The organism is Paenibacillus sp. GCM10023252 (assembly GCF_042653305.1).
Lineage (GTDB): Bacteria > Bacillota > Bacilli > Paenibacillales > Paenibacillaceae > Pristimantibacillus.
This window is the reverse complement of sequence record NZ_JBHSHW010000025.1, coordinates 1-56118: the sequence shown is the minus strand read 5'-3', so window position 1 is coordinate 56118 and position 56118 is coordinate 1. Positions and strand designations below refer to the sequence as shown.

At 50.1% G+C, this 56118-nt stretch carries 70 protein-coding genes, 1 rRNA gene and 1 other annotated feature (1 of these 72 only partly in view); of the genes, 1 reads left to right on the top strand and 70 read right to left on the bottom strand.

Translation table 11 applies throughout. The annotated features are described in order from the left end of the window. From sat to ACFO9Q_RS14810, 61 genes are all read right to left on the bottom strand, one after another. On the bottom strand, positions 1-459 hold the 5' end (the start) of the coding sequence (gene sat, locus ACFO9Q_RS15110; RefSeq protein ID WP_379183469.1) for a sulfate adenylyltransferase. It extends 708 nt beyond the left edge of the window; the window shows 459 of its 1167 coding nt (coding positions 1-459); the start codon lies at positions 457-459; the stop codon falls past the left edge of the window. Positions 460-507: 48 nt separating this feature from the next. Beyond that, positions 508-1203 carry a phosphoadenylyl-sulfate reductase gene (locus ACFO9Q_RS15105; protein ID WP_379183467.1) on the bottom strand — a complete coding sequence of 232 codons (696 nt, stop codon included), beginning with the start codon at positions 1201-1203 and terminating at the stop codon, positions 508-510. A 150-nt stretch (positions 1204-1353) separates the two neighbouring features. Further along, the gene (rpsI, locus tag ACFO9Q_RS15100; protein ID WP_379183465.1) at positions 1354-1746 is read right to left on the bottom strand and encodes a 30S ribosomal protein S9; all 393 of its coding nucleotides are present in this window, start codon (positions 1744-1746) and stop codon (positions 1354-1356) included. A 19-nt stretch (positions 1747-1765) separates the two neighbouring features. Next, the gene (rplM, locus tag ACFO9Q_RS15095; protein ID WP_379183463.1) at positions 1766-2203 is read right to left on the bottom strand and encodes a 50S ribosomal protein L13; all 438 of its coding nucleotides are present in this window, start codon (positions 2201-2203) and stop codon (positions 1766-1768) included. A 210-nt stretch (positions 2204-2413) separates the two neighbouring features. Then, on the bottom strand, positions 2414-3169 hold the full coding sequence (gene truA, locus ACFO9Q_RS15090) for a tRNA pseudouridine(38-40) synthase TruA (protein WP_379183461.1): 756 nt from the start codon (positions 3167-3169) through the stop codon (positions 2414-2416). Between the two features lie 1274 nt (positions 3170-4443). Beyond that, positions 4444-4809: a 50S ribosomal protein L17 gene (gene rplQ / locus ACFO9Q_RS15085; RefSeq protein ID WP_379183459.1), complete on the bottom strand. Its 366-nt coding sequence runs from the start codon at positions 4807-4809 to the stop codon at positions 4444-4446. 65 nt (positions 4810-4874) lie between these two features. Further along, positions 4875-5819, bottom strand: coding sequence for a DNA-directed RNA polymerase subunit alpha (locus ACFO9Q_RS15080; protein WP_379183457.1), 945 nt, complete (start codon positions 5817-5819; stop codon positions 4875-4877). A 124-nt stretch (positions 5820-5943) separates the two neighbouring features. Next, complete coding sequence (rpsK, locus tag ACFO9Q_RS15075) at positions 5944-6339, bottom strand: 30S ribosomal protein S11 (RefSeq protein ID WP_313998767.1); 396 nt, start codon at positions 6337-6339, stop codon at positions 5944-5946. Positions 6340-6355: 16 nt separating this feature from the next. Further along, entirely contained in the window at positions 6356-6724 is a 369-nt protein-coding gene (gene rpsM, locus ACFO9Q_RS15070) for a 30S ribosomal protein S13 (RefSeq protein WP_379183454.1), read from the bottom strand. 17 nt (positions 6725-6741) lie between these two features. Beyond that, a complete protein-coding gene (rpmJ, locus tag ACFO9Q_RS15065; RefSeq protein ID WP_122906754.1) occupies positions 6742-6855 on the bottom strand; it encodes a 50S ribosomal protein L36 in 114 nt (37 codons plus the stop codon). A gap of 40 nt (positions 6856-6895) precedes the next feature. After that, the gene (infA, locus tag ACFO9Q_RS15060) at positions 6896-7111 is read right to left on the bottom strand and encodes a translation initiation factor IF-1 (protein WP_015847200.1); all 216 of its coding nucleotides are present in this window, start codon (positions 7109-7111) and stop codon (positions 6896-6898) included. 2 nt (positions 7112-7113) lie between these two features. Next, positions 7114-7395, bottom strand: coding sequence for a hypothetical protein (locus tag ACFO9Q_RS15055; protein ID WP_379183487.1), 282 nt, complete (start codon positions 7393-7395; stop codon positions 7114-7116). Further along, positions 7395-8153 (bottom strand): type I methionyl aminopeptidase, encoded by a 759-nt coding sequence (gene map, locus ACFO9Q_RS15050; protein WP_379183451.1) that lies wholly within the window; start codon positions 8151-8153, stop codon positions 7395-7397. The genes ACFO9Q_RS15055 and map overlap by 1 nt, the downstream gene beginning before the upstream one ends. Continuing rightward, the gene (locus ACFO9Q_RS15045; protein WP_379183449.1) at positions 8153-8803 is read right to left on the bottom strand and encodes an adenylate kinase; all 651 of its coding nucleotides are present in this window, start codon (positions 8801-8803) and stop codon (positions 8153-8155) included. The genes map and ACFO9Q_RS15045 overlap by 1 nt, the downstream gene beginning before the upstream one ends. Positions 8804-8889: 86 nt before the next feature. Further along, the gene (secY, locus tag ACFO9Q_RS15040) at positions 8890-10188 is read right to left on the bottom strand and encodes a preprotein translocase subunit SecY (protein WP_379183447.1); all 1299 of its coding nucleotides are present in this window, start codon (positions 10186-10188) and stop codon (positions 8890-8892) included. Beyond that, positions 10189-10629: a 50S ribosomal protein L15 gene (gene rplO / locus ACFO9Q_RS15035; RefSeq protein WP_379183445.1), complete on the bottom strand. Its 441-nt coding sequence runs from the start codon at positions 10627-10629 to the stop codon at positions 10189-10191. Positions 10630-10671: 42 nt separating this feature from the next. Next, the gene (rpmD, locus tag ACFO9Q_RS15030) at positions 10672-10851 is read right to left on the bottom strand and encodes a 50S ribosomal protein L30 (protein WP_379183443.1); all 180 of its coding nucleotides are present in this window, start codon (positions 10849-10851) and stop codon (positions 10672-10674) included. 13 nt (positions 10852-10864) lie between these two features. Further along, positions 10865-11362: a 30S ribosomal protein S5 gene (gene rpsE, locus ACFO9Q_RS15025; RefSeq protein ID WP_379183441.1), complete on the bottom strand. Its 498-nt coding sequence runs from the start codon at positions 11360-11362 to the stop codon at positions 10865-10867. A gap of 30 nt (positions 11363-11392) precedes the next feature. Continuing rightward, complete coding sequence (gene rplR / locus ACFO9Q_RS15020) at positions 11393-11761, bottom strand: 50S ribosomal protein L18 (protein WP_379183439.1); 369 nt, start codon at positions 11759-11761, stop codon at positions 11393-11395. Positions 11762-11822: 61 nt separating this feature from the next. Next, entirely contained in the window at positions 11823-12365 is a 543-nt protein-coding gene (rplF, locus tag ACFO9Q_RS15015; protein WP_379183437.1) for a 50S ribosomal protein L6, read from the bottom strand. 31 nt (positions 12366-12396) lie between these two features. Continuing rightward, a complete protein-coding gene (rpsH, locus tag ACFO9Q_RS15010; protein ID WP_379183435.1) occupies positions 12397-12795 on the bottom strand; it encodes a 30S ribosomal protein S8 in 399 nt (132 codons plus the stop codon). A gap of 30 nt (positions 12796-12825) precedes the next feature. Continuing rightward, the gene (locus ACFO9Q_RS15005) at positions 12826-13011 is read right to left on the bottom strand and encodes a type Z 30S ribosomal protein S14 (RefSeq protein ID WP_379183433.1); all 186 of its coding nucleotides are present in this window, start codon (positions 13009-13011) and stop codon (positions 12826-12828) included. Between the two features lie 26 nt (positions 13012-13037). Further along, on the bottom strand, positions 13038-13580 hold the full coding sequence (gene rplE, locus ACFO9Q_RS15000) for a 50S ribosomal protein L5 (protein ID WP_379183431.1): 543 nt from the start codon (positions 13578-13580) through the stop codon (positions 13038-13040). 30 nt (positions 13581-13610) lie between these two features. Then, complete coding sequence (gene rplX, locus ACFO9Q_RS14995) at positions 13611-13964, bottom strand: 50S ribosomal protein L24 (protein ID WP_379183428.1); 354 nt, start codon at positions 13962-13964, stop codon at positions 13611-13613. 46 nt (positions 13965-14010) lie between these two features. Next, positions 14011-14379 (bottom strand): 50S ribosomal protein L14, encoded by a 369-nt coding sequence (gene rplN, locus ACFO9Q_RS14990; RefSeq protein ID WP_188531391.1) that lies wholly within the window; start codon positions 14377-14379, stop codon positions 14011-14013. 46 nt (positions 14380-14425) lie between these two features. Continuing rightward, positions 14426-14689, bottom strand: a complete 264-nt coding sequence (gene rpsQ / locus ACFO9Q_RS14985; protein WP_379183424.1) for a 30S ribosomal protein S17 — start codon at positions 14687-14689, stop codon at positions 14426-14428. 55 nt (positions 14690-14744) lie between these two features. Then, the gene (gene rpmC, locus ACFO9Q_RS14980; RefSeq protein WP_379183422.1) at positions 14745-14945 is read right to left on the bottom strand and encodes a 50S ribosomal protein L29; all 201 of its coding nucleotides are present in this window, start codon (positions 14943-14945) and stop codon (positions 14745-14747) included. Further along, positions 14935-15369 (bottom strand): 50S ribosomal protein L16, encoded by a 435-nt coding sequence (gene rplP / locus ACFO9Q_RS14975; protein ID WP_379183420.1) that lies wholly within the window; start codon positions 15367-15369, stop codon positions 14935-14937. The genes rpmC and rplP overlap by 11 nt, the downstream gene beginning before the upstream one ends. A 2-nt stretch (positions 15370-15371) precedes the next feature. Continuing rightward, a complete protein-coding gene (gene rpsC, locus ACFO9Q_RS14970; RefSeq protein WP_379183418.1) occupies positions 15372-16034 on the bottom strand; it encodes a 30S ribosomal protein S3 in 663 nt (220 codons plus the stop codon). A 14-nt stretch (positions 16035-16048) separates the two neighbouring features. Next, positions 16049-16384, bottom strand: a complete 336-nt coding sequence (gene rplV, locus ACFO9Q_RS14965) for a 50S ribosomal protein L22 (RefSeq protein WP_379183416.1) — start codon at positions 16382-16384, stop codon at positions 16049-16051. Positions 16385-16431: 47 nt separating this feature from the next. Continuing rightward, positions 16432-16713 (bottom strand): 30S ribosomal protein S19, encoded by a 282-nt coding sequence (rpsS, locus tag ACFO9Q_RS14960; protein WP_379183414.1) that lies wholly within the window; start codon positions 16711-16713, stop codon positions 16432-16434. Positions 16714-16816: 103 nt separating this feature from the next. Next, positions 16817-17647 (bottom strand): 50S ribosomal protein L2, encoded by an 831-nt coding sequence (rplB, locus tag ACFO9Q_RS14955; protein ID WP_379183412.1) that lies wholly within the window; start codon positions 17645-17647, stop codon positions 16817-16819. A 44-nt stretch (positions 17648-17691) separates the two neighbouring features. Next, positions 17692-17982, bottom strand: coding sequence for a 50S ribosomal protein L23 (rplW, locus tag ACFO9Q_RS14950; RefSeq protein WP_379183410.1), 291 nt, complete (start codon positions 17980-17982; stop codon positions 17692-17694). Next, complete coding sequence (rplD, locus tag ACFO9Q_RS14945; RefSeq protein ID WP_379183408.1) at positions 17982-18605, bottom strand: 50S ribosomal protein L4; 624 nt, start codon at positions 18603-18605, stop codon at positions 17982-17984. Before rplD ends, rplW begins: the two co-directional genes overlap by 1 nt. A gap of 27 nt (positions 18606-18632) precedes the next feature. Beyond that, positions 18633-19256, bottom strand: a complete 624-nt coding sequence (rplC, locus tag ACFO9Q_RS14940) for a 50S ribosomal protein L3 (RefSeq protein ID WP_379183406.1) — start codon at positions 19254-19256, stop codon at positions 18633-18635. 48 nt (positions 19257-19304) lie between these two features. Then, positions 19305-19613, bottom strand: a complete 309-nt coding sequence (rpsJ, locus tag ACFO9Q_RS14935) for a 30S ribosomal protein S10 (RefSeq protein ID WP_005544556.1) — start codon at positions 19611-19613, stop codon at positions 19305-19307. A gap of 443 nt (positions 19614-20056) precedes the next feature. Then, positions 20057-21247 (bottom strand): elongation factor Tu, encoded by a 1191-nt coding sequence (gene tuf, locus ACFO9Q_RS14930; RefSeq protein ID WP_379183404.1) that lies wholly within the window; start codon positions 21245-21247, stop codon positions 20057-20059. 114 nt (positions 21248-21361) lie between these two features. After that, complete coding sequence (gene fusA, locus ACFO9Q_RS14925; RefSeq protein WP_379183402.1) at positions 21362-23437, bottom strand: elongation factor G; 2076 nt, start codon at positions 23435-23437, stop codon at positions 21362-21364. A gap of 26 nt (positions 23438-23463) precedes the next feature. Further along, the gene (gene rpsG, locus ACFO9Q_RS14920; protein ID WP_379183400.1) at positions 23464-23934 is read right to left on the bottom strand and encodes a 30S ribosomal protein S7; all 471 of its coding nucleotides are present in this window, start codon (positions 23932-23934) and stop codon (positions 23464-23466) included. 67 nt (positions 23935-24001) lie between these two features. Continuing rightward, positions 24002-24424 carry a 30S ribosomal protein S12 gene (gene rpsL, locus ACFO9Q_RS14915; RefSeq protein WP_379183398.1) on the bottom strand — a complete coding sequence of 141 codons (423 nt, stop codon included), beginning with the start codon at positions 24422-24424 and terminating at the stop codon, positions 24002-24004. 158 nt (positions 24425-24582) lie between these two features. Then, positions 24583-24813 (bottom strand): ribosomal L7Ae/L30e/S12e/Gadd45 family protein, encoded by a 231-nt coding sequence (locus ACFO9Q_RS14910; protein ID WP_379183396.1) that lies wholly within the window; start codon positions 24811-24813, stop codon positions 24583-24585. A gap of 209 nt (positions 24814-25022) precedes the next feature. Then, the gene (rpoC, locus tag ACFO9Q_RS14905) at positions 25023-28646 is read right to left on the bottom strand and encodes a DNA-directed RNA polymerase subunit beta' (RefSeq protein ID WP_379183394.1); all 3624 of its coding nucleotides are present in this window, start codon (positions 28644-28646) and stop codon (positions 25023-25025) included. A gap of 90 nt (positions 28647-28736) precedes the next feature. Next, on the bottom strand, positions 28737-32285 hold the full coding sequence (rpoB, locus tag ACFO9Q_RS14900; protein WP_379183392.1) for a DNA-directed RNA polymerase subunit beta: 3549 nt from the start codon (positions 32283-32285) through the stop codon (positions 28737-28739). Between the two features lie 365 nt (positions 32286-32650). After that, positions 32651-33256: a class I SAM-dependent methyltransferase gene (locus tag ACFO9Q_RS14895; protein WP_379183485.1), complete on the bottom strand. Its 606-nt coding sequence runs from the start codon at positions 33254-33256 to the stop codon at positions 32651-32653. 138 nt (positions 33257-33394) lie between these two features. Further along, positions 33395-33754 carry a 50S ribosomal protein L7/L12 gene (rplL, locus tag ACFO9Q_RS14890; RefSeq protein WP_379183390.1) on the bottom strand — a complete coding sequence of 120 codons (360 nt, stop codon included), beginning with the start codon at positions 33752-33754 and terminating at the stop codon, positions 33395-33397. A gap of 68 nt (positions 33755-33822) precedes the next feature. After that, positions 33823-34326, bottom strand: a complete 504-nt coding sequence (rplJ, locus tag ACFO9Q_RS14885; protein ID WP_379183388.1) for a 50S ribosomal protein L10 — start codon at positions 34324-34326, stop codon at positions 33823-33825. Positions 34327-34382: 56 nt separating this feature from the next. After that, positions 34383-34543, bottom strand: a sequence feature (ribosomal protein L10 leader region). A 13-nt stretch (positions 34544-34556) separates the two neighbouring features. Next, on the bottom strand, positions 34557-35249 hold the full coding sequence (gene rplA / locus ACFO9Q_RS14880) for a 50S ribosomal protein L1 (RefSeq protein WP_379183386.1): 693 nt from the start codon (positions 35247-35249) through the stop codon (positions 34557-34559). A 145-nt stretch (positions 35250-35394) separates the two neighbouring features. Next, positions 35395-35820 carry a 50S ribosomal protein L11 gene (rplK, locus tag ACFO9Q_RS14875; protein WP_127497469.1) on the bottom strand — a complete coding sequence of 142 codons (426 nt, stop codon included), beginning with the start codon at positions 35818-35820 and terminating at the stop codon, positions 35395-35397. 54 nt (positions 35821-35874) lie between these two features. Then, complete coding sequence (nusG, locus tag ACFO9Q_RS14870) at positions 35875-36408, bottom strand: transcription termination/antitermination protein NusG (protein WP_379183383.1); 534 nt, start codon at positions 36406-36408, stop codon at positions 35875-35877. A 23-nt stretch (positions 36409-36431) separates the two neighbouring features. Beyond that, positions 36432-36641: a preprotein translocase subunit SecE gene (gene secE, locus ACFO9Q_RS14865; RefSeq protein WP_379183381.1), complete on the bottom strand. Its 210-nt coding sequence runs from the start codon at positions 36639-36641 to the stop codon at positions 36432-36434. 17 nt (positions 36642-36658) lie between these two features. Further along, a complete protein-coding gene (gene rpmG / locus ACFO9Q_RS14860) occupies positions 36659-36808 on the bottom strand; it encodes a 50S ribosomal protein L33 (protein ID WP_379183379.1) in 150 nt (49 codons plus the stop codon). A 416-nt stretch (positions 36809-37224) separates the two neighbouring features. Further along, positions 37225-37875 carry an RNA polymerase sporulation sigma factor SigH gene (gene sigH, locus ACFO9Q_RS14855; protein ID WP_379183377.1) on the bottom strand — a complete coding sequence of 217 codons (651 nt, stop codon included), beginning with the start codon at positions 37873-37875 and terminating at the stop codon, positions 37225-37227. 238 nt (positions 37876-38113) lie between these two features. Next, a complete protein-coding gene (locus ACFO9Q_RS14850) occupies positions 38114-38644 on the bottom strand; it encodes an NYN domain-containing protein (RefSeq protein ID WP_379183375.1) in 531 nt (176 codons plus the stop codon). Positions 38645-38647: 3 nt separating this feature from the next. Then, complete coding sequence (gene rlmB, locus ACFO9Q_RS14845) at positions 38648-39415, bottom strand: 23S rRNA (guanosine(2251)-2'-O)-methyltransferase RlmB (RefSeq protein WP_379183373.1); 768 nt, start codon at positions 39413-39415, stop codon at positions 38648-38650. Then, a complete protein-coding gene (locus tag ACFO9Q_RS14840) occupies positions 39412-39855 on the bottom strand; it encodes a Mini-ribonuclease 3 (RefSeq protein ID WP_379183371.1) in 444 nt (147 codons plus the stop codon). Before ACFO9Q_RS14840 ends, rlmB begins: the two co-directional genes overlap by 4 nt. Before the next feature lie 11 nt (positions 39856-39866). Beyond that, a complete protein-coding gene (gene cysS / locus ACFO9Q_RS14835; protein WP_379183369.1) occupies positions 39867-41372 on the bottom strand; it encodes a cysteine--tRNA ligase in 1506 nt (501 codons plus the stop codon). Next, positions 41372-42031, bottom strand: coding sequence for a serine O-acetyltransferase (cysE, locus tag ACFO9Q_RS14830; protein WP_379183367.1), 660 nt, complete (start codon positions 42029-42031; stop codon positions 41372-41374). Before cysE ends, cysS begins: the two co-directional genes overlap by 1 nt. A gap of 508 nt (positions 42032-42539) precedes the next feature. Next, positions 42540-44006 (bottom strand): glutamate--tRNA ligase, encoded by a 1467-nt coding sequence (gltX, locus tag ACFO9Q_RS14825; RefSeq protein ID WP_379183365.1) that lies wholly within the window; start codon positions 44004-44006, stop codon positions 42540-42542. A gap of 39 nt (positions 44007-44045) precedes the next feature. Continuing rightward, positions 44046-44528 carry a 2-C-methyl-D-erythritol 2,4-cyclodiphosphate synthase gene (ispF, locus tag ACFO9Q_RS14820; protein ID WP_379183363.1) on the bottom strand — a complete coding sequence of 161 codons (483 nt, stop codon included), beginning with the start codon at positions 44526-44528 and terminating at the stop codon, positions 44046-44048. 22 nt (positions 44529-44550) lie between these two features. Further along, complete coding sequence (gene ispD / locus ACFO9Q_RS14815) at positions 44551-45258, bottom strand: 2-C-methyl-D-erythritol 4-phosphate cytidylyltransferase (protein ID WP_379183361.1); 708 nt, start codon at positions 45256-45258, stop codon at positions 44551-44553. A 43-nt stretch (positions 45259-45301) separates the two neighbouring features. Beyond that, positions 45302-46399 (bottom strand): PIN/TRAM domain-containing protein, encoded by a 1098-nt coding sequence (locus ACFO9Q_RS14810; RefSeq protein WP_379183359.1) that lies wholly within the window; start codon positions 46397-46399, stop codon positions 45302-45304. A gap of 148 nt (positions 46400-46547) precedes the next feature. Here ACFO9Q_RS14810 and ACFO9Q_RS14805 point away from each other — a divergent pair, with 148 nt between their 5' ends. Beyond that, positions 46548-46943, top strand: coding sequence for a DUF1573 domain-containing protein (locus tag ACFO9Q_RS14805; RefSeq protein ID WP_379183357.1), 396 nt, complete (start codon positions 46548-46550; stop codon positions 46941-46943). Positions 46944-47043: 100 nt separating this feature from the next. On the opposite strand, the gene pssA is transcribed toward ACFO9Q_RS14805, so the two are convergent. The 9 genes from pssA to rrf form a co-directional block, all read right to left on the bottom strand. Continuing rightward, on the bottom strand, positions 47044-47781 hold the full coding sequence (gene pssA / locus ACFO9Q_RS14800; protein ID WP_379183355.1) for a CDP-diacylglycerol--serine O-phosphatidyltransferase: 738 nt from the start codon (positions 47779-47781) through the stop codon (positions 47044-47046). Between the two features lie 90 nt (positions 47782-47871). Continuing rightward, complete coding sequence (gene disA / locus ACFO9Q_RS14795; RefSeq protein WP_379183353.1) at positions 47872-48951, bottom strand: DNA integrity scanning diadenylate cyclase DisA; 1080 nt, start codon at positions 48949-48951, stop codon at positions 47872-47874. A gap of 12 nt (positions 48952-48963) precedes the next feature. Continuing rightward, complete coding sequence (gene radA, locus ACFO9Q_RS14790; protein WP_379183351.1) at positions 48964-50331, bottom strand: DNA repair protein RadA; 1368 nt, start codon at positions 50329-50331, stop codon at positions 48964-48966. Between the two features lie 151 nt (positions 50332-50482). After that, on the bottom strand, positions 50483-50797 hold the full coding sequence (locus ACFO9Q_RS14785) for an antibiotic biosynthesis monooxygenase (protein ID WP_379183349.1): 315 nt from the start codon (positions 50795-50797) through the stop codon (positions 50483-50485). Positions 50798-50866: 69 nt separating this feature from the next. Continuing rightward, positions 50867-53329, bottom strand: coding sequence for an ATP-dependent protease ATP-binding subunit ClpC (clpC, locus tag ACFO9Q_RS14780; RefSeq protein WP_379183347.1), 2463 nt, complete (start codon positions 53327-53329; stop codon positions 50867-50869). Next, positions 53326-54411, bottom strand: coding sequence for a protein arginine kinase (locus ACFO9Q_RS14775; protein WP_379183345.1), 1086 nt, complete (start codon positions 54409-54411; stop codon positions 53326-53328). Before ACFO9Q_RS14775 ends, clpC begins: the two co-directional genes overlap by 4 nt. A gap of 24 nt (positions 54412-54435) precedes the next feature. Further along, entirely contained in the window at positions 54436-54954 is a 519-nt protein-coding gene (locus ACFO9Q_RS14770; RefSeq protein WP_379183343.1) for a UvrB/UvrC motif-containing protein, read from the bottom strand. Between the two features lie 108 nt (positions 54955-55062). Continuing rightward, positions 55063-55524 (bottom strand): CtsR family transcriptional regulator, encoded by a 462-nt coding sequence (locus ACFO9Q_RS14765; RefSeq protein WP_379183341.1) that lies wholly within the window; start codon positions 55522-55524, stop codon positions 55063-55065. A gap of 370 nt (positions 55525-55894) precedes the next feature. Beyond that, a 5S ribosomal RNA gene (rrf, locus tag ACFO9Q_RS14760) occupies positions 55895-56011 on the bottom strand. Positions 56012-56118 lie beyond the last annotated feature (107 nt).

Here is a 56118-nt window from a genome sequence, read left to right as displayed (position 1 = left end):
GATATAAGTGGACGGGCGAGCAAGAAGCTTCTGAACACCTGGATGCTCCAGATCATCAGTCTTGAATACTTGAACCGCCTCATGCTTCTGATCCGCTTCGTATATACTATTAATATCAATCGTTCCGTACAGTATGCCATCTTCACCCACAAGCGCTGCACGCTGTCCACGTGTTAGCTTCGCGGCTGTAGCTTCATCTACCGATAAGGTCACTGGAATGCTCCATACCGTCCCATCTGCAAGACGCATGTTGTCGACTACAGAGCGGTAATCCTCTTCATTAAGGAATCCAGTCAGCGGAGAGAAGGCACCTACACCAATTAGATCTAGATCCGAGATGGTCCATGTGTTAATTATTATCTGCTGCAGGCTGGCTGCTTCACTTATCAGCGTGTCCCGCTCAGTTCCAGCTGCGACCCGGTTAACCAGAACGCCGCCATGAGGTTGAATAGTACTCATTATCAGTCATTGCCTCCTAGAATCTTATGCTAATGAATCGCTTATGAATTATTTATGAAGTCCGCATTCTGTCTTCTCAGATTCTGCCCAGCGTCCGGCACGCGGATCTTCACCTGGCATAACCTGACGTGTGCATTGCTCACAGCCGATACTTGGGTAGTTCTGATCATGAAGCGGGTTGTAGATGACATCATTGTCACGGATGTAATTCCACACATCCTCATTCGTCCAGCTGGCAATCGGGTTGAACTTGATGAGACCGAACTTCGTATCGTATTCAACCTTCTTCGCATTCGCCCTCGTTGGCGCCTGATCACGTCTGATGCCTGTAATCCATGCATCATACTTGGACAGGATTCTCGTGAGCGGCTCTACCTTACGGATGTTGCAGCATGCATTCGGGTTGCTCTTCCATAGCTCCTCCCCATGTGCAGCAGCCTGCTCCTCAGGTGTAATCTCCGGCTTCACTTCGACGAATGGAATGCCTGGGTAACGCTCTATTAGGCGGTCACGAGTCTCATACGTCTCTTTGAAATGGAAGTCCGTGTCCAGATAGAAAATATCCGTGGTCGGGCTAATCTTCTGCAGCATGTCAACGAGTACAACATCCTCGGCTCCAAAGCTGCAAGCAAAAGTCATATTCGGAAATGCTTCTACCGCATAGGCGATAATCTCTTGCGGCGTTGCATTCTCAAGCTCTTCTGCTTTCTGCTTCACTAGCGCTTCTTTCTCAAATAAGTTCATGTGATGCCCCTCCGTTATTAATTCCTAGTAAAATGATAAGTATTAATTAAGATTATACGGCTTAACGGTATTTTGTTCAATGAATTGTTTGTGCCCATTATATGAAAAAATACCTTTCCTGTAACCAGGAAAGGTATCGATGTAGGCATATTAACGCTTGGAGAACTGTGGAGCGCGACGTGCAGCCTTTAGGCCGTACTTCTTACGTTCCTTCATACGAGGGTCACGAGTGAGGAAGCCAGCACGCTTAAGCGCTGGGCGAGTCTCGCCGTCAACCTTCAGTAGTGCACGGGAGATCCCGTGACGGATAGCACCAGCTTGGCCAGACATTCCGCCGCCGTGAGCGATAACCAGAACATCATATTTACCTACTGTGTCAGTAAGTACAAGTGGTTGCTTAACAATCAGCTTCAACGTTTCTAGACCGAAATACTCGTCAAGATCACGCTTATTGATAACGATGCGTCCTTCACCCGGCACGAGACGTACGCGTGCAACAGAGTGTTTACGACGACCGGTTCCATAGTATTGTACTTGAGCCATGAAACTGTCCTCCCTTTAATTACCCGCGAAGTTCGTAAACTTCTGGATTTTGTGCTTGATGCGGATGAGCCGTACCAGCGTAAGCTTTAAGTCTTAGCTTCATTCTGTCGCCTTGACGAGTTTTCGGAAGCATGCCGTGTACAGCAAGCTCGATCACGCGCTCAGGAGTTTTGTCGATCATGACTTGGGCCGGAGTAACTTTCAGTCCGCCTTGGTACATCGAGTGACGGTAGTACATTTTGTCAGACATCTTCTTACCAGTAAGTACAATCTTCTCGGAGTTGATTACGACAACGAAGTCGCCAGTATCAACGTGCGGAGTGAATTGTGGTTTGTGCTTGCCGCGAATCAGGCTTGCAACTTCGCTAGCCAGACGGCCGAGCGTTTTGCCTTCAGCATCAATGATGAACCATTTGCGTTCAACTTCGCTAGGCTTAGCCATATAGGTGGTACGCATGGATGTTCCTCCTTTAGTTCTCTTTACAAGTTCTCATTTAATATAACAACGTTTCCGTGTGTTGTATTTCATTTCAATAGTTATTCGTATTCGCCAAGTTTGTGAATTCCTAGTCGGGGCTGTGGGATAGCCACTAAGAAAGCACAAGTTATATATTACTACATCGAGCGGGCTAAATCAACCCATTATTCGAATGGAATATACATGAATTCACAAACTTTGTTGCAGCTCTGCATATTCCACTTCCCACAGCATAAGAGCATGCGGCATTGCCGTTGGCCCAGCCAGCGACCGCTTCCGTCCCTGGAGTATACGTGTCATCTCCGAAGGCGCCAGCTTGCCTTGTCCGACCCACAGCAGCGTGCCCATAATGACCCTTACCATATTGTATAAGAACCCGTTGCCCGTAATGAAGGTATGAAGAATGCTGCCCTCTTGCCTCATCTGGACGTCATAGATGGTTCTAATATGATGAGGCTTCGTCGAATGGATCGAAGTGAAGGACGTGAAGTCGTGCTCCCCTACGAGCAGACGCAATCCCTCAAGCATCGCCTGAACATTAAGAGGAGTTGGATGATGATAGGCATAATGGCGATAGAACACATCAGGGAACTTAGCGAGATCGATGGAGTACCGGTACGTCTTGCGCTTCGCCGAGCGCCTGGAATGGAAGTCCAGCGAGACCTCATGAGCCTCTAGAACAACAATATCCTTAGGCAGCCTCGTATTCAGCGCAATTGCCCATCGCTCAGCAGGGATCGAAGACTCCGTATGAAAATTACACACCTGACCGCGCGCATGAACCCCCGCATCCGTCCGGCCAGAGCCGATAAGCAGGATATCCTCGCCGGTCAGCTTCTGAAGCGCAGTCTCAATCTCTACCTGGACGGTTCGTCCATAAGGCTGAGACTGGAACCCATTGAATTCGCGGCCGTCGTAGCTGACGATTATCGCAACATTACGCATACACAACCCTCCTTCCCTTAAACTAAGGGACTATTAGGGCGCTGCCCTTATACCCGTGGACGATGCTCAGGGCTTCGCCCTTGCGACCCGATAGCGACTAAGGGCTTCGCCCTTCGACTCCATAGAGCTTAGGGCTCCGCCCTTGTAACCCTCTCTTGCCCATCCCCCTAAATCCCCCTTCATAAGGGGGACCCCAGGGCAGCTGCCCTTGGAACCCGCCAATTGGCGTGCCTGCCACGTCAGAACAATCTTGTTCTGACTGTGCATTGCCCGCTATTATCCTGCCTGCGGCAGGAGGCGCTCCCAGTTAGAGGTGTCTAGTTACCCAAGGGCTTAGCAGCCGCAACCAAGGCACTATCCCCCTAAATCCCCCTTCATAAGGGGGACCCCAGGGCAGCTGCCCTTGGAACCCGCCAACTGGCGTGCCTGCCACGTCAGAACGCTCTTGTTCTGACTGAGCAATGCCCGCTAATATCCTGCCTGCGGCAGGAGGCGCTCCCAGTTAGAGGTGTCTAGTTACCCAAGGGCTTAGCAGCCGCAACCAACCCGTTAACCATTAACCTAGTTACTATAAAGGTTTAATGGCTTTAAAGGCCGCTAGGCGCGTTATAACACAGGTTGTCGGGGCAGCAGGCGCGGATTAGCCGCCTGCCAGCCCCTGCTCCCTACATCACCCTTGAGGGGAGATGGACGGGTTGGGAGCGGAGTAGGGTGTGGGGTGGTGAGAGTTTACGTCCTGCCTTTTCAGTCGAGTTATATCCATCAGATATAATCCTAGTAACTCGACTGGAACAGCAGGCTCACGCCCCATACCTCTACGCAGCCCCGCCCGGCCATTGCCCTGAAAGAGGTGATTTCACCCTTGAGGGGAGATGGACGGGTTGGGAGCGGAGTAGGGTGTGGGAGTGTGAGAGTTTACGTCCTGCCTTTTCAGTCGAGTTATATCCATCAGATATAATCCTAGTAACTCGACTGGAACAGCAGGCTCACGCCCCACACCTCTACGCAGCCCCGCCCGGCCATTGCCCTGAAAGAGGTGATTTTACCCTTGAGGGGAGATGGACGGGTTGGGAGCGGAGTAGGGTGTGGGAGTGTGAGAGTTTACGTCCTGCCTTTTCAGTCGAGTTATATCCATCAGATATAATCCTAGTAACTCGACTGGAACAGCAGGCTCACGCCCCACACCTCTACGCAGCCCCGCCCGGCCATTGCCCTGATAGTCTAGGTAAGATGTGCAATAAAAAAAGGTGGCCTCAAGGGTCCACCCTTCCTTATTAACCGCGATCCACTAGTTCCAAGAATACCATAGGCGCTGCATCGCCACGGCGGGGTCCCAGCTTCAGGATGCGAGTGTAACCACCTGCACGCTCCGAGTAGCGAGTAGCTAGTTCAGAGAACAGTTTTTGGATTGCATCTTGCTGTCCATCGATAGATTCACGACGAACGTAAGCAGCCACTTGACGACGCGCGTGAAGGTCACCCTTCTTCGCTTTCGTGATTAGCTTTTCAGCGATCGAACGAACTTCTTTCGCTTTTGCTTCAGTAGTCTGAATGCGCTCATACAGGAAAAGGTCAGTAACGAGGTCACGGAACAAAGCTTTACGTGAGCTAGCGTCACGGCCCAATTTGGAATATGCCATTGAATTTCCCCTCCTTCTATAATACCTGCCAAGTGACAGATATTAATTTCTCAAGCTGTCGGTCTCTACTCTTCCATGCGCAGGCCTAAGCCCAGCTCTTCCAGCTTCTCTTGAACTTCTTCGAGGGATTTACGGCCCAGGTTACGGACCTTCATCATATCCTCTTCGGATTTCGTAATCAGCTCTTGAACGGTGTTAATGCCAGCACGCTTCAAGCAGTTGTAAGAACGTACGGAAAGATCCAGTTCCTCGATAGTCATCTCTAGAACTTTTTCTTTCTTGTCTTCTTCCTTCTCGACCATGATTTCCGCGTCTTTGGCTTCATCGGTCAATCCAACGAACAAGTCCAAGTGCTCGGTCAAAATTTTAGCGCCGAGGCTTACAGCCTCTTCAGGGCGAATACTGCCATCGGTCCATACTTCAAGAGTTAATTTGTCGTAGTTAGTTACCTGGCCAACGCGTGTATTCTCAACGCTGTAATTGACACGAGTGATTGGCGTGTAAATCGAATCAACGGGAATAACACCAATCGGTTGATCGTCCTTCTTGTTGCGGTCCGCTTGCACGTAGCCGCGTCCCCGATTGGCGAATACCCGCATATGGAGCCGTGCGCCGGAGGCCAAGGTTGCGATGTGAAGATCAGGGCTTAGTATTTCAACATCGCTGTCTGCGCGAATGTCGCCCGCCGTAACGTTCCCTTCGCCCTCTGCGTCAATTTCCAACACCTTCTCTTCGTCGGAGTGGATCTTGAGCGACAGGCCTTTCAGGTTCAGAATGATCTCGGTAACATCCTCAATCACTCCAGGAACCGTAGAGAACTCATGAAGCACTCCATCGATCTGAACCGAGGTGACTGCTGCACCTGGCAATGACGACAATAGAATTCGGCGCAGCGAATTCCCAAGCGTTGTGCCATATCCGCGTTCCAGCGGCTCTACGATGAATCGTCCGTAAGTTCCTTCTTCATTCAAATCTACGGTTTCAATTTTCGGCTTTTCGATCTCAATCACTAATAGTACCCTCCTTCAAACGTCGCTCCGTTACAACCCGTATTATCGGTCAAATCACGTAGTATGCCAAACCTTCACAACCATTATTCACAAGTTGTTGTTATTTGATACCACTGCGAACGAACTATACGCGACGACGTTTCGGCGGACGGCATCCATTATGCGGGACCGGCGTTACGTCTTTAATCAGGTTAACTTCAAGGCCTGCTGCTTGCAGTGAACGAATTGCCGCTTCACGGCCTGCGCCTGGACCTTTAACCATAACTTCGACTGTTCTCATGCCATGCTCCATCGCTGCTTTAGCTGCAGATTCTGCTGCCATTTGAGCTGCGAACGGCGTGCTCTTACGGGAACCTTTGAATCCAAGGTTACCAGAGCTTGCCCAAGAGATTGCATTCCCGTGCGGGTCAGTGATCGTTACGATTGTATTGTTGAATGTCGAGCGGATGTGCGCTACGCCAGTCTCAATATTTTTCCGATCGCGACGTTTCGTACGAACAACTTTTTTAGGTTTAGCCATTGTCCTTTATCCCCCCTTATTTCTTCTTGTTAGCTACAGTCCGACGAGGACCTTTGCGGGTACGAGCATTCGTCTTCGTGCGTTGACCGCGAACCGGCAAGCCGCGACGATGACGGACACCACGATAGCAACCAATTTCAATCAAACGTTTGATGTTGAGAGAAATTTCGCGACGCAGATCGCCTTCCACTTTAACCGATTTATCAATCGCTTCGCGCAGGCGGCCTAATTCATCTTCAGTAAGATCACGAACACGAGTATCTTCGCTTACTCCAGTCGTGCTTAGAATTTTCTGGGAAGTAGTTTTACCAATCCCGAAAATGTACGTCAGGGCAATAACAACGCGCTTATCACGCGGTAAGTCTACACCAGCTATACGTGCCATATGTCGTTAACCCTCCTTTATCCTTGTTTTTGTTTGTGTTTCGGATTTTCACAAATCACCATAACGTTGCCTCTACGACGAATGACTTTGCATTTCTCGCAGATCGGCTTAACCGAAGGTCTAACCTTCATTGTGATTACCTCCCGGATCTTTCGGTCCTAAGCGATAAGCTTACTTCCGATAGGTGATGCGACCTCTTGATAAATCATAAGGAGATAACTGAATAACCACTTTGTCTCCTGTCAGAATACGAATAAAGTGCATTCTGAGCTTACCGGATACATGTGCTAGGATCTGATGACCGTTCTCCAGCTCTACCTTGAACATTGCGTTCGGCAACGGTTCAATGACCGTACCTTCGACCTCAATGACGTCTTCCTTGGCCACCGTCATTCTCCTCTCGCTTGCGCATACTTCTGAATTACATAACGTAACTTGGCATTGGTTACTCGGCCGGCTTCTTGGATGCTGCTTGTTACTTCGCTGCTGATGGCCGTCTGTAGCTCGAGGTGAAGGACATTCTTCTTCTTAGGTGTATCGAATCTTCGCTTGTCGCCATCGGCGATTAGGACAAAGCGTTCGTCTACCAATCCAATGATGACAGCATAGCTGCCTTCGTCCTTGCCTCGCAGAACCTTGATGAGTCGACCAACTTGCGGCTGCAGATCCATCATTGCTGTGGCTTCTGCAGTGTCAAGATCTCGTACCCGTTCTCCGTTACGGCAACCGTATGCTCGAAGTGAGCACACCATGTACCGTCTACTGTTACAACCGTCCAGTTATCTTCAAGCGTCCGGACATACCGTTCACCGATGTTAACCATAGGCTCTATAGCAAGCACCATACCCGGCTTCAGACGCGGACCTCGATCTGCAGGGCCGTAGTTCGGAATCTGGGGCTCTTCATGAAGATCGGCACCAATTCCATGACCTACATACTCCCGAACGACGGAGAATCCAGCTTCTTCAATCACGGTCTGAATGGCATGCGATATCGTAAACAATCTGACATCAGGCTTAACGAGCTCTAGTCCTGCGTACAGAGACCGCTCGGTAACGTCCAGCAAGCGCTGAGCCTCATCGGATATCTTCCCAACCCCGTAGGTCCAGGCCGAATCCCCGTGGAACCCTTCGTACTGAGCCCCAATGTCAATGCTTATTATATCGCCTTCATTCAGCTTGCGAGATCCAGGAAACCCATGCACGAGCTCGTCATTCACAGAAGCGCATATGCTGGAAGGAAAACCATTGTAACCTTTAAAAGATGGAATAGCACCTTGGCTTCGAATGTACTTATCCGCAATCTGATCAAGCTCACGAGTCGTGATGCCTGGTGCAACTGACTGTGCCATTAACCGGTGCGTCTCCGCTACAATACGTCCAGCTTCCCTCATCAACTGAAGTTCTGCTTCGGACTTGCAAATAATCATTACAGTGAACCTCTCAAATAGGAAGCAATGTCAGCTGTAACCGCATCGATTTCCTTCTCTCCATCGACTTCTCGAAGGAGGCCTTTACCACTGTAGTAGTTAAGCAGCGGCGCAGTTTTGGAGATATACTCATCTAATCGTGTGCCAACCTTCTCTTCCGTATCATCAGAACGCTGATACAATTCACCGCCGCACTTATCACAAGTGCCATCTTGCTTCGGTGGATTGAACATCACGTGATACGTAGAGCCGCATGCTTTACAGATGCGTCTACCCGTCAGACGGGCAAGCAGCAATCCACGATCTACTGTCAAGTTCACAACATGGTCAATGCTGCGATTCATCTCCGTAAGCATGCCATCAAGCGCTTCAGCTTGCTGCAGCGTACGAGGGAATCCATCGAGCAAGAACCCTTTATTACAATCATCTACGAGTAGACGTTCACGTACGATTCCGTTCGTAATCTCATCAGGAACGAGCAAGCCTTGATCGACATACTCCTTCGCTTTGAGGCCAAGCGGTGTTCCTTGCTTCATAGCAAGACGGAATGCATCACCAGTTGAGATGTGTGGTATACCGAATTCCGCAACGATGCGTTCAGCTTGCGTTCCTTTACCGGCTCCCGGAGGACCCATGAATAGAATGTTCATTCTGTGTTCCTCGCTTTAAGCACAATAGGCCCCTGTCGGGCTCTTAAGCACCTTGCGATGCCTAGAGGCCCGGTCAGAACCTAATGTTATTTATTGATAAACCCTTTGTAATGGCGTTTGATCAACTGGCTCTCAATCTGCTTCATCGTATCAAGGGCAACCCCGACCACAATCAGCAGCGACGTTCCGCCTAGCTGTACGGTTCTCGGTAAGCCTGCCAGAGCACCAAGTGCTACCGGTAGTACAGAGATGAACGCTAGGAAGATTGCGCCTGATAGTGTAATACGGGACATGACACGAGTAAGGTAGGAAGACGTTGGCTTGCCCGGGCGAATGCCTGGGATATATCCGCCGTTCTTCTTCATCTGATCTGCCATTTGTACGGGATTGATCTGGACGAAGGTATAGAAGAAGGTGAACCCGATGATTAACAATACATACAAGACCATACCAAGCGGCTTGTCATAGTATAGATTGCTAATAATCCAGTCTGCCCAATCCTTGCCTGCCCAGAACTGAGCAATCGTAATCGGGAACATAATGAGCGACACTGCGAAGATAACCGGAATAACACCTGCTCCGTTCACCTTCAGCGGAATGTGCGTCGACTGTCCGCCGTACATCTTCCGGCCAACAACACGCTTCGCGTATTGAACCGGAATCTTACGAATCCCTTGCTGAACGAAGATAACGAGTACGATAACGGCTATAACCACCGCAACGATCGCTACAATCTTAGCAATGCCCCAGAAGATCTGCTCCGTGCCAACGAATTGGTCGGTGTAGATCGTACGAATGTGACCCGGCAATCCAGCAGCGATGGCTGCGAAGATTAGAATCGAGATTCCATTGCCGATGCCTCTCTCCGTTATCTGTTCCCCTAACCACATGAGGAATGCTGTACCTGCGGTTAGAATAACGGCGATAACCAGGTAATCTACGAAGGTAGCTCCTACAATCATCTCATTGCCGTATGAGCGGTTGAAGCCGATTGCTGTTGCAAAACCTTGTACCAGACCTAGAATAATTGTTCCATAGCGAGTGATCTGCGCCAGCTTGCGCTTGCCGTTCTCGCCTTCCTTCGCCCATTCCGCGAACTTCGGAATAACATCCATCGTTAACAGCTGTACGATAATCGAAGCTGTAATATAAGGTGTAATACCGATTGCGAAGATGGAGAATTGGAACAACGCGCCGCCAGAGAACGTGTTGAGCAAGCCGAACAATTCCGTTCCAGCTTGATCAACTTGTTTGAATACTTCTTTATTGACACCTGGCACCGGTATGAAGGAACCGATACGGTAAATGAGCAAGATGAATAGAGTGAAGAGGATCCTCTTGCGAAGATCTTCTACCTTCCATATGTTGGACAAGGTCTTGAACAATTAGATCACCTCGGTTTTACCACCGGCAGCCTGGATTTTCTCTACCGCAGATTGAGAGAACTTGTTTGCTTTTACAGAAAGTGAAACCGTGATTTCCCCGTTACCCAAGATCTTAATGCCTGCCAGAGAATTTTTGACGATTCCCTGCTCAAGTAGAACTTCTGGCGTGACTTCGGTTCCTGCAGCAAAGCTGTTAAGCTCTTCAATATTCACAACGGCGTACTCTTTACGGAAGCGGTTGTTGAAGCCGCGCTTCGGTACACGACGATACAAAGGATTCTGACCACCCTCGAAGCCTGGACGGACACCGCCGCCAGAACGAGCATTTTGACCCTTGTGACCGCGACCGGAAGTCTTACCCGTACCGGAACCAATACCGCGACCGATACGTTTACGTACCTTCGTCGAACCCGGAGCAGGTTTGAGTTCATGCAATTTCATCGTTCGTACACCTCCTTAATAATTGTGTCTTAAGGTTTTATCTTATACCTCTTCAACTTTAACCAAGTGGCTGACATGAGTAATCATGCCGCGAATGGCCGGGTTGTCGTTCTGAACAACCGAAGTGTGAAGCTTGCGAAGGCCTAGTGCTTGAACCGTTGCGCGCTGCTTCTCGTTACGGCCGATCAAACTGCGAACGAGGGTGATTTGCAATTTTGCCATCGTATTCCCCTCCTTAACCTAAAAGCTCTTGTACGGTTTTTCCACGCAACTTCGCAACATCTTCCGCACGCTTCAGACGGGATAGTCCTTCAAGCGTAGCGTTAACCATGTTCATGGAGTTGGAAGAACCAAGAGATTTTGTCAAAATGTCGCCGACGCCAGCAAGTTCAAGAACTGCACGAACCGGGCCGCCTGCGATAACTCCAGTACCTTCGGAAGCTGGCTTCAGAAGAACTTCTCCTGCACCGAAATGTCCGATGACAAGGTGAGGAATCGTAGTGTTCACTAGAGGTACATGGATCAGGTTTTTCTTAGCATCTTCGATACCTTTGCGGATTGCATCAGGTACTTCAGAAGCTTTACCGATCCCTGCGCCTACGTAGCCTTTGCCGTCACCGACAACTACTAGTGCGCTAAAGCTGAAACGGCGTCCGCCTTTTACAACTTTAGATACGCGGTTGATATGGACAACTTTTTCAGTCAGTTCTAACGTATTCGGATCTACACGCAAGTCGTTTAACCTCCTTATAAATAAAGTCGATTAGAATTCAAGACCAGCTTCGCGAGCTGCGTCTGCAAGGGCTTGAATTCTGCCGTGATACAAGTAACCACCGCGATCAAATACGACGTCTTTAACGCCTTTCTCTTGAGCGCGTTTCGCAATCAGTTCTCCGACTTTGCGTGCTGCTTCGACGTTGCCGCCGTTGCCGATCGCTTCAGCAAGCTCTTTGTCCACAGTGGATGCAGATGCTACTGTTACGCCTTGCACATCGTCGATGATTTGCGCGTACATATGCTTGGAGGAACGGAATACAGACAGACGCGGACGTGCAGCTGTTCCGTTGATTTTTTTACGAACACGAAGGTGTCTTTTCAGACGCGCTTTGTTTTTGTCGCCTTTCGTAATCATGCTTTTGTGTCCTCCTTTCCCTTAACCTTATGCCGCTATTGTAAGCTCACGATAAAGTGGCTTATTTCTTCTTACCGGCTTTACCTTCTTTACGGATGATGCGTTCGCCTTCATACTTGATACCTTTACCTTTGTAAGGCTCAGGCTCACGTACGGAGCGGATTTTGGCAGCAGTTGCGCCAACTAGCTCTTTGTCGATACCGCGAACGGTAATCTTGGTGTTAGCAGGGACTTCGAATTCAATACCTTGATCGGGAACAATCTCCACTGGGTGAGAGTAACCTACGTTCAGTACGATTTTATCACCTGTTTTGTTAGCACGGTAACCTACGCCTACAAGCTCCAAGTTTTTGGAGAAGCCTTCAGTTACCCCGCTCACCATGTTCGCGATTACGCTGCGAGTCGTTCCATGAAGGGAACGGTGCAGTTTATTATCGGAAGGACGATCTACTTGGATTTCGTTCTCTTGTACATTCACGATCATATCTTTGTGAAGGGTACGAGTAAGCGATCCTTTCGGTCCTTTAACTGTAATTACGCTGTTATCCAAGTTTACAGATACGCCAGCAGGCACTTGGATCAGTTTGCGACCAATACGGGACATTGTTACACCTCCTGTCTTTATGACTTGTTTCTTACCACACGTAGCAGACGACTTCGCCGCCTGATTTCACTTGACGAGCTTCTTTATCGGTCATAATCCCTTTGGACGTGGAAATGATAGCAATTCCTAGGCCGCCCAGAACACGAGGGACTTCAGTCGATTTTGTGTATACACGCAGACCTGGCTTGGAGATACGCTTCAGACCAGTAATTACGCGCTCTTGGTTCGGGCCGTATTTCAAGAAAATACGGATAATCCCTTGTTTGTTGTCCTCGATATACTCAGCATCGCGGATAAAGCCCTCGCGCTTAAGAATCTCTGCGATTTGCTTCTTTGCTTTCGAAGCGGGCATTTCCACGGTTTCATGACGCACTACATTCGCATTACGAATGCGCGTCAGCATATCTGCAATCGGATCAGACATAACCATTGTGTTAACCTCCTTCCCGAACTAGGCTGATTACCAGCTTGCTTTTTTAACGCCAGGAATCTGGCCCTTGTATGCTAACTCACGGAAACAAATCCGGCAAATTTTGAACTTTTGCAAAACAGAATGCGGACGGCCGCAACGCTCACAGCGCGTATAAGCGCGGACTTTGAACTTAGGTGTGCGTTGTTGCTTCACTATCATCGAAGTTTTTGCCACTGGGTATTACACCTCCTAGAAGTGGATTACTTCGCGAACGGCATGCCCATTTGGGTAAGCAGCTCACGAGATTCTTCGTCCGTTTTTGCCGTCGTGACGATGACGATGTCCATACCGCGTACTTTATCGACCTTGTCATACTCGATCTCTGGGAAGATCAGCTGCTCTTTCAAGCCAAGCGTGTAGTTCCCACGACCGTCGAATGCTTTGTTCGATATACCGCGGAAGTCACGTACACGCGGGAGAGAGATGTTGAACAGCTTATCAAGGAAGTAGTACATACGCTCACCGCGAAGTGTTACTTTAACCCCGATTGGCATGTTCTCACGCAATTTGAATCCAGCGATGGATTTCTTAGCTTTTGTGATTACTGGCTTTTGACCAGAGATTAGACGAAGCTCTTCAACAGCAACATCAAGAATCTTAGAGTTAGAGACAGCCTCACCAACACCCATGTTGATAACGATCTTCTCAACTTTAGGTACTTGCATCACAGTTGTATAGTTGAACTTCTGCATCAGAGCAGGTGTGATCTCATTCAAGTAACGATCTTTTAATCTTGCAGCCATGTTCTATGGACCTCCTTCCTACAGTAAAGATTAGTCGATGACTTCTCCGGATTTCTTAGCGATCCGAACTTTCTTGCCGTTATCAAGCACTTTGTATCCGATGCGAGTTACTGAACCGCTCTTAGGATCAATGTGCATAACATTAGACACGTGAATCGGCGCTTCTTGCTCGATGATACCGCCCTGTGGATTAGCTTGGGATGGACGAGTATGCTTCTTAACAATGTTAACACCTTCTACGAGTACACGATTCTCACGTGGATACGCAGCGATTACACGGCCTTTCTTCCCTTTATCTTTACCTGTGATTACGATGACATTGTCATCTTTTTTCACATGCAATTTATTGTTGTGGGATTCAAGGATTTTCTTCAATCTTGGCACGAGTTACACCTCCTGCATGCTTGTTAATCAAGCTTAGCCTGACTTATTAGATTACTTCTGGAGCTAGCGATACGATCTTCATGAAGTCTTTATCACGAAGCTCACGAGCAACAGGTCCGAAGATCCGTGTGCCGCGCGGGCTCTTATCTTCTTTTACGATTACTGCTGCATTCTCGTCGAACGCGATATATGAACCGTCTTTACGACGAACAGAACGCTTCGTACGAACGATTACCGCTTTAACTACATCACCTTTTTTGACAACGCCACCGGGTGTTGCTTGTTTCACAGAGCACACGATTAGATCACCGATGTGACCAACACGACGTCCAGTACCGCCCAGAACACGAATACACATCAGTTCCTTCGCGCCAGAGTTGTCAGCAACAGCTAAGCGAGTAAATGGTTGAATCATTTCAACGTCCTCCTTTCGGGAAAATGCTTAGTTACTCTAATCGCACTTACAGAACAACAGCAACTTCTACAACTTCTACAAGTCTGAAGCGCTTGTCTTTGGACAGTGGACGAGTTTCCATGATTTTCACCATATCACCGATTTTTGCTTGATTGTTCTCATCATGGGCCTTGAATTTCTTCGTGTACTTAATACGTTTATGGTATAGATCATGCTTCTTGTAAGTTTCTACAGCAACCACGATCGTCTTATCCATCTTGTCACTAACTACTCGACCGACTTGAACTTTGCGGGCATTACGTTCGCTCATGTTCTTCCTCCTTCCTGTATCCGCTATATAGTAAGGACAACTCCATGCTTATCTATTAGCTGCTGATGCCGAGCTCTCTTTGGCGCAGAACAGTTTTTGCACGAGCTATGTCCTTACGAACATCACGAATACGTGTCGGGTTATCTAGTTGGCCAGTAGCCAATTGAAAACGAAGGTTGAAAAGCTCTTCTTTGAAACCAGCAACCTTTTGTTCAAGCTCAGCAGAGGTTAGGTTACGAAATTCATTAGCCTTCATTTACTTCACCACCCACTTCTTCGCGTTTCACAAACTTCGTCTTGATAGGAAGCTTGTGGGCAGCAAGGCGCATTGCTTCGCGTGCTGTTTCTTCTGAAACGCCAGCAAGTTCGAACAGAATTTTACCTGGTTTAACAACGGCAACCCACTTCTCAACGTTACCTTTACCGCTACCCATCCGCACTTCTAGAGGCTTCTGAGTGATAGGCTTAGCAGGGAAGATCTTAATCCATACTTTACCGCCACGCTTGATGTAACGTGTCATTGCAATACGAGCTGCTTCGATCTGACGGTTCGTAATCCATGCCGGTTCAACAGCTTGGAGGCCGAATTCGCCGAATGCTACAGTAGTGCCGCCTTTAGCACGGCCTTTCATGTGACCGCGTTGTTGTTTGCGGTGTTTGACGCGTTTAGGTACCAACATGATTAGTTGCCTCCTTCCTGGGGAGCTTTCTTCTTCGTAGGAAGGACTTCACCGCGGTAGATCCATACTTTCACACCGATACGACCGTAAGTCGTATGTGCTTCAGCTGTACCGTAGTCGATATCAGCACGCAGGGTATGAAGTGGAACTGTACCTTCGCTGTAGCCTTCCGAACGTGCGATTTCTGCGCCGCCGAGACGTCCGCTTACTGCGGTCTTGATCCCTTTAGCTCCTGCACGCATCGAACGTTGAATAGCTTGTTTTAGTGCGCGACGGAATGATACACGACGCTCTAATTGTTGAGCGATGCTTTCAGCCACTAGAATGGCATCCAGATCAGCTTGTTTGATTTCAGAGATGTTGATGTGTACTTTCTTGCCATTCGTAATCTTGCCAAGTTGAGTACGCAGGTTCTCTACTTCGGATCCGCCTTTACCAATAACCATACCTGGCTTAGCGGTTTGGATCGTTACGTTCACGCGGTTAGCTGCACGCTCGATCTCGATGTGGGATACTGCTGCATCTTTCAGCTTGTTTTTCAGATACTCACGGATTTTAACGTCTTCTAGAAGAAGATCGCCAAAGTCTTTGCCGGCATACCATTTGGATTCCCAGTCACGGATGATTCCTACACGAAGTCCGACTGGATTTACCTTTTGACCCACACGTTATCCCTCCCTTATTTCTCAGATACCACCAAAGTAATGTGGCTAGTTCTCTTGTTAATTCTGCTTGCGCGACCCATCGCACGTGGACGGAACCGTTTCATCGTTGGACCTTGGTTAACGAATACTTGTGAGATAACAAGCTTGTTAACATCCAGTTGATAATTATGCTCTGCATTAGCAATAGCAGAGTTCAACAGCTTCTCTACGATTGGAGAAGCAGATTTCGGCGTATGACGCAGAATAGCAATTGCTTCGCCTACTTGCTTGCCGCGGATTAGATCCACAACCAGCTTCGCTTTGCGAGGAGCAATACGGATAAAGTTAGCATGCGCTTTAGCTTCTGGCATGTGCTCAACCTCCTCTCACACGATTAAGTTAGTTATGAGCTTACGAATTAACGTCTGCCCGTTTTTTTATCATCGTCGGAATGACCTTTGTACGTACGCGTCGGTGCGAATTCGCCGAGCTTATGTCCAACCATATCTTCCGTTACATAGACAGGTACGTGCTTCTTGCCATCATAGACAGCAAAAGTGTGACCGATGAATTGCGGGAAAATAGTGGAGCGACGGGACCAAGTTTTGATAACAACCTTCTTGTTGTCCACGTTCAGATCTTCAACCTTCTTAAGCAAGTATCCATCAATGAATGGACCTTTCTTCAAACTGCGACCCATGTGAAATCCTCCCTTCACCCAGCATAGCGAGTTTCAAGCGTATAGGAATCAGAAAGGGCATAGAAGCAACATTCTGATTCACGCCGTTCGAATCAAGCGATTATTACTTCGTGCGACGACGAATAATATATTGGCTTGATGCTTTTTTCTTCTTCCGAGTTTTGTAACCAAGAGTTGGCTTACCCCATGGAGACATCGGAGATTTACGACCGATTGGAGCACGGCCTTCACCACCACCGTGTGGGTGATCGTTCGGGTTCATAACTACGCCGCGGACTTCAGGACGCTTGCCCAGCCAACGGTTACGTCCAGCTTTACCGATTTTCACGAGCTCGTGATCCTCGTTACCAACGGAACCGATTGTAGCGCGGCAAGTCTTCAGAATGCGACGAACTTCACCGGAAGTAAGACGGATAACTGCATAGTTATCTTCTTTACCAAGTAGTTGAGCTTCAGTACCAGCAGCACGAACGAGTTGTCCGCCTTTGCCAGGCTTCATCTCAATGTTGTGGATAACGGAACCGACTGGAATGTTCTCAAGCGGAAGCGCGTTACCAATCTTGATATCTGAACCAGGACCAGATACAACCTGATCGCCAACCTTCAGACCTTTTGGTGCTAGGATGTACGCCTTCTCACCATCAACATAATGGATCAAAGCGATGTTCGACGTACGGTTCGGATCGTACTCAATCGTAGCAACGTTACCAACGATGCCGTCTTTCGTACGCTTGAAGTCGATAATCCGGTATTTACGCTTGTGTCCGCCGCCGTGGTGGCGAACCGTAATTTTACCTTGGTTGTTGCGTCCAGCTTTTTTGAAAAGCGGTGCAAGCAACGATTTCTCCGGAGTGCTTGTCGTGATCTCTTCAAACGTCGAGACGGACATGGCACGGCGGGCCGGAGATGTCGGTTTGTACTTCTTAATAGGCACTTTCGATTCCCTCCTTATAAACTTGATGCATGTCTAAGCTTTTATTATACAGTCTCGAAGAACTCGAGCTCTTTGCTATCTGCGCTCAATTGAACAATCGCTTTTTTCCAGTCAGGACGGTAACCGCTGTGTTTACCATAGCGTTTCGGTTTACCCGCAACACGCATTGTATTAACACTCGTTACTTTCACTTTGAAAATTTGCTCGATTGCACTTTTGATTTCGGTTTTGTTCGAACGAAGATCAACTTCGAAGACATACTTCTTCTCAGCCATGTAATCGCTCGTACGCTCAGTGATAACCGGTGCCTTGATAATATCGCGTGGGTTTTTCATTACGCAAGCACCTCCTGTACTTTCTCTACAGCTTCCTTCGTGATAATCAGCTTGTCATGTACCATGACATCCAGAACATTGATGCCGTCAGCTGCGACGAACTTCACTCCTGGGATGTTACGTGCAGACAATGCTACGTTATCTTCGTAGTTAGCCGTTACGACAAGCGCTTTGCGGCCAACCTTAAGGTTGCTAAGGATTGAAGCGAATTCCTTTGTTTTAGGTGCTGCGAATGCCAATTGATCAAGAACGATAATTTCGTTATCAATCACTTTGGATGACAGAGCAGATTTAATCGCCAGACGACGAACCTTCTTAGGAAGTTTGAAGCCGTATGAGCGTGGAGTCGGACCGAATACAGTACCGCCGCCTACCCATTGTGGTGAGCGAATGCTACCTTGACGTGCACGGCCCGTTCCTTTTTGTTTCCAAGGTTTACGACCGCCGCCGCGTACTTCGGAGCGTCCTTTAGTTTTATGGTTACCGTGGCGCTGAGCTGCTTGCTGCAGAATTACTGCACTGTGCAGAACGTGAGTGTTAGGCTGAATTCCGAATACTGTTTCGGATAGTTCAACTTCACCCACCTGTGAGCCGCCCACGTTGAATACTGCTACTTTAGGCATTTCTGTTCCTCCTTTCTTTTAACAATATTATTTCTTAACGGTTTGTTTTACTTTAACGAAGCAGTTTTTCGGACCTGGTACGGAGCCTTTAACGAGCAATACGTTACGCTCTGTATCTACACGAACGATCTCAAGCTTCTGAATCGTAACAGTCTCGCTACCCATGTGACCTGGAAGGCGTTTGCCCTTCGGTACGCGGTTAGCTTGGATTGAACCCATGGAACCTGGTCCACGGTGGTAACGCGAGCCGTGAGCCATAGGGCCTGTGCTCTGGTTCCAACGCTTGATAACACCTTGGAATCCTTTACCTTTTGAAATACCTGTTACGTCAACGAATTCGCCCTCTGCGAACAAGTCAGCTTTAATTACTTGGCCAACCTCGTAGTCACCGAGTGTAATACCGCGGAATTCACGAACGTAGCGCTTAGGAGTCGATCCCGCTTTTTTAGCGTGGCCGATTTCCGGCTTGATCGCTCTTCTCTCTTTCTTATCAGAGAAACCAAGTTGTACAGCTTCGTAGCCATCGTTTTCTTGGTCTTTTTTCTGAAGCACTACACAAGGACCTGCTTCGATAACAGTAACCGGAATTACATTGCCATCAGCAGAGAAGACTTGAGTCATACCTAGCTTTTTCCCTAAGATACCTTTCATGTTGACACCTCATTCCCTTTCTATAATCGCATGCTAGAATAATAAAATTTACAGCTTGATTTCGATATCTACACCGGATGGCAGATCCAGACGCATCAGCGCATCAACCGTTTGCGGCGTTGGGTTTACAATGTCGATCAAGCGCTTGTGTGTACGCATTTCGAACTGTTCCCGAGAATCCTTGTACTTATGAACCGCACGGAGAATGGTGATGATTTGCTTTTCCGTTGGTAACGGAATCGGCCCGGATACGCCTGCACCGGAACGTTTTGCAGTTTCAACAATTTTCTCTGCAGATTGATCAAGAATTCTGTGATCGTATGCTTTCAAGCGAATACGAATCTTTTGCTTTGCCATATAAGTCCCTCCTTCTATCGCCCAATTAGTTATCGGACATACTCCGTGAGAAAACCCGGCACATGCCCCATGGCAAAGGGGCCGGGTGTGTCGGCAACCTCTCACATCAACGCAACGTCGCAGACCAACAGTCAATATTATATCGAAATGGGCGGGCAAATGCAACTAAAAGTTTAATGTTTGTGAATAAACTTTTCAGAAGCTTTAAACCAGTCCAATATCGATATCATGTTGACTCCCGTGATAACAAAAGTCCGGCATAAGTTATCTCTACTCGCCGGCACCAATAGAACTCATTATATCGGTTTCGTTCGCTATATAATAGAGGGAATTAGTGTTAGTCGCAGCCAGCCGGCCGCTCGTTCATCTATTTATATAGAAGAAACAAAAAACCCTCACCGAGGTGAGGGCTCTTGCTAGGAAGCGGCATAAGCCGCTTCGTATTATTTTTGAATAGTTGCTACCGCGCCTGCACCTACTGTACGGCCGCCTTCACGAATGGAGAAACGAGTTCCCTCTTCGACAGCGATTGGAGCGATCAGCTCAACCGTTACAGTGATGTTGTCGCCTGGCATAACCATTTCAGTACCTTCTGGAAGGTTGATGATACCCGTTACGTCAGTTGTACGGAAGTAGAACTGTGGACGGTATCCAGTGAAGAAAGGCTTGTGACGGCCACCCTCTTCTTTAGTAAGAACGTAGATTTGAGCAGTGAAGTTCGTGTGTGGCTTAACGGAACCCGGCTTAGCCAATACTTGTCCACGCTCGATGTCTTTACGGTCTACACCACGAAGCAGTGCGCCAACGTTGTCCCCTGCTTGAGCGGAGTCAAGCAATTTACGGAACATTTCAACACCTGTAACAACGGATTTGCGGGACTCTTCTTGCAGACCGATAATTTCGATCTCGTCGCCCACTTTGATAACTCCACGCTCTACACGGCCAGTAGCAACTGTACCACGACCTGTGATTGTGAAGACATCCTCAACCGGCATAAGGAAAGGCTTAGCTACATCGCGCTCAGGAGTCGGGATGTAAGTGTCAACTTGCTCGAACAGTTCAATAATCTTGTCAGCCCAAGGACCTTCTGGATTTTGAAGTGCTTCACGAGCTGCACCACGGATGATTGGAGTGTCGTCGCCTGGGAACTCATACTCGGAGAGAAGGTCGCGAACTTCCATCTCAACAAGCTCAAGAAGCTCTTCGTCTTCAACCATGTCGCATTTGTTCAGGAATACAACGATGTAAGGTACGCCTACTTGCTTGGAGAGCAGGATGTGCTCGCGAGTTTGCGGCATAGGGCCGTCAGCTGCGGATACAACCAGGATCGCTCCGTCCATTTGAGCAGCACCAGTGATCATGTTTTTAACATAGTCGGCGTGACCTGGGCAGTCAACATGTGCGTAGTGACGTGAAGGTGTTTCGTACTCAACGTGTGCAGTGGAGATTGTGATACCACGCTCGCGCTCTTCTGGAGCTTTATCGATTTGGTCGAAAGCGATTGCTGCACCACCGTATTTTTTGGAGAGAACAGTAGTGATAGCTGCCGTCAAAGTCGTTTTACCGTGGTCGACGTGACCAATTGTACCGATATTAACGTGCGGTTTATTACGTTCAAATTTAGCCTTAGCCATTGAATGTAGCCTCCTTAATTTCTCAATAGATTTGTATGTGTAGGCCGTGCATGGCAACTGGATGCCAGCTGCAGGACGGCCTTGTAAACCTAGTTCGCTATGAAGCTTCGCTGACTACTCAGCTTTGCTCTTAGCAATGATCTCTTCGGAGATCGAACGTGGTACTTCTTCATAGTGAGCAAGCTCCATGGAGAATACACCGCGTCCTTGCGTACCGGAACGAAGAGTTGTGGAGTAACCGAACATCTCAGCGAGAGGTACCTTAGCACGGATAATTTGTGCACCTGCACGAGTATCCATACCTTCGATACGACCACGACGGGAGTTAAGCATACCCATAACGTCGCCCATGTACTCTTCAGGAACTGTAACTTCAACCTTCATGATTGGCTCAAGCAAGACTGGCTTACACTTGTCCTTGGCAGCCTTAAGCGCCATCGAACCAGCGACCTTGAACGCCATCTCGGAGGAGTCAACATCATGATAGGATCCGTCTACAACAACCGCCTTGACATCTACGAGCGGGAAGCCAGCAATAACGCCGTTCTTCATGGACTCTTCAATACCAGCTTGGATTGGGCCGATGAATTCACGAGGAATCGAACCACCCACAGTTTTGTTCTCGAAGATGAAGCCAGTACCTGGTTCAAGAGGGGAGAACTCAACCCAACAATGACCGTATTGACCTTTACCACCGGATTGACGAACGAACTTACCTTCTACCTTCGCCGCTTCACGGAATGTCTCACGGTAAGCTACTTGAGGCTTACCAACATTCGTCTCTACTTTGAATTCGCGGAACATACGGTCAACGAGGATCTCAAGGTGAAGCTCACCCATACCAGAGATAATCGTCTGGTTCGTCTCCTCATCTGTATGTGCGCGGAAGGTTGGATCTTCTTCAGCAAGCTTGGAGATCGCGATACCAAGCTTATCTTGGTCAGCCTTAGTCTTAGGCTCAATCGCTACAGAGATAACTGGCTCAGGGAAGTTCATCGATTCAAGTACAATCGGGCTCTTCTCGTCACACAGAGTATCACCTGTAATGGTGTCCTTAAGACCTACGGCAGCTGCGATATCACCAGAGTATACTTCGGAGATCTCTTGACGGCTGTTCGCATGCATCTGCAGAATCCGGCCAATCCGCTCACGTTTGTTCTTAGTTGCATTAAGAACATACGAACCGGATTTCAGGACGCCAGAGTATACACGGAAGAACGTCAGCTTACCAACATAAGGATCCGTCATAATCTTGAATGCAAGTGCTGCGAACGGCTCGGAATCCGAAGATTGACGAACAGCTTCCTCACCATCTTCAAGTGTACCTTTGATAGCTGGTACATCAAGCGGGGACGGCAAGTAGTCTACAACAGCATCCAACATCATTTGAACGCCTTTGTTACGGTAAGAAGAACCAGCGATTACCGGGAAGATCTTAACTTCGCATACACCCTTACGGAGTGCAGCCTTCAGTTCTGGTACAGTGATTTCTTCACCTTCCAGGTACTTCATTGTTAATTCTTCATCCAGCTCTGCTACCTTCTCGATCAATTCCAGACGAAGCTCTTCCACTTTGTCTGCGTACTCAGCAGGGATTTCAACCTTCTCAGGATCTTTCCCTAGATCGTCTTTGTACTTATATGCAACGCGTTCAACGATATCGATTACTCCGAGGAAATCCGCCTCGGCGCCGATAGGAAGTTGAATTGCGACAGCATTTGCTTGAAGACGCTCACGCATGTCCTTAATAACATTAAGGAAGTCTGCGCCGATAATGTCCATCTTATTGATGTAGGCGATCCGTGGAACGCCGTAACGGTCAGCTTGACGCCATACGGTTTCAGATTGTGGCTCAACGCCCTCTTTTGCACTGAAAACCCCAACGGCCCCGTCCAATACGCGCAGGGAACGTTCAACTTCAACAGTGAAGTCAACGTGTCCCGGGGTGTCGATAATATTAATGCGGTGTCCATCCCATTGAGCGGTTGTCGCGGCAGACGTAATCGTGATGCCGCGCTCTTGTTCTTGTTCCATCCAGTCCATCGTTGCTGCACCTTCGTGCACTTCACCGATCTTGTGGGTACGGCCCGTGTAGAACAGAATCCGTTCAGTTGTTGTGGTTTTACCAGCGTCAATATGCGCCATAATCCCGATGTTACGCGTATTATTCAAGGAGAACTCTCTTGCCATGAATATGTCTCCTCTCGATTCTTATTCTACCAACGGTAGTGAGCGAACGCTTTGTTCGCTTCAGCCATCTTGTGCGTGTCTTCGCGCTTCTTCACGGATGCACCAGTGTTATTGGAAGCATCAGTGATCTCAGCTGCTAGACGCTCTTCCATTGTCTTCTCACCGCGGTTACGTGAGTAGTTCACGAGCCAACGGAGACCAAGAGCCGTACGACGCTCAGGCTTAACTTCGATCGGTACTTGATAGTTTGCACCACCAACACGACGAGCTTTAACCTCAAGTACTGGCATGATATTTTTAAGAGCTGCTTCGAACACTTCCATTGGATCTTTACCCGTGCGTTCTTGGATCAGCTTGAATGCATCATACAATAGTGTAGCTGCAACACCGCGCTTACCATCAAGCATAATACGGTTGATTAGACGAGTAACCAACTTGCTGTTGTATAACGGATCTGGCAGCACATCGCGTTTTGTTACTGGACCTTTGCGTGGCATGAGAAAGTCCCCCTTTCTTCTAGTAGTTGTTACATTCTAGCATTGCATGTTTGCCATGCAGTTATGCTTAGGATTTCTTAGCTTTTGGACGCTTCGTGCCGTACTTGGAACGAGCTTGCATACGGTTGTTAACACCGGATGTATCAAGTGCGCCGCGAACGATATGATAACGTACACCCGGAAGATCCTTAACCCGGCCTCCACGAATCAATACCACGCTGTGCTCTTGAAGGTTATGACCGATACCTGGGATGTAAGCAGTAACCTCTACGCGGTTCGTCAAGCGAACACGAGCATACTTACGAAGTGCGGAGTTTGGTTTCTTAGGCGTCATTGTGCCTACACGAGTACATACACCACGCTTCTGAGGAGCGCTGATATCAGTTGCCTCACGTTTCAGGGCATTGAAACCTCTCTGCAGGGCAGGTGATTTCGATTTAACCACTTTAGCTTGGCGACCTTTGCGGACTAGCTGATTAATTGTTGGCATGTTGCCACCCCCTTCCTATATTTGCATGTCTGTTCAATTGGTAGACATTCAACCCAGCTTCGTAAGCCCACAGATCCAGGCGGTTCATAAAAGAACAAACAAAAGTTCTTGCCGGTTGCTTATCCGTGAATAATCACACCAGCAAAAACAACATTTCCTTATTCTTCGTCAGCTACAAGTGCTGCCATAGCGGCACCAACATCGATCTTCAATTGCTCTCCGAGCTCTCTCATCGTATCGGACCATACCACCGGAACACTCATCCGCTCACAGAGATGAACGATTCTCTCGATCATCCTTGGATCTGTATCTCGAGCAATGATAACTTGGATAGCTAAGCCTTGCTCCACTATCTTCGTCGTCTGCTTCATGCCAATACAATATCTCATAGGCACACTCCAATATAGTAACACCTGACGAACGCCAATGTCAACAATCTTTCAGATGCTTCTATTGTTAAGATTTAGGATGAGGCTCTAGGATGAGACTTGCTTGTCATCATTCATAGAAAAGAGCGGACACTCCATCCGTTAAGGGCGATTAGAGTGTCTCGCTCTACTTATATACATGCAAGCTAATCGAGCATGTTGTACATGTGCTATTCCACAGTTACAACTTCATTCTCGAGTTCGCCTTCAGCGAGCTCCACGTCATCTTCCAGCCCAGCCAGCTTGATGCTGCGGTAGCGCGTCATCCCTGTACCTGCAGGAATCAGCTTACCAATGATAACATTCTCCTTCAGGCCAAGCAACTGGTCAACTTTTCCCTTAATCGCTGCGTCGGTAAGGACGCGAGTCGTCTCTTGGAAGGAAGCAGCGGACAGGAAGGAATCTGTCTCAAGCGATGCCTTCGTAATTCCGAGCAGTACCGGCTTCGCGACAGCAGGCTCAAGGCCTGACAACAGAGCGTCACGGTTAGCGGATTCGTACTCATGAATGTCAACGAATGCACCTGGCAGAAGCGGCGTATTGCCGGCGTCTACGATTCGGATCTTCCGGAGCATCTGCTTAATCATGACCTCAACGTGCTTGTCATTGATTTCTACCCCTTGGTTCCGGTATACACGCTGTACTTCTTGCAGGATGTAGTTCTGAACGCCGCGGATGCCCTTGATGCGCAGCATATCCTTCGGATCAATAGAGCCGTCTGTCAGCTCATCTCCGGCTTCAATATGCTGGCCTACCGTTACGCGGATACGTGATCCGTAAGTAACAGCATACACCTTGGATTCAGCTTCACCCTGAACTTCGATCTCACGGCGATCCTTCGCTTCACGAATCTCCTTAATGACACCGTCAAGCTCAGTAATAATCGCTTGACCCTTAGGATTACGTGCTTCGAATAGCTCCTGAATACGCGGAAGACCTTGCGTAATATCATCACCGGCAACACCGCCGGTATGGAACGTACGCATCGTAAGCTGGGTTCCTGGCTCACCGATCGATTGAGCAGCGATAATACCAACCGCTTCACCGATCTCAACATGCTTGCCTGTTGCCAAGTTACGGCCATAACAGATCTTGCAGACACCGTGACGAGCACGGCAGCTAAGCACAGAGCGAATCTGAAGCTTCTCGATACCTGAATCGATAATCGCGTCCGCCTTGCCGGAATCGATGAGCTCGTTACGGTTAACAAGCACTTCACCCGTCTGCGGATGGCGAATCGTCTCGAAGGAATAGCGCCCTTCGATACGGTCGTACAGATCCTCAATAACTTCCTTGCCGTCTTGAATCTTGCTTACAGTGAAGCCTTTGTCCGTTCCACAGTTCTCTTCACGTACGATTACGTCTTGAGCAACGTCAACCAGACGACGTGTCAGGTAACCGGAATCGGCTGTACGAAGAGCGGTATCGGCAAGACCTTTACGCGCTCCGTGAGTCGAGATGAAGTACTCGAGGACGGTTAGGCCTTCACGGAAGTTCGACTTGATCGGCAATTCGATAATACGTCCAGACGGGTTCGCCATCAGTCCACGCATTCCGCCTAGCTGTGTAATCTGAGATTTGTTACCCCGTGCCTTGGAATCAACCATGAGCATGATGGAGTTGTAACGATCCATCGACTTCATGAGGATATCGGTAATCTGGTCCTTACACTTACTCCAGATCTGAATAACACGGTCATAACGCTCTTCGTTCGTAATCAGACCGCGACGGTACTGATTCATAACGATCTTAACCTTCTCATCCGACTCAGCCAGAATCTGCTGCTTCTCTTCAGGCACGATAACATCCGATACCGCAACGGTAATACCCGCGCGAGTGGAGTACGTGAAGCCAAGCTGCTTGATTCGGTCAAGAATGATCGAAGTTAAGGTTGTATGGTACTGACGGAAGCACTCTGCAATAATATTGCCGAGGTATTCCTTGCCCACACCGCCTGCGATTGGAAGATCAGCTGCGAACTTCGTCAGATCGCTGCCCTTCTCGTAGACGAAGTATTTGTCCGGAGTACCCTGCAGTAAGTTAGCCTTAGTTGCCTCGTTAATGTATGGGAACGAATCCGGATAGATCTCGTTGAAGATAACCTTACCGACCGTTGTACAGATAAGCGACTTCTGCTGCTGCTCGGTGAAGGTCTTCTTGTTCAGCACGCGAACCGGAATGAAGATTCGAGCATGCAGCGAGACAATTCCGCGTTGGTACGCTGAGATCGCTTCGTTCACAGTACCGAATACCGATCCGCTGCCCTTCGCTTCATTGTTGTCCATCGTCAGGTAGTAACTGCCTAGAACCATATCCTGTGAAGGCGTGACGACTGGCTTGCCGTCCTTAGGATTCAAGATGTTACCGGAAGCAAGCATCAGCAGACGAGCTTCGGCTTGAGCTTCAGCTGACAGTGGAACGTGAACCGCCATCTGGTCACCATCGAAGTCAGCATTGTAGGCTGTACATACGAGAGGGTGAAGCTTAATGGCACGGCCTTCAACCAGTATCGGTTCGAACGCTTGAATACCAAGTCTATGAAGAGTCGGTGCACGGTTCAGCAGAACCGGATGCTCCTTGATGACTTCTTCGAGAACATCCCACACTTCAGGGCTTACACGCTCTACCTTGCGCTTCGCACTCTTAATGTTGTGGGCTAGACCCTTATTCACAAGCTCCTTCATGACGAACGGCTTGAACAGCTCCAGCGCCATCTCCTTAGGCAGACCGCATTGGAACATCTTCAGGTTCGGTCCAACAACGATTACGGAACGACCAGAGTAGTCAACACGCTTACCTAGCAAGTTCTGACGGAAGCGGCCTTGCTTACCCTTCAGCATGTGGCTAAGGGACTTCAGAGGGCGGTTACCTGGTCCTGTAACTGGACGACCACGACGACCGTTGTCAATCAAGGCATCTACTGCTTCCTGCAGCATCCGCTTCTCATTCTGAACAATGATATCCGGTGCTCCAAGATCAAGCAGACGCTTAAGACGGTTATTACGGTTAATTACTCTACGATATAGATCATTAAGGTCAGAAGTTGCGAATCGGCCGCCATCGAGCTGTACCATCGGGCGAAGCTCAGGTGGAATAACCGGAAGCACATCTAGAATCATCCACTCCGGAGCATTGCCAGAGTTACGGAACGCTTCAACTACTTCTAGACGCTTAATCGCGCGGTTACGACGCTGGCCTTGGGCCGTGCGCAGCTCCTCGCGAAGCATCTCAAGTTCCTTATCTACATCAATATCTTGAAGCAGCTTCTTCACCGCTTCGGCACCCATGCCAGCATGGAAGCCATAGCCGTACTTCTCACGATAGCTGCGGTATTCCTTCTCAGAGAGCAGCTGTTTCTTCTCTAGAGGTGTCTCCCCTGGATCAGTTACAACATAAGATGCAAAGTAGATAATCTCTTCAAGAGAACGAGGAGACATATCAAGTGCAAGACCCATGCGGCTCGGAATTCCTTTGAAGTACCAGATATGCGACACTGGAGCAGCAAGCTCAATATGGCCCATACGTTCACGGCGTACTTTAGCACGTGTTACTTCGACGCCGCAGCGATCGCAGACTACGCCTTTGTAACGTACACGCTTATACTTTCCGCAATGACATTCCCAATCCTTGGTTGGTCCAAAAATCTTTTCGCAGAAGAGTCCTTCTTTTTCCGGCTTCAACGTCCTGTAGTTGATTGTCTCCGGTTTCTTAACCTCTCCGCGGGACCACGAACGAATTTTATCCGGCGATGCCAGACCAATTTTCATATATTCAAAATTGTTTACGTCCAACAAGGAGCAACCCTCCTTCGTCTTGTATGACTGTATCTAACCTGCGGGGCATCCCGTCTCTCGATTGGAGAAAACGGGATGCTTGCCTCAGTACTATTCAACAACTCCGACTTCCGCGCCTTCAATGTTCAGGTTGAGCTTGTCACCTGAGCCATCGTCTTCATCGTCCATCTCTCTCATCTCGATCTCTGTCTCATCTGCTGACAGGATCTTCACGTCCATACCAAGGCTCTGAAGCTCCTTGATGAGTACCTTGAACGACTCAGGAACACCTGGCTCTGGGACGTTCTCTCCCTTAACGATGGATTCGTACGTCTTCACACGACCTACCACGTCATCAGACTTAACGGTCAGAATCTCTTGGAGAGTATAAGCTGCGCCGTAAGCCTCAAGCGCCCATACTTCCATCTCCCCGAACCGCTGTCCGCCGAATTGAGCCTTACCGCCCAGTGGCTGCTGCGTAACGAGTGAGTAAGGACCTGTGGAACGTGCATGGATCTTATCGTCAACCATGTGGGCAAGCTTGATCATATACATGACGCCGACCGTTACTTCACGCTCGAAGGACTCCCCTGTACGACCATCGTACAGAATCGTCTTACCGTTACGCTGCATGCCGGCTTCTTCCATCGTATCGAATACATCGAGCTCTCTCGCTCCGTCGAATACTGGAGTAGCAGAGTGGATACCAAGATGCTTACAAGCCATACCAAGGTGAACCTCTAGCACCTGACCGATGTTCATCCGTGAAGGTACACCCAGCGGGTTCAGTACAACTTCAACAGGAGTGCCATCTGGCAGGAACGGCATATCTTCTTCCGGCATGATGCGCGCGATAACCCCTTTGTTACCGTGGCGTCCCGCCATCTTATCGCCTTCAGAGATCTTACGCTTCTGAGCGATATACGCACGAACGAGTTGGTTCACGCCAGGAGGCAGCTCATCGCCATTCTCTCTAGTGAATACCTTCACGTCTACGACAATCCCGTCCGTACCATGCGGTACGCGAAGGGATGTGTCACGCACTTCACGAGCCTTCTCACCGAAGATGGCATGCAGCAGGCGCTCTTCTGCAGTCAGCTCAGTTACACCCTTAGGAGTAACCTTGCCCACTAGAATGTCGCCAGCGCTGATCTCCGCACCAACACGGATAATTCCGCGCTCATCAAGATTGCGAAGCGCTTCTTCCCCGACGTTCGGGATATCGCGTGTAATCTCTTCAGGTCCAAGCTTCGTGTCACGCGCTTCGGATTCATATTCTTCAATATGAATGGAAGTGTAGACATCTTCCTTAACAAGCTTCTCACTTAGAAGAATCGCATCCTCGTAGTTGTAGCCTTCCCACGTCATGAACGCAACGACTACGTTGCGGCCAAGAGCCAGTTCACCCTGCTCCGTGGAAGGACCGTCGGCGAGTATGTCGCCCTTCTTCACGATATCGCCCTTGTTAATAATCGGACGCTGGTTAATACACGTTCCTTGGTTAGAACGCATGAACTTGTGAAGCTTCTGCTTGATCAGATCACCGTTAACCGGCTTCCCGTCAATATATTCTACACGGCGCAGCCAGATCTCATTGGCTGACACACGCTCAATCACACCGTCATGCTTCGCAACGATACATACGCCTGAATCCTTCGCTGCCTTATGCTCCATCCCTGTTCCAACGAGTGGAGACTTCGGAATAAGCAATGGCACCGCTTGACGCTGCATGTTCGAACCCATTAGTGCACGGTTGGAGTCATCGTTCTCTAGGAACGGAATAAGCGCCGTAGCGACAGATACGACCTGCTTCGGCGATACGTCCATGTAGTCGACGCGGTCACTCGGCATAGTCAGGATATTATCCGATTGCTTGTTGTAACGAACAATCGTATTCTCTTCCTGGAATCTGCTCTCATCATTCAGCTTCGCATTCGCTTGCGCGACTACATAGTTGTCTTCCTCGTCTGCAGTCAGGTAGGCAATCTGCTCGGTTACAATACCCGTCTTCGGATCCACCCAACGATACGGCGCCTCGATGAAGCCATATTCGTTAATCCGTGCGAAGGTTGACAAGGAGTTAATAAGACCGATGTTCGGTCCCTCCGGAGTCTCGATTGGACACATACGGCCGTAATGGGACGTATGCACATCTCGAACCTCGAAGCCCGCGCGTTCCCGTGTCAGACCGCCGGGTCCTAGGGCAGATAGACGACGCTTATGCGTCAGCTCTGCAAGAGGATTCGTCTGGTCCATGAACTGGGACAACTGGGATGAACCGAAGAACTCCTTAATCGATGCGATAACCGGTCTAATATTAATTAATGCCTGAGGTGTAATCGCATTAGCATCTTGAATCGACATACGCTCACGAACCACACGCTCCATACGGGATAGACCAATACGGAACTGGTTCTGAAGCAATTCGCCAACCGAACGCAGACGACGGTTACCCAGGTGATCAATATCATCCGTGCTTCCAACGCCGTGCAGCAAGTTAATGAAATAGTTAATGGAGGAGATAATATCAGCAGGCGTAATATTCTTCACTGCCTTATCAATTACACCATTAGCAATTACCTTAATGACCTTGCCATCATCAAGCGGCGAGAATACGCTGATTGTCTGTAGTGGAATACTATCCGCATCAAGCACTCCATTAGCGACATGGTAAGTCTTGAAGCCGACATTCGTCTCAAGCTTCTCAAGAATCTCATCGAGCAGACGACGGTCAATCATCTGTCCAGATTCCGCAATGATCTCACCAGTAGATGGATCTACCAGCGTCTCCGCAAGACGTTGATTGAACAACCGGTTTTTGATGTGAAGCTTTTTATTTATCTTGTAACGACCTACATTGGCTAGGTCATAGCGTTTTGGATCGAAGAAGCGAGCAACGAGCAAGCTCTTCGCATTGTCTAGTGTAGGAGGCTCGCCCGGACGAAGACGCTCATAGATCTCTATCAGAGCCTTCTCTGTTGAATCGGTGTTGTCCTTATCCAGCGTATTGCGAATATACTCATCATGACCGAGCAATTCTAGGATCTCAGCATCGGTACCGAATCCAAGCGCACGCAAAAGCACCGTGACCGGAATCTTCCGGGTGCGGTCGATACGTACGTAGACGATATCCTTAGCATCAGTCTCTAGCTCTAGCCACGCGCCACGGTTAGGAATAACGGTAGCGGTATAGTTTTTCTTGCCGTTCTTGTCGACCTTCGTGCTGAAGTACACACTGGGGGATCGAACCAATTGGCTGACGATTACCCGTTCCGCCCCGTTAATAATAAACGTACCGGTCTCGGTCATCAGCGGGAAGTCACCCATGAACACTTCTTGTTCCTTGACTTCGCCGGTTTCCTTGTTGATTAGCCGCACTTTGACGCGCAGTGGAGCAGCATACGTTACGTCACGTTCCTTCGATTCATCAACCGAATATTTCGGTTCGCCCAAGCTATAGTCGATAAATTCCAACGATAGATTACCTGTAAAGTCCTGAATCGGCGAGATATCTTGGAACAATTCGAGTAGATCATTGTCAAGAAATTTCTCGTACGATTTCTGTTGGATTTCAATCAGGTTAGGGACTTCCAGCACTTCGTTGATTCGGGCGTAACTTCTCCGCGTGCGCCGACCATACTGAACAAGTTGTCCTGCCAACTTAACCTCACCCCTCATGTCTGTCTCACAGCATCGATATTCACTGCGTCTCATAGACGAGCATGTCGTCCACGATTATAAATAAAGAAAAGCCCTTATCGAATAGTTCGAAAAAAGAGCATGTTCCGGCAGCCAACCACCCGCGGCGCTTGCGCAATGGTTCTCATATCAAGTAATTTTGCCCAAAATTTAAACATTATACGTCAAATGCCTATAAAATATGCAACTCAGCGCCTAAAAATCACACTTGACATTTTAGTTAACTAAAGAGATTGAGCCCAATTTAATGCTGACATTTTATAATATTACCACATCAGTCAACCGAAGTCAATCATATCTTTTTCATCATTACGAACCAGTACTGCCTATCTCTCTCCTCTAATAGCCCGATAGATTCGGTACCCCTTGTCCTTGGTAACCTCGCTAACCTCTTCGAACAGAGACTCCAGCTTATCCTCTGCTGATGCAGCTCCTTGCTTCTTCTGTATGACCACCCACAAGCTGCCTCCTGGGTTCAAGCATGACCATGATTCCTCGAAAATACGGTGCACGACAGCCTTGCCAGCACGGATAGGAGGGTTCGTGAGGATAACGTCATAACGCCTATCTGCTACCGCGGCCAAAGCATCGCTCTGAAGCACTTCGACATGACTCACCCCATTGCGTACCGCATTCTCACGAGACAGCGCTACAGCTCTCTCATTAATGTCTACCATCGTCACATGTCCTTGCGGCGCCAGCTTAGCTGCTGTCAGGCCAATAGGTCCATAGCCGCAGCCGACATCTAAGATCCGCTCGTTCCCGTTAAGCTCGAGGGCATCCAGCAACACTCGACTTCCATAGTCAATCCCTGACTTCGAGAATACTCCGGCATCTGTCATGAAGGTGAAGTCTATACCGCGAATGTTCACCTGAAGCTTGTGTCTGTCATGCTTCACTCCAGGAGACTGCGCATAGTAGTGGTCAGTCATCATAATTTCCCTCCAACCCTTGTAAGTAAGATATAGATAATAGAACGAACCCCTTGAAGCCAAGTGGCATCAAGGGGCTCGCCGATCACATCCGCCTATACAGGCGATGGGCCGTTATGAATCAGAAGAGAAGTGAAATTACTTCACTTCTACGCCAGCGCCAGCTTCTTCAAGCTTCGCTTTAACTGCTTCTGCTTCTTCTTTAGCAACTTTTTCTTTGATTGGCTTAGGAGCGCCATCAACTAGATCTTTTGCTTCTTTCAGGCCAAGACCAGTGATTTCGCGAACCACTTTGATTACGTTGATCTTGGATGCCCCTGCGGAAGTAAGGATTACATCGAATTCAGTTTGCTCTGCAGCTTCTGCAGCGCCGCCAGCTGCTACTACTGTAGGAGCTGCTGCTGTTACGCCGAATTCCTCTTCGATTGCTTTTACCAGGTCGTTCAGTTCAAGAACAGTCATGCCTTTAATGGCTTCCAAAATTTGCTCGTTGCTCATTGTTATACCTCCAGGAATTGTTTTAGTTTAGTTTTGTATGACGATACCAGCCTTAGCTGGCTATTGGATTAAGCTTGTGCTTCTTGCTTCTCGGATACGGCTTTAACCGCAAGCGCGAAGTTGCGCACTGGGGCTTGAAGCACGCTGAGTAGCATGGAGAGCAAGCCTTCGCGGGACGGAAGTTCCGCCAGCGCTTTGATTTGTTCCATACTTACAACTTTGCCTTCTACAACGCCGCCTTTAAGCTTAAGGGCATCGTTCTTCTTAGCGAAGTCGTTAAGAATCTTAGCAGGCGCTACTGCATCTTCGCCGCCGAATGCGATTGCTGTTGGTCCAGCAAGAATCGCGTCCAGTTCAGACAATTCAGCAGAAGCTGTTGCACGACGAACGAGCGAGTTCTTCAGAACTTGGAAGTCAACACCTGCTTCGCGCAGTTGCTTACGAAGTTCAGTTACTTGCGCTACGTTCAAGCCGCGGTAATCAGCTACAACAGTGGATGAGCTCTCACGCAGCTTAGCTGCAATGACTTCAACCGCTTGTTGTTTCTCTTGGATGATCTTAGCGTTTGCCAATCTGTACACCTCCCGTGTATTTATACATTCCGTTATTCGGGCGGGCTTCTCTCTCCAGGGTGAATGAGAAAGGCCTTCGCGTGTCGCAGCGAAGGCCATGATGGTTACGTCATGTGCTCAAGCAAGTGCTTAAACCATACGAACGTTTATCATAACACCTCGGTAGGAAATTAAGCCTTGCGGCACCTACTGTCTACGGTATGCGTATTCGAAGTTAGTTCCGTTATCGATTAACGGTATGACGCTGTGTTAACACGTGCGCCAGGACCCATAGTCGATGATACGGCGATGTTCTTCAGGTAAACCCCTTTAGCCGCTGCCGGCTTAGCACGGTTCAGAGCTTCAACTAGAGTGCGAAGGTTTTCATTCAGCTTCTCTGCATCGAAGGATACTTTACCGATTGGAGCATGGATTTGACCTGCTTTGTCTAGACGATACTCAATTTTACCGGCTTTGATTTCTTGCACGGCTTTGGTAACGTCGAAGGTAACTGTACCAGCTTTCGGGTTAGGCATCAAGCCCTTACCACCGAGGATACGACCCAATTTACCAACTTCAGCCATCATGTCCGGCGTTGCTACGCAGACGTCGAATTCGAACCAGCCTTGTTGGATTTTGTTGATCATGTCCGCATCGCCAACGAAGTCAGCGCCAGCAGCTTCCGCTTCTTTTGCTTTTTCGCCTTTTGCGAATACGAGTACACGCTTAGTTTTACCAGTGCCGTGAGGAAGGACTACTACACCACGAACAGCTTGGTCTTGTTTCCGCGGGTCTACACCCAGACGGACAGCTACTTCTACAGATTCGTCGAACTTAGCTGTTGCTGTCTTCTTAACAAGCTCAATTGCTTCTAGAGACTCGTAAGTTGCTTCGCTGTCAATCAGCTTAGCTGCTTCTACATATTTCTTGCCATGTTTAGCCATTTGGAATTCTCCTCCTTATGTGGTATTGGCGGACACTCGCATGAATGCGAGCATTCCTCCCACTAGCGACAGCCAACCGGCCGCCGCAGCGCAAGCATTACAAGGGTAATGCTCTTGTGTGGCTTCACGGGGAAGCCGTTCGTCATTAGTCGACGATTGTAACTCCCATACTGCGCGCAGTACCTTCAATCATAAGCATTGCTGCTTCGACAGAAGCCGCGTTCAGATCGGGCATTTTTTGCTCAGCGATCTCACGAACTTTCGCACGTTTAACTGTTGCAACTTTTTTCTTGTTAGGCTCGCCTGAACCCTTCTCGATACCTGCTGCAACACGAAGAAGAACCGCTGCCGGTGGAGTTTTCGTCTCGAAGGTGAATGAACGATCTTCGAATACGGTAATAACAACCGGAATAATCAGACCTGCTTGATCTGCTGTACGAGCGTTGAACTCCTTACAGAATGCCATGATGTTAACGCCTGCTTGACCTAGTGCTGGACCGATTGGCGGCGCCGGGTTAGCCTTACCTGCTGGAACTTGCAGCTTGACCATCTTGATGACTTTCTTTGCCATGACTACACACCTCCTTACAACAATAATACCTTGCATGAATCCGGAAACCGGACGTTATATCTTCTCCACCTGAGTGTAATCCAGCTCAAGCGGGGTTTCCCTGCCAAACATGTTGACATGCACCTTGAGCTTCGCCTTGTCGAGCAGAATCTCTTCTACTGTACCGACGAAGTCTGCAAAAGGACCTACCTTAACGCGAACAGTCTCCTTCAGATCGAACTCGATCTTCGGCTTCGGCTCTTCCATACCCATGTGCTTCAGAATCTGATCCACTTCTTCAGGTAATAGAGGAACCGGCTTGGAACCAGCACCGGTTGATCCGACAAAGCCCGTCACGCCTGGCGTATTGCGAACAACGTACCAAGAATCATCCGTCTGAACCATCTCGACGAGAACATATCCGGGGTAGACCTTACGCTGGACAGTCTTCTTCTTACCGTCCTTCTCTACCACTTCATCTTCCATCGGTACAAGCACACGGAAGATCTTGTCTTCCATGCCCATCGATTCCACACGGCGTTCTAAGTTAGCCTTGACCTTGTTCTCATACCCAGAGTAGGTATGAACGACGTACCATCTTTTTTCCATAACAATCCACCTTTGGACCCTTCTTAAACAATCAGTTCAACCAGAGACGAGATCCCGATGTCAAGAAGCCAAAAGTAAATCGTCACAAACGTGATCGTCAGTAGAACAACGATCGAATAGCTTGTTAACTCTTTACGGTTTGGCCAGCGAACCTTCTTCAGTTCCGCCCAGCTGTCAGCAAAGAAACTAAACGTTGTCCCGAAGCCTTGCTTCAGTTTAGACAAAAATGTCACGCCAACACCTCCATTGACTATCTCGTCTCGCGATGAGGAGTCTGCTCGTTACAGAACTTGCAAAACTTCTTCAACTCGACGCGGTCGGGGTGATTGCGTTTGTTCTTGCTGCTCGCATAATTTCTTTGTTTGCAGTTTGTGCAAGCCAACGTGATAATAACCCGCATTGAAGTACACCTCCCGAACTACTTGCTACTAAATATGAATCATAAAGCTTATATATTGATTAAGCATTGATTCCTACACACATTACAAAAAAACCGCAAAAATTCAGGGCTACCCAAACACTTTATCATACGGGTATTTTGATGTCAACGAAAAAGATACATCCGGAGGCGTGGACTTGAGCCTTGTTTAAAGGTTTTAGGTTTCTTTTGCCAAGGGAATCTCGTCTTCCTTAGCGAGTCATTAGTGTAGACGCGGGATTGGTTGTGCTATCAGTATCGACGGTTTCCATATTTTAAATACCGTACTCGCGCCTAACATTCTATTATTGCAATATAGCAAAAAAAGCGCCTGACAGCCCGGTGCTCGGACTCATCAGATCGCTTATGATCATAACCACATATAACACGAGCAGGCACTAACCGCCAATGTCTCTTACTTCCAGATACTTCTCCAGCTTACGCTTCACTCGCTGCAGAGCGTTATCAATAGACTTCACATGACGCTTCAAGTCCACAGCTATCTCTTGATAGGAACGTCCATCGAGATACAACATTAAGACCTTGCGCTCAAGATCGCTTAATATCTCAGACATCTTGTCCTCAAGTCCGATGAACTCTTCCTGATTAATAATTAGTTCCTCTGGATCTGACACTCTGGTTCCGCAGATGACATCAAGCAGAGTGCGGTCGGAATCTTCATCATAGATCGGCTTGTCCAATGAGACGTAGGAGTTCAGGGGGATATGCTTCTGCCGAGTGGCCGTCTTAATCGCGGTAATAATCTGCCTTGTGATACAGAGCTCTGCGAATGCCTTGAAGCTTGCTAGCTTGTCACCCTTGAAGTCACGAATGGCCTTATACAGTCCGATCATGCCTTCCTGTACAATATCCTCGCGGTCTGCTCCAATTAGAAAGTAAGAACGCGCCTTAGCACGGACAAAGTTCTTGTACTTGTTAATTAAATATTCCAGCGCTTCGCTCTCGTCTCTGCGGACCGCTTCGACGATCTCTTCGTCCGTTCTGCAGTCATATTCGTGCGTACTCGTATCTCTGAGGTCGATGCTCACGAACTATCCCTCCGGCCTGCAAGGCGTACACTGCCAGACTATCACTCTCATAAATCTAGCAAATTCTAGTGTCAGTATACATTATGTAGCCTGAGCCCGTCAACCGCGGAAACATACGTAAATCCTCGTATTTATAGCATTTTTGTAACAAAGTGGGATGATCGCGTTACGATTGTGTTAACATATATTACATCAGCCAAACAAAAGATTTACATTCTCTTAACAATTAGAGCAGCTGTTAGAGATTACCCCTTCTCCAGCGCTCGAGCTTGCTGCGTACATCTAGCGTAAGATTGCCGTCAACGGGATTGCGTCCCGCAGGGGAAGACTGTTCATGAAGGAGGGTATTCTGCATCTGCTTGCGGCTCTGTTCGACATTAATGAGAAGCTCTCGAGCAGACAGCCTAAGCGCCCCGATCCCGAAGATGACATGCTGCTCAACCATATCCGAAGTTGCGACATAGATCGTACGGCGCTTGGAGTGCAGCTCGCTGACAAGCCGCTCAATGCACTCATCCGCCGTCTCCTTCTCCTTCGTATAGACCACAATCAGCTTATGCTGGTTGTATGTCGCACCAAGCCCCGCTACTTGATGCGCATCGAATATGACGTAGATTCTCATCCCAGTGAAGCCCTGATAATCAGCCAGCATGTCCATCAGCTTATCCCGAGCTTCCTCGAGCCCGATGTCCTTCAGCTTCTCCAGCATTGGCCAAGCGCCAATCATGTTATAGGCATCAACCAGCAGTATATCCTCCCGCCGGCTCATGTACTATCCATTCCGACGCTGCCTGACGACTTCATACATCAGCACCCCAGCGGCTACGGATGCATTCAGTGAATTCAATTGCCCAAGCATGGGCAGCTTCACGAGGAAGTCACACTTCTCCTTAATTAAGCGCCCCATTCCTTTGCTCTCATTGCCTATTACAATGCCAAGCGGAAGGTCGAACTTCGTCTTGTATACATCCTGCGGTGCACTTACATCGGTACCTGCAATCCAGATACCCTCTTCCTTAAGCCGCTCGATGGTCTGAGCCAGATTCGTGACTCTCGTCACCGGAACATGCTCCGCCGCTCCTGCCGAGGTCTTAAGTACAGTAGCCGTTAATCCCGCGGCCCGCCGCTTCGGTATAATGACGCCATGAACACCGGTACATTCTGCCGTTCGGAGGATAGAACCTAAGTTATGCGGATCCTCGATCTCATCTAAGATTAAGAAGAATGGAGTCTCTCCGCTATCCTTCGCACGCTGCACCAGCTCATCGAGCTCCCAATAGCGGAAGGCTGCCGCTTGTGCAATTACGCCTTGGTGAGGAACTTCAATCCCTTCAGCTAAGGAATCGAGCTTGCGCTTGTCGACGAACTGGACGATGATTCCTTGTTTTTTGGCCTCGGCCACAATCGGCATCGTTAGACTCTTCTGGGCGCTGTCTGTTATCCATATCTTATTAATCTCCCGGCCTGAGCGAAGCGCTTCAAGCACGGGATGCTTGCCTGCAATCCACTCTTCCTGGTTGTCCTTCTCGATGTCTGTCATTCCTGATCCGCTCCCTTATTCAACTGCTGGCCGCCGCTGACGGCAATCTCTATGAGCTCATGCAATCGTTCTATTCGGCCTTCATAATACAAATATCCAATCATGCACTCTAGTCCAGTCGCATAGCGATAGTCGCCTGGATCTGCATTCTTGGGCGGAGCACCCGACTTGGCATTCCTGCCGCGGCGGAGCATATCCGCCTCTTCCTCGCTTAACAGCGGCTCCCACAGGGAGACGATTCTGCGCTGCGCCTTCGCTGATACATATTGTGTGGCTTCCCGGTGCATATGATGCGACTTATGATTAGGCAATGAGACAAGGTACTGCCTGATCAACAGCTCGAACACAGCATCCCCAACATAGGCTAACACGACGGGATTAAGCTGCTGGGGCACCTTCGCAGGAGGATGGTTCACATTCAACATCGGCGGTTGATTCATCGCTTCACTCCTCACTTGCGCCGCCAGCGAATGCCTTGAGGCGTATCTTCAAGTACAATGCCACGTTCTGTCAGAAGATCACGAATCTCATCCGCTCTAGCCCAGTTCTTCGACGCTCTCGCCTCTGTCCGCTCCAGAATGAGCCCGTCTATCTCTTCGTCCATGAAGTCTGTGCTCGATTCAGATGCAGATGCGGAAGACGATACTCCAGGCAGCAGCCCGAGCACAGCATCCATCTCATCGAACAGCGTGATCAGCTTGCCTAGTCCGGCTGCAGTCACCTCAGGACGGCTCACATATTGGTTCGTCTCCGAGACCAGATCGAACAGAGCTGTAATGGCATCCGGCGTGTTGAAGTCATCGGACATCTTGTCATGGAACTGCGCCTTAATCTGGTCCAGACGCAAGTCTAGCTGCTCCAGCCCCTGCGCCAGTCCCAGATGCCCAGCATCTGCAGCATCTGCAACATCTTCAGTAATCGCTGCATTCGCAGGAACTCCATCAACCTTGACGCCTGCAAGGGTGCTGAGTCGATGCTTCGCATTGTTATAGCTGTTCGCGATGCGCAGGACGCTCTTCTCCGCCTGCACCAAGATGTCATCGGTGAAGTTAAGCGGACTGCGATAATGTGTCGACAGCATGAAGTAGCGGAGCGCTTCCGCCTTCACCCGCTTCACTAACTCGTTCACAGTGATGCCGTTGCCGAGCGACTTGGACATCTTCTCATTATTAATATGGATATATCCGTTGTGCATCCAATACCGAGATAATGGATGCCCTGTCAATGCCTCAGACTGAGCAACCTCACACTCATGATGGGGGAACTGCAGGTCATGGCCGCCGCCGTGAATATCAAGTGTATCGCCAAGATACTTGCGCGCCATCGCCGAGCATTCAATATGCCAACCCGGCCGGCCGGCTCCCCATGGGCTGTCCCACTGAATCTCACCGGGCTTCGCTCCCTTCCAGAGGACGAAGTCCTGTGGATTCTCCTTGCGGTCGCCTACCTCAATTCGAATGCCGAACTGAAGCTCCTCCAGATTCTGATGAGACAGCTTCCCGTACTCCTCGAACTTCGTGGTGCGGAAGTAGACATCTCCTTCGCTCGGATAGGCATAGCCCGCTTCAACCAAGCCTTCAATGAACGTGATGATCTCTGTGATGTGATCGGTCACCCTTGGATTCAGAGACGCCTCCCTTACACCCAGTGAAGCGATATCTTCCTTGAACGCTGCGATGTACTTATCAGCCACTTCCGGGACGGTAACCCCTAGCTGCTCAGCCTTCCGAATTAGCTTATCATCGACGTCTGTGAAGTTCACGACATACTCCACAGCAAGTCCTGATGCCTCCAAGTGACGCCTAACCACGTCGAATATGATGACCGGTCTCGCATTGCCTATATGAATATAGTCGTATACCGTAGGTCCGCACACGTACATCTTGACCTTGCCCGGCTCAAGAGGAATGAACTCCTCCTTCGCACGGGATAATGTATTATAGATGTGAATACTCATTACCGTCGTTCCCCTCCAGCTACAGGATGCTTCAGCTTATCCAGCTCATCCTTCAGCTCATCAATTTCCTTCTGCATCGCACGGAACATCTCAATGACCGGATCGGGCAGCTGCGTATGATCGAGCCGATCTCCGACCTTCTCCCCATTGCGCCGCACGACTCTTCCCGGATTGCCCACTACTGTACTATTGCTAGGCACCTCGCGCAACACGACCGCGTTGGAGCCAATATTCGAGTTGTCACCTACTTGGAAGGAACCAAGCACCTTCGCTCCAGATCCTATAACTACATTATTGCCAATCGTAGGATGTCTCTTACCTCGCTCCTTGCCCGTACCCCCAAGTGTAACCCCTTGATAGATGACCACGTCATCTCCAATCTCACAGGTCTCCCCAATGACGACCCCCATTCCATGATCAATGAACAAGCGCTCGCCGATCCTCGCACCGGGATGTATCTCTATGCCCGTCATGAAGCGGCTAATCTGTGAGATCATTCTTGCAAGGGTGAACCATCCCCGTCTGAACAGCAGATGTGCAACACGATGAGCCCATATGGCATGCAGCCCCGAATAAGTGAAGATGACCTCGAACTTGCTTCGCGCGGCTGGATCATTCTCGAACACTGCAATGATATCCGAACGGAAATGACGTAACATACATGTACCCCCCAATAGGCCTGTGCAATAAAAAATATAAAAAAGCCTCTGCAGCTCAAAGGCTGCAGAGGCGTGTTCATCGCGGTTCCACTCTGCTTGGGTTCAGGCATCGCCCGCTTATTACATAAGCAGCAGCTAACTTCCCCCGTCTTATACCATTAACGCTGGCTCACGTCACTGCCTACCCCGCTCCTATGGAGAGCGGCTCGGAGCAAGGCTCACAGGTGCAAACTTCCGTCTTCCGGATTAGACAACTTCCAGCCCAGCAGCTTATTCTCCGCACGCCATCCATTCAACTGCTGGCGCGGAATAAGATGACGGTTGTCCTCTCTGCAAATCCCGCTAAAACGTACTCGTCCTGATCAATGCCTGTCGAATTATCCTATGATTAGCTTCAGTATACCCAATCCCTTGTCAAGTGACAAGGGCATTCGTCATGGTTCTGTCCTGCTCTGTCCTGTCCAGCTCTGTCCTTACCCGTCCTTCCCAGTCCATACGAACCAGCGCCCTAGGCCAGTCGTCCCTGCAGCCGAGCAACGACCTTATCCTGGCCAAGCAAGGCAATCGTCTGATTGAGATCGGGACCGTGGGTCTGCCCGGTGAGCGCTGCCCGAATCGGCATGAACAGCTGCTTGCCCTTGCAGCCAGTCTCCTTCTGCACGGACTTGATCATGTCCTTAATCCCGTCTGCCGTGAAGCCATGCTCACCAGACTGAATACGCGCCAGGAACGAAGCGAGAACCATACCAACCTGCTCCTCCCCAAGGACGACAGCAGCCTCTTCCTCATCGGTCACCTCGCCCGAATTCAAGAAGAATAGTTCAGTTAATGGTACGATCTCGGAAGCGGACCGAAGCTTGTCCTGATACAGGGCAACCAGGTCGCTCACCCATGCGCGTGTACCCGCGTCCAGCTCAGCTGCAATCCGTCCTGCCTTCTGCAGATGCGGGATACATAGGTCGACGACTCGCTGTACATCCGTTCTCTTAATGTAATCATTATTCATCCAGCTCAGCTTGTTCGTGTCGAATACCGCAGGGCTCTTGCTGAGGCGGGCGGCGTTGAACACCTCCACCAGCTCCTCGCGCGTGAAGATCTCCTGCTCACCCTCTGGCGACCAGCCAAGCAGCGCGATGAAGTTGAACATCGCTTCCGGCAGATAGCCTAGATCATCATACTGCTCGATGAACTGGATGATGGACTCATCCCGCTTGCTCAGCTTCTTGCGGCTCTCATTCACGATAAGCGTCATATGCCCGAATTGCGGAGGCTCCCAGCCAAGCGCTTCGTAGATCATGAGCTGACGCGGAGTATTGGAGATATGATCCTCGCCGCGAAGGACGTGCGAGATTCTCATCAAGTAATCATCCACGACAACAGCGAAGTTATAGGTCGGAATGCCATCCTTCTTCACGATGACGAAGTCGCCGGTTCCTTCCGCCTCGAAGGAGATGGACCCCTTAACCATGTCATCGAACGTATACGTCCCCTTCTCCGGAACCAGGAAGCGAATGCTTGGCACACGCCCTTCCGCTTCGAAGGCCGCGCGCTGCTCATCCGTCAAGCTGCGGTGACGTCCGGAATAACGAGGCATCTCCCCGCGCGCAATCTGCTCCTCGCGCTCCTGCTCCAGCTCTTCCTCGGTACAGTAGCAGCGGTATGCACGGCCGCTGTCCAGCAGAGCTTGCCAATACTCGCGATAGATATCAAGCCGCTCCGTCTGGCGGTAGGGTCCATACCCCCCGCCGATATCTACGCTCTCATCCCAAGTGATGCCCAGCCATTGCAGATACTTCAGCTGGCTCTCTTCCCCGCCTGCCACATTCCGCTTCACATCCGTATCTTCAATCCGGATAATGAACTTCCCGCCGCGGCTGCGTGCGAATAGATAATTGAATAAGGCCGTTCTGGCATTGCCGATATGTAGATGGCCGGTCGGTGACGGCGCATAGCGTACGCGTACTTCCTGTGTCATATGAATGCTGCTCCCCTCAATCGTTAAGATTCGTGCAAATCATAGCATAACCTTCACTAAGCTAACAACCGATTGCGCTGCGATTCCTTCTCCTCTGCCGGTGAAGCCTAGCTGCTCCGTCGTCGTCGCCTTCACATTCACCTGCGACACGTCCGCTTCCAGCGCCCGAGCGATAATCTCGGCCATCTGCGGGATATAGGGAAGCATCTTCGGCTTCTGAGCGATAATCGTAGAATCGATGTTACCCAGCTTGTAGCCACGCTCCTTCACCAGCCTCCATACTTCCTCCAGCAGCTTCAGCGAATCCGCATCCTTGAAGGCAGCATCCGTATCCGGGAAGTGCTTGCCAATATCGCCAAGTCCCAGCGCTCCCAGCACCGCATCGGTTATCGCATGAAGCAGCACGTCCGCATCAGAGTGGCCAAGCAGCCCCTTCTCATAGGGAATCGTAACTCCTCCAATAATACATGGACGGCCCTCTACCAACTGATGAACATCGAACCCCTGTCCTACTCGAATCATCTCTTACGTTCCCCTCTCCCATTCAGGTCTCTGCCGACCCGCGGCTCCGAAGCTCACCGAGCAGATATTCTGCCCAAGGCAAGTCCTCCGGTGTCGTTATCTTAATATTCGTATAATCTCCTAATGCGACCGTCACAGAGGCGCCCATGCGCTCTACGACCATCGCATCATCCGTCCCCAGGAAGCCGCTCTCCTCTGCCTCCTCATGGGCTCTCTCCAGCAATTCACGGCGAAAAGCCTGCGGCGTCTGGATAGCCCACAAGCTTCGACGATCTGGAGTGGCGACGATCAATCCCGCTTCACTCACTTGCTTAATTGTATCCTTAACCGGCACTGCCAGCACGGCGGCACCTGTCCGCTGTGCTTCCTGGCAGACGTTCCTGACCGCATCCCGCGTGACGAGCGGCCTAACCGCATCATGGACCATCACCCAGCCTGCAGACAACGCCGCAAGCCCTCTCACAACGGAGTGCTGCCGCTCACGGCCGCCGGCTGCAATCGCAATAACCTTCGTTAAGCCGTATTCCTCTACCCAACGGCCGCATCGCTCCTGATCAGCCTCGCCGACCACGAGCGCAATCTCCCCGACCTCGTCCATCCCTTGGAAGATCTCCAGCGTATGCACAAGAATCGGCTTGTCCTGCAGCTTCAGATATTGCTTGCTCTCAGCTGTGCCCATGCGCGTTCCACGCCCGGCCGCCACGATGACGACTCCCCACTCTCCACTCATGCATCCAACCTGCCTCGCCCTGTAATAGTATTATCATACCTGTTTACAGAGCTTTTTCCAACAGCTTCGGCTTCGCAAAAATCATTCGGCCTGCACTCGTCTGCAGAACCGAAGTGACCAGCACCTCCATTGTGGTTCCGATATAGTCCCGTCCGCCCTCTACGACAATCATCGTACCATCATCGAGATATGCGACGCCTTGCCCATGCTCCTTGCCATCCTTGATCACTTGAACGACAATCTCTTCCCCAGGCAGCACGACCGGCTTCACGGCATTCGCCAGATCATTGATATTAAGGACCGATACACCCTGCAGCTCACATACCTTGTTCAGGTTGAAGTCGTTCGTAACGACCTTGCCATGCAGCGCCTTAGCCAGCTTCACCAGCTTGCTGTCTACCTCGCTGATCTCCTCGAAGTCCCCTTCGTAGATAAGTACCCGAACGTCAAGCTCCTTCTGAATCTTGTTCAGAATATCGAGCCCTCTGCGCCCGCGGTTACGCTTCAGCAGGTCGGAGGAATCCGCAATATGCTGCAGCTCCTCGAGCACGAACTCCGGAATGACCAGCGTTCCTTCAATGAAGCCCGTCTTGCATATATCTGCAATCCTGCCATCAATGATGACGCTCGTATCCAGAATCTTGTGCTCCTCGAATCCCTTGTGCTCCCCCGCTTGCGGAGTTGCTCCACGTCCTGCCATTAGTGCAGACACTCCGGCAGCTATCGCTTCCTTCTTCTTCAGCCCGATGCTGAAGCCGAGATAGCCGAAGAACAGCGCCATGACGGCCGGGATGAACTGCCCAAGCGCGCCCGCATCAGGTACAGCAGGATACAACAAGACAGACAGCACCAATCCGCCTAACAGCCCCGCAGAGCCGGCAATCAGCTCCTCCGTCGGAACCGCTGCAGTCCGCTCCGCTCCTTGCCCTATGAACCGAATAATTTGCCCTGCTGCCAACGTTGCTAGGAAGAGTCCGCCTATCGCACCAATTGCCACATTCATGTAATAACCGCTTGATTGCTGAAGCATGCCCGAAGTCTGACTTGACCATAGTGCCGTACCCCTCATCATGTGATGCACTTCAGCGCCAGCCATTCCGCCGAACAGTATGCCTATTCCTTGAATAATTCGTCTGACCATATAGGTTCACCTCCATTACAATTATGTTCCAATTGCACAGAGCCTAATCGTAGGGCGGACAATTTATGTGAAAACTTTGATTTGGAATTTTGGCCAACTGAGGCTTATAATGGAGGAAGCAAAGCATTTCACGAAAGAGGTGTAACCGATGAGTGCTCCAACATTGGATCAATTTCAGCAGCAGGTATCTGAACTATTGCTTAGACACCGAAGTTTACTGGATGTCATGTCCAAGTACGGACAATCTAGCGCATCTGTCAATCGTGCCGTCACGAAGGCTGTGACCGACTGCGGATGTATTGAGCTGAATGCACGGAAGCAACAATATTCGGATGAACTGAACCTTGAGAATGCCAAAGTTACGCTCGAGAATCATATCTCAGGCGAAGTGTGCGAACACTGCCGCGATGTACTGAAGGCTGAGCTGGGACGCAACGTGTTCTATATGTCAGCCTTATGCAACCTGCTTAATATTCAGCTCGATGAAGTGGTAGCCGATGAGTATGACAAGTGCTCCACGCTTGGACTGTTCAACTTAACCTAATGATACTAGACGTGCCTGCAGAGCAAAGAACCGCTCAAGACCACCTTCTGGAGGTCTTGAGCGGTTCTTATCGTTATAGCAAGCGGAGACCGCCGATCGATTAAGCAATATGTTCTGAAGGCTCTTCAGGCAGCTCGCCGCTGCGCTTGCGGGCCCGTCTTCTCAACCGGCGATCAACGTTTTTTTTTAGGCCGTAGAGTGCGTACAACAGCAGAGGCACGAATATAATCTTGGAGATCTCATTCGGGAATAGTACTCCGAGCAGGACAGCAATCGCCACCACGCCAGGAATGACCCATATGGCGCTCTTCGGCAGTCCAATCTTCTTGAAGTTAGGATACTTAATGGTGCTGACCATTAAGAAGGATAATACCAACGTGCTTGCGAGCAGGACAGATACCGCAATGTCATCCTTGAACAAGGCTAACGTAGCCACGACACCGCCTGCTGCCGGAATCGGCAGACCGATGAAGTATCCCTTGGTTCCTCCAGAGATCACGTTGAATCTAGCCAGACGAAGCGCACCGCAGATCGGGAACAATGCAGTAACAATCCAAGCTGCCGCAGGATTAAGCTCCTGGAAGGCAACGACGTACATTATGAAAGCCGGAGCCACACCGAAGGAAATGACGTCCGACAAGGAATCAAGCTCTTTGCCAAACTCGCTCTGAACATTCAAGGCTCTCGCCACGCGGCCGTCCACGCCATCCAGCAGCATCGCAATGATGACCATCATCGCCGCACTCTCTGGACGTTCGTTGAACACAAGAATGATGGCTACTATTCCAAGGAATAGATTCCCCACCGTGAGAAGGCTCGGTATCGACTTCGTAATCATCTGTTCCACCTCTTCTCTACTATGCCCATAAACCTGATGCTAATGTGCATCCTCACTTGTCATGTCGACATTCTATCCATTGTATGGGATTTAGATTTGTCTGTCAATGAACATCTGCTCCTGAATCCGCTTGAGTCCTTCCTTAATCGCACGCGCTCTTACTTCGCCAATGCCATCCACTTCATCAAGCTCCTCGATCGTTGCCATGAGTACATGAGGCAGTCTGCCGAACCGATCAATCAGGTTGTTCATAATCATCTGAGGAAGGCGCGGAATCTTGTTGAGCAGCCGGTAACCGCGCGGTGAGATTCCTTCATCCGGGATTACACCGCCCGTGTAGGTATAGCCCAGCAGCTTAATGATGGGCGGTGCATCGAGCAGGTCGTCCGAGCTGAGCTTCTTCAGCGCGGTGCGAATATCACGGATGCGATCATCCGAGTTATCCTTGGCGTAATCCTTCAGCAAGTACCATGCATCTTCCTCTACCCCGCCGACCAGCTCCTCCATCTGCATCGCAATCAAGCGACCTTCCGTACCGAGCTCATTCACATAACGCTTGATCTCCATCTTAATGCGCAGCACCATCTCCACCCGCTGAATGACATGCGCCACTTCCTGCATTGTCACCAGCTCCTCGAACTCAAGGGCCGATAGATTCGTAAGCGACTGGCTAAGTACCGCCTTATACTTCTCAAGGGTCTGAATCGCTTGGTTCGCCTTGGTCAGAATGACGCCCATCTCCTTGAGCGAATACCGGAGCTGTCCTTGGTATAACGTAATAATATTCCGGCGCTGCGAGATCGAGACCACCAGCTTGCCCGTCTGCTTCGCAACCCGCTCCGCGGTCCGGTGCCGTATGCCCGTCTCGATCGACCCGATGGAGGAATTGGGGATAAGCTGTGTATTCGCATACAGAATCCGGCGCATATCCTCACTAAGAATGATAGCTCCATCCATCTTCGCTAACTCGTACAAGTAGTTAGGGGAGAAGTCGCAATTAATAGAGAACCCTCCGTCGACGACCTCCATGACCTCTGGACTGTACCCCACTACGATGAGCGCGCCCGTCTTCGCTCGCAGCACATTCTCCAGCCCTTCGCGGAATGGGGTGCCTGGTGCGACTAGCTGCAGCAGTTGGTTCGTAATCTCAAGCTGTGTCTGTTCCTTCATTCGTATGCCCCCCTATTCAAGCGCTGCCTTAAGTGCTTGTGCTACCGTCGTTACGGCAATAATCTCAATACTGGAAGGCGGCTTCCAGCCCTTCAGGCTCTTCTCCGGCATAATGACCCGCTTGAAGCCGAGCTTCTCCGCCTCCTTCACCCGCTGCTCCGCACGCGATACAGCTCTCACCTCACCCGTAAGGCCTACCTCGCCGAAGATGACATCATATGGCTTCGTAGGCGCATCCCGGAAGCTGGAAGCAAGACTGACCGCCGCAGCTAAGTCTACGGCCGGCTCATCGAGCTTAATGCCGCCTGCTACATTCAAGTAAGCGTCCTGTGTCTGCAGGAAGAGCCCGATTCTCTTCTCCAGCACCGCCATGATGAGCGCCATCCGGTGATGGTCTACCCCGGTCGACATCCTCCTAGGCGAAGGGAAGTTCGTCGAGGTCACGAGCGCTTGCAGCTCTACTAGGACAGGTCTCGTTCCTTCCATGCTCGCTACGACAGTTGAACCGGATACCCCCAGCGGCCTCTCTGACAAGAACAACTCCGATGGATTGGTAACCTCCGTTAGTCCGAGCTCCCCCATCTCGAAGATGCCGATCTCATTCGTCGAGCCGAACCGATTCTTCACCGCTCGCAGCAGACGATAGGTGTGATGGCGTTCACCTTCGAAGTAGAGCACACAGTCCACCATATGCTCGAGCATTCGGGGGCCAGCAATCGCGCCTTCCTTAGTCACATGCCCGACCAATACAGTTGCAATGCCCTTGATCTTCGCCACGCGCATGAAGTGAGCGGTGCACTCGCGCACCTGTGCAACACTTCCTGGCGCTGACTGCACGTTCGGATCATACACCGTCTGTATGGAGTCGATCACTAGGAAGTCCGGCTGAACCGACTCAATGGCCTCATTGATCATCTCCATGTTCGTCTCACACAGCACATAGAGTGATTCTACTAATGCCCCCAGCCGATCCGCTCTCAGCCGCGTCTGCTTGACCGATTCCTCTCCGGATATATAGAGAACGGTAAGCCCCTTGACAGCTAAGGCGTGGGAGGTCTGCAGCAGGAGCGTCGACTTGCCGATGCCAGGATCCCCTCCGACCAGAATAAGCGAGCCAGGCACTACCCCTCCGCCCAGCACTCGGTTCAGCTCCACCATCCTTGTTTCAATCCGCGGTTCTTGACCGCTTTCTATATGTATGATGGAACGCGGCTTTTCTTTCGTCTGAGTGAACGAGGAGGACACCCCTGTCGTGCGGACCGTCGTTTCCTTCTCTTCAATCATCGAATTCCAAGCATGGCAGCCCGGGCATTTCCCAAGCCACTTCGGAGATTCCGTTCCACATTCGGTACACACGAACTTTGTTTTAATTTTTGCCATAGATGCTCCTTTATACGTATAACGCTATCATTCAAAGTTTACCATTTACAGCCCCCAGTATAAAGCCCTCTTCATGGTGAGCAGCCGTATTTGCGAAAAAAGCTCCCAAAAGCCGGACGGCTTAAGGAAGCTTCATGATGCTAATGATTCATTATCTCGCTACAAGAACGTTATGTATCGTCATCTTCGACCCTAACATGACGCTCTCTCCTTGTGGAGCAGCACCCGCTCTCTGGGCATGCGCCTGCTTGAAGGCATCGCCGTTCACCCAACCGTCGAACGAAGCACGGTCCTCCCAAGTGGTACACACCTTAATCTCATCATGCTCTTCAAGTCCCTCTGTCAGCAGAACCTCCAGCTTCACGAAGCCTGGAGACTGGTCCACACCCTTCGAATTCTGGAACCGCTGGGCAACTGCTTCTCCATGGCCCTTCTTCACGCTGATGGTGTTCATTACAACTATCATAGCTATCCCTCCCTGTTCGGCCAAAAAGATAACCCTGCGCCTATCTCAAGACGCAGGGTTCCTCTTGTATTAAGTCGTTGCAGGCTCGCCGCTTGGCGCTTCCTCTGCATTGTTCTTGGTGACGGTCAAGGCGCCGTCCTTCTCATCAATAACGAAGGAATCGCCCTTAACAATTAGGCCCATTAACAGCTCTTCGGACAATCTGTCCTCAATATGCTTCTGGATGGCCCTGCGAAGCGGACGTGCACCGTACTGTGGATCGAAGCCTTCCTTCGCGAGGAAGCTCTTCGCGGAATCCGTCAATACGAAGTCTACCTCCTGCTCCCGCAGACGCTTGCGAAGCTCATCCGACATGAGGGTCACAATCTCCGCGATGTGACGCTCTTCCAGAGAGTGGAAGACGATCGTCTCGTCGATCCGGTTCAGGAATTCAGGGCGGAAGCTCTTCTTCAGCTCAGCAAGCACCTTATCCTTCATCTGTGAGAATTCACGTCCGGCATCCGCAGCAGCTGTGAATCCAAGGGAAGAGTTACGCTTAATCTGATCCGCCCCAACATTCGACGTCATGATGATCAGCGTATTGCGGAAGTCAACCACTCTGCCCTTGGAATCAGTCAGACGGCCGTCCTCCAGCACTTGGAGCAGAATGTTAAACACTTCCGGATGCGCCTTCTCAATCTCATCGAGCAGGACAACGGAGTAAGGCTTGCGGCGAACCTTCTCGGTCAGCTGGCCGCCCTCTTCGTAGCCTACATAGCCAGGAGGCGCTCCGACGAGACGCGAAGTCGAATGCTTCTCCATATATTCGGACATATCGATGCGAATAACAGAGTTCTCATCACCGAACATCGCTTCCGCTAACGCCCTTGCAAGCTCAGTCTTACCTACCCCAGTCGGCCCTAGGAAGATGAACGAACCCATCGGACGCTTCGGATCCTTCAGACCGGCACGAGCACGGCGGATGGCGCGGGAGACAGCCTTCACCGCTTCCTCTTGGCCAATGACACGGTCATGCAGAATCTCTTCCATCTTCAGCAGACGCTCCGTCTCTTCCTCTGCCAGCTTCACGACAGGAATTCCAGTCCAAGCGGCTACGACTTGAGCGATATCCTCAGGCGTTACTTCAGAATCCGTACGGCCTTGCTTCTCCTTCCACTGATTCTTAGTTACGTCTAATTCTTCGCGAATCTTCTGCTCGGTATCCCGCAGCGCAGCAGCCTTCTCGAACTCTTGGCTCTGAACCGCTGCATCCTTCTCCTTGCGGATATCGTCCAGACGATTCTCCAGCTGCTTCAGGTTAGGCGGTACCGTGTACGAGCGAAGCCTCACGCGAGAGGAAGCCTCATCGATGAGATCAATCGCCTTGTCCGGCAGGAAGCGGTCTGTAATGTATCGATCAGACAGCTTGACAGCCTGTATAACGGACTCATCGGTAATCTTCACTCTGTGGTGTGCTTCGTAGCGGTCCCTTAGACCATATAGAATCTGAATGGCTTCATCCGGTGAAGGCTGATCTACCGTAATCGGCTGGAAGCGGCGCTCCAGTGCGGCATCCTTCTCGATATACTTGCGATATTCATCAAGCGTCGTTGCCCCGATGCACTGCAGCTCGCCGCGTGCGAGGGCCGGCTTAAGAATATTGGAAGCATCAATTGCTCCCTCTGCTCCACCAGCGCCAATCAGCGTATGCAGCTCATCAATGAATAGAATAATGTTGCCCGCTTGGCGAATCTCGTCCATGATCTTCTTCAGACGGTCCTCGAACTCCCCGCGGTACTTCGTTCCTGCTACGACCGAGCCCATATCAAGGGTCATGACTCGCTTGTCGCGAAGCGTCTCTGGAATCTCGTTCTCGATAATCTTCTGCGCGAGACCTTCAGCGATTGCTGTCTTACCGACACCAGGCTCCCCGATTAGTACAGGATTGTTCTTCGTCCGGCGGCTAAGCACCTGGATGACACGTTCAATCTCCTTCGAGCGGCCGATAACCGGATCGAGATTGCCTTCACGGGCATAAGCCGTCAAGTCTCTGGCTAACCCGTCCAGCGTCGGCGTACTCACATTGGAAGGTGCTCCATGCGAGCTTGATACCGCTTCGCTGCTGCCAAGCAGCTGCAGCACTTGCTGGCGAGCCTTGTTCAGCGAGATGCCGAGGTTGTTCAGCACTCTTGCGGCTACGCCTTCTCCTTCACGAATGAGTCCGAGGAGAATATGCTCTGTCCCTACATACGTATGTCCAAGCTTGCGCGCTTCGTCCATGGACAACTCGATTACTTTTTTGGCGCGAGGCGTATAAGCAATGTTAGTGGGCTGCTCCTGGCCGCGGCCGATGAGAGCCTCCACTTCATCCTGAATCTTCTCCAGGCCAAGTCCAAGTCCGATTAGAGCCTTCGCAGCGATGCCTTCCCCTTCGCGAATGAGCCCGAGCAGAATATGCTCTGTTCCGATATTGTTATGACCGAGGCGTACCGCCTCTTCCTGCGCTAGTGCAAGCACCTTCTGTGCTCGTTCCGTGAATCTTCCAAACATCATTCTCCAACACCCCCATGATCGGTATGGCCGCTTAATTGCTTGCGTATCAACTCAGCTCGGCGGATATCTCTCAGCTCCGGGTTCATCTTCTCGTTGAACGTCTGCTGGAGGAATCCGGGCTGTGTCATCACTATTAATTCATTCAACACACGTGGTGTAACATCCTTCAATAGTCCAAGATCTACACCAAGTCTTACATCAGATAGCCGCTGTGCAGCTTCCTTGGAATCCATGATGGAAGCATGAGAGAGAATGCCGAAGGAGCGATTGACGCGGTCCTCTATACGAATTCGCGATTCTGCCATCAGCCTCTCCCTTGCTGCCTTCTCATGCTCGATAATCTGTCGCACGACGCTGTGAAGATTCTCAAGAATCTCGTTCTCCGACTGTCCTAGTGTAATCTGATTGGAGATCTGGAACAGATTGCCGACCGCTTCGCTTCCTTCACCATACAGTCCTCTGACCGCAAGGCCTACCTGTGTAATTGCCGACAGGATTCGATTAATCTGCTGGGTAAGGACAAGCGACGGCAGATGCATCATCACAGAGCAGCGAATGCCGGTGCCGACATTCGTCGGGCAGGTCGTTAAGTATCCGCGCTTCTCATCGAAGGCGTAATCAACGGCCTCTTCGAAAATATCGTCCACCTTGCTCGCCAGTGCCCAAGCTTCCTTGATCTGAAAACCTGGATATAGACATTGAATGCGAAGATGGTCTTCTTCGTTAATCATTATGCTAACTGATTCATTATCGCTTAGAATTAAGGCTCCGCTGCGTGACTCATTCGCTAGATTAGGGCTGATGAGATGCTTCTCCACCAGGACACGCCTCTCAAGCTCGGTGAGCTCGGAGAGAACGATGGTATCGAATGGGCAAGCGGAGTTCAGCTTGCCTGATCTCCCAATCTCAGTGAGCTGCTTCATCACTTCCTCGGATTGCTGATTCGTTGCCAGCATCGGGAATGGATGCTTGCGGAGATTGCGCGCAATGCGGACTCTGCTAGAGATGACGATATCGGATTCCGGACCTTCGTCCTTCATCCATTCGCTAAGAGCTTGCTGTGAGAAACGGCGGTTCACCAAGAGGAGCACTCCTTCCTTGCCGGCTTACAAGTCTGCAATCTTACGTTCTAACTCGCGGATTCGGTCTCGCAGATGTGCTGCACTCTCGAATTCCTCCTGCTCGATTCGAGCATGCAGGTCCTTGCGGAGCTGTTCGATCTCGCGCTTATATTGAATCTGGCCGCCGGAACGCTTCGGTATCTTCCCTACATGGACCGTATTGCCATGCACCCTCTTCAGCAGGGGGTCTAGACGGTCGGCGAAGTGGCGATAGCAGCTGCTGCAGCCGAATCGGCCAATCTTGCTGAACTGCGCATAAGTAAGGCCGCATTCATCGCAGCGTATTGTCCCTTGCTTCGTTCCTATCCCCGCCGCAGCCGTAGGATCGAAGTCCAGCAGTCCAGACAATAAGCTGTGAATCGAGAAGCCGTTCGGAGCGCCGGGGATGCCTTCGCCGCGCTCGCGCGCGCACGATTCGCAGATGTGGAACTCCGTCTTCTCTCCACCGACAATCTTGGTGAAGTGTAGCGTTGCCGGCTTCTTGCCGCACTCTTGACAGATCAAGGCGTACACCCCCTTCTTCGTGACAAGCGCACGGGGCGCTATCTCTACATATAAGACAACAGATCGTGATGCTGGTTGCGCTGAGCTGCACGCGCTGCGACAGTCCTCTTACCTGGCTAGCAGAGAGATCAGCATCGACTTCAGCAGACGAGCTCTAATCTCATCTCTAAGCGGCAGCTTCAGCGCAATGGTGTCTCGAGAGATGGCTGCTCTGAGCATATTCGCTTCACGCCTCGATACGAGTGCTGCCTCTTCCATCTGATAGATCAGCCCTTCAGCTGCAGATTGGTCCACACACTCTCCGATGGTCTGATGGATATGGAACTGAATCGCATTCAATGAGGGAAGGTCTACCCGCTTAATGCGAATGTAGCCCCCTCCGCCTCGCTTGCTCTCCACCATATATCCCTTCTCCATCGTGAAGCGCGTAGAGATGACATAGTTAATCTGCGAGGGAACACAGGAGAATCGGTCAGCCAGATCATTACGCTGAATCTCAACAGCACCTTCGGGGCTCTCCTGCAGCATTTGCTTCAGATACTGCTCGATGAGATCGGAAATGTTACGCATATCACCAACCTCCCTGAATGCTGTAACCATTTCATGAATAATGCAGCGAAGTCAAGTTAGTCACAGGTAATTACCACACCCTTTATCCTGGACAGCTGCATCATACTTTTAGCCGCCCTTCTGACTTTGACTTTCTTTGACTTTAATATTATTATACGCAATTTCAACCAAAGGTCAAGAGATGGAATTGCAATTTTCTGACGATTCAACGTTGGGATGGTGCAGCAGTCTAGATGTATTACCTATCTTGGTCTGTTCAGGAAGAAATATACGTGGGGATGAGTGGGAGATGCCTTGGTGGATAGTAGGGATGATGGATACCTATGAAAAATCAAAAAAACCTACTGCATATATGCAGTAGGTTCCTCGTGCTTGGCGACGTTCTACTCTCCCAGGACCCTGCGGTCCAAGTACCATCGACGCTGGAGGGCTTAACGGTCGTGTTCGAGATGGGAACGCGTGGTTCCCCTCCGCCATCGCCACCAAACGGTGCGTATACCGGATTAACCGGCTGCGCTTAGGGTATTATTGTACCCTGAAAACTGGATGCGAAAGCGATGAGTGCTGAAGTCATCTTAAAGTCTTACATAGTAG

Excerpts from the sequence above, each read along its gene's own strand:
- rpsK (WP_313998767.1), bottom strand. The coding sequence starts at position 6,339 with ATGGCTAAACCTAAAAAAGTTGTTCGTACGAAACGTCGCGATCGGAAA.
- rplK (WP_127497469.1), bottom strand. The coding sequence starts at position 35,820 with ATGGCAAAGAAAGTCATCAAGATGGTCAAGCTGCAAGTTCCAGCAGGT.
- rpsH (WP_379183435.1), bottom strand. The coding sequence starts at position 12,795 with ATGGTTATGTCTGATCCGATTGCAGATATGCTGACGCGCATTCGTAAT.
- ACFO9Q_RS14895 (WP_379183485.1), bottom strand. The coding sequence starts at position 33,256 with ATGACTGACCACTACTATGCGCAGTCTCCTGGAGTGAAGCATGACAGA.
- rplO (WP_379183445.1), bottom strand. The coding sequence starts at position 10,629 with ATGAAATTGCATGAACTCAAACCTGCTCCGGGTTCGACGAAGGTACGT.
- rpmC (WP_379183422.1), bottom strand. The coding sequence starts at position 14,945 with ATGAAGGCTAATGAATTTCGTAACCTAACCTCTGCTGAGCTTGAACAA.
- rplW (WP_379183410.1), bottom strand. The coding sequence starts at position 17,982 with ATGAAAAACCCACGCGATATTATCAAGGCACCGGTTATCACTGAGCGT.
- ispF (WP_379183363.1), bottom strand. The coding sequence starts at position 44,528 with ATGATTCGAGTAGGACAGGGGTTCGATGTTCATCAGTTGGTAGAGGGC.
- rplE (WP_379183431.1), bottom strand. The coding sequence starts at position 13,580 with ATGGCTGCAAGATTAAAAGATCGTTACTTGAATGAGATCACACCTGCT.
- ACFO9Q_RS14910 (WP_379183396.1), bottom strand. The coding sequence starts at position 24,813 with ATGAGATATTGTATTGGCATGAAGCAGACGACGAAGATAGTGGAGCAA.
- truA (WP_379183461.1), bottom strand. The coding sequence starts at position 3,169 with ATGCGTAATGTTGCGATAATCGTCAGCTACGACGGCCGCGAATTCAAT.
- rpsG (WP_379183400.1), bottom strand. The coding sequence starts at position 23,934 with ATGCCACGCAAAGGTCCAGTAACAAAACGCGATGTGCTGCCAGATCCG.
- fusA (WP_379183402.1), bottom strand. The coding sequence starts at position 23,437 with ATGGCAAGAGAGTTCTCCTTGAATAATACGCGTAACATCGGGATTATG.
- tuf (WP_379183404.1), bottom strand. The coding sequence starts at position 21,247 with ATGGCTAAGGCTAAATTTGAACGTAATAAACCGCACGTTAATATCGGT.
- rplL (WP_379183390.1), bottom strand. The coding sequence starts at position 33,754 with ATGAGCAACGAGCAAATTTTGGAAGCCATTAAAGGCATGACTGTTCTT.
- ACFO9Q_RS14765 (WP_379183341.1), bottom strand. The coding sequence starts at position 55,524 with ATGCGTAACATTTCCGATCTCATCGAGCAGTATCTGAAGCAAATGCTG.
- ispD (WP_379183361.1), bottom strand. The coding sequence starts at position 45,258 with ATGAGTGGAGAGTGGGGAGTCGTCATCGTGGCGGCCGGGCGTGGAACG.
- radA (WP_379183351.1), bottom strand. The coding sequence starts at position 50,331 with ATGGCAAAAATTAAAACAAAGTTCGTGTGTACCGAATGTGGAACGGAA.
- gltX (WP_379183365.1), bottom strand. The coding sequence starts at position 44,006 with ATGACACAGGAAGTACGCGTACGCTATGCGCCGTCACCGACCGGCCAT.
- nusG (WP_379183383.1), bottom strand. The coding sequence starts at position 36,408 with ATGGAAAAAAGATGGTACGTCGTTCATACCTACTCTGGGTATGAGAAC.
- rpmJ (WP_122906754.1), bottom strand. The coding sequence starts at position 6,855 with ATGAAGGTTAGACCTTCGGTTAAGCCGATCTGCGAGAAATGCAAAGTC.
- pssA (WP_379183355.1), bottom strand. The coding sequence starts at position 47,781 with ATGATTACGAAGTCGATACCGAGCCTTCTCACGGTGGGGAATCTATTC.
- ACFO9Q_RS14785 (WP_379183349.1), bottom strand. The coding sequence starts at position 50,797 with ATGATAGTTGTAATGAACACCATCAGCGTGAAGAAGGGCCATGGAGAA.
- rplD (WP_379183408.1), bottom strand. The coding sequence starts at position 18,605 with ATGCCTAAAGTAGCAGTATTCAACGTGGGCGGCTCACAGGTGGGTGAA.
- rpsM (WP_379183454.1), bottom strand. The coding sequence starts at position 6,724 with ATGGCACGTATAGCTGGTGTAGACTTACCGCGTGATAAGCGCGTTGTT.
- rpmD (WP_379183443.1), bottom strand. The coding sequence starts at position 10,851 with ATGGCAAAATTGCAAATCACCCTCGTTCGCAGTTTGATCGGCCGTAAC.
- map (WP_379183451.1), bottom strand. The coding sequence starts at position 8,153 with ATGATTATTTGCAAGTCCGAAGCAGAACTTCAGTTGATGAGGGAAGCT.
- rlmB (WP_379183373.1), bottom strand. The coding sequence starts at position 39,415 with ATGACAGACATCGAGAAGGACAACCAGGAAGAGTGGATTGCAGGCAAG.
- disA (WP_379183353.1), bottom strand. The coding sequence starts at position 48,951 with ATGAAGGAACAGACACAGCTTGAGATTACGAACCAACTGCTGCAGCTA.
- rplC (WP_379183406.1), bottom strand. The coding sequence starts at position 19,256 with ATGAAAGGTATCTTAGGGAAAAAGCTAGGTATGACTCAAGTCTTCTCT.
- rpsJ (WP_005544556.1), bottom strand. The coding sequence starts at position 19,613 with ATGGCAAAGCAAAAGATTCGTATTCGCTTGAAAGCATACGATCACAGA.
- ACFO9Q_RS15055 (WP_379183487.1), bottom strand. The coding sequence starts at position 7,395 with ATGGATCTGCAGCCGCAAGTTGGTCGACTCATCAAGGTTCTGCGAGGC.
- rplF (WP_379183437.1), bottom strand. The coding sequence starts at position 12,365 with ATGTCCCGTATTGGTCGCAAACTGATCCAAGTGCCTGCTGGCGTATCT.
- rplV (WP_379183416.1), bottom strand. The coding sequence starts at position 16,384 with ATGCCAGAAGCTAAAGCGCATGCTAACTTTATCCGTATTGCTCCTCGC.
- rplR (WP_379183439.1), bottom strand. The coding sequence starts at position 11,761 with ATGATTACGAAAGGCGACAAAAACAAAGCGCGTCTGAAAAGACACCTT.
- ACFO9Q_RS15045 (WP_379183449.1), bottom strand. The coding sequence starts at position 8,803 with ATGAACATTCTATTCATGGGTCCTCCGGGAGCCGGTAAAGGAACGCAA.
- clpC (WP_379183347.1), bottom strand. The coding sequence starts at position 53,329 with ATGATGTTTGGAAGATTCACGGAACGAGCACAGAAGGTGCTTGCACTA.
- ACFO9Q_RS14805 (WP_379183357.1), top strand. The coding sequence starts at position 46,548 with ATGAGTGCTCCAACATTGGATCAATTTCAGCAGCAGGTATCTGAACTA.
- ACFO9Q_RS15105 (WP_379183467.1), bottom strand. The coding sequence starts at position 1,203 with ATGAACTTATTTGAGAAAGAAGCGCTAGTGAAGCAGAAAGCAGAAGAG.
- rplP (WP_379183420.1), bottom strand. The coding sequence starts at position 15,369 with ATGTTGGTACCTAAACGCGTCAAACACCGCAAACAACAACGCGGTCAC.
- cysE (WP_379183367.1), bottom strand. The coding sequence starts at position 42,031 with ATGTTACGTCATTTCCGTTCGGATATCATTGCAGTGTTCGAGAATGAT.
- rpsI (WP_379183465.1), bottom strand. The coding sequence starts at position 1,746 with ATGGCTCAAGTACAATACTATGGAACCGGTCGTCGTAAACACTCTGTT.
- rpsS (WP_379183414.1), bottom strand. The coding sequence starts at position 16,713 with ATGGGTCGCAGTTTGAAGAAAGGTCCATTCATTGATGGATACTTGCTT.
- rplN (WP_188531391.1), bottom strand. The coding sequence starts at position 14,379 with ATGATTCAACCATTTACTCGCTTAGCTGTTGCTGACAACTCTGGCGCG.
- rplM (WP_379183463.1), bottom strand. The coding sequence starts at position 2,203 with ATGCGTACCACCTATATGGCTAAGCCTAGCGAAGTTGAACGCAAATGG.
- rplQ (WP_379183459.1), bottom strand. The coding sequence starts at position 4,809 with ATGGCATATTCCAAATTGGGCCGTGACGCTAGCTCACGTAAAGCTTTG.
- cysS (WP_379183369.1), bottom strand. The coding sequence starts at position 41,372 with ATGAGTATTCACATCTATAATACATTATCCCGTGCGAAGGAGGAGTTC.
- rplA (WP_379183386.1), bottom strand. The coding sequence starts at position 35,249 with ATGGCTAAACATGGCAAGAAATATGTAGAAGCAGCTAAGCTGATTGAC.
- rpmG (WP_379183379.1), bottom strand. The coding sequence starts at position 36,808 with ATGCGGGTTATTATCACGTTGGCTTGCACAAACTGCAAACAAAGAAAT.
- ACFO9Q_RS14840 (WP_379183371.1), bottom strand. The coding sequence starts at position 39,855 with ATGAATCAACCGCCGATGTTGAATGTGAACCATCCTCCTGCGAAGGTG.
- ACFO9Q_RS14850 (WP_379183375.1), bottom strand. The coding sequence starts at position 38,644 with ATGAGCCGGCGGGAGGATATACTGCTGGTTGATGCCTATAACATGATT.
- rpsQ (WP_379183424.1), bottom strand. The coding sequence starts at position 14,689 with ATGAGCGAACGTAATGCCCGCAAAGTTCAAGTCGGTCGAGTAGTTAGT.
- rpsL (WP_379183398.1), bottom strand. The coding sequence starts at position 24,424 with ATGCCAACAATTAATCAGCTAGTCCGCAAAGGTCGCCAAGCTAAAGTG.
- ACFO9Q_RS14810 (WP_379183359.1), bottom strand. The coding sequence starts at position 46,399 with ATGGTCAGACGAATTATTCAAGGAATAGGCATACTGTTCGGCGGAATG.